This is a genomic window from Pseudomonas sp. TE12234 (assembly GCF_054061835.1).
On the sequence record NZ_JBSSEP010000015.1, the window covers coordinates 1 to 56876 of the forward strand.

50 protein-coding genes and 4 tRNA genes (1 of these 54 running past the window's edge) are annotated in these 56876 nt (G+C 59.7%); 40 read left to right on the forward strand and 14 right to left on the reverse strand.

The annotated features are described in order from the left end of the window. Positions 1-659: 659 nt before the first annotated feature. The 16 genes from ACVWYU_RS21230 to ACVWYU_RS21305 all read left to right on the forward strand — a co-directional run bounded on the left by ACVWYU_RS21230 (position 660) and on the right by ACVWYU_RS21305 (position 17885). Positions 660-1844 carry a flavin-dependent monooxygenase gene (locus ACVWYU_RS21230; RefSeq protein WP_457373601.1) on the forward strand — a complete coding sequence of 395 codons (1185 nt, stop codon included), beginning with the start codon at positions 660-662 and terminating at the stop codon, positions 1842-1844. A 124-nt stretch (positions 1845-1968) separates the two neighbouring features. Then, complete coding sequence (locus ACVWYU_RS21235) at positions 1969-3090, forward strand: LLM class flavin-dependent oxidoreductase (protein ID WP_247256251.1); 1122 nt, start codon at positions 1969-1971, stop codon at positions 3088-3090. 960 nt (positions 3091-4050) lie between these two features. Next, a complete protein-coding gene (locus tag ACVWYU_RS21240) occupies positions 4051-4413 on the forward strand; it encodes a DUF6124 family protein (protein WP_457373602.1) in 363 nt (120 codons plus the stop codon). Positions 4414-4690: 277 nt separating this feature from the next. Next, a complete protein-coding gene (locus ACVWYU_RS21245) occupies positions 4691-5806 on the forward strand; it encodes a peptidoglycan recognition protein family protein (protein ID WP_457373603.1) in 1116 nt (371 codons plus the stop codon). A gap of 774 nt (positions 5807-6580) precedes the next feature. Further along, positions 6581-6937 carry a DUF6124 family protein gene (locus ACVWYU_RS21250; RefSeq protein ID WP_457373604.1) on the forward strand — a complete coding sequence of 119 codons (357 nt, stop codon included), beginning with the start codon at positions 6581-6583 and terminating at the stop codon, positions 6935-6937. A 311-nt stretch (positions 6938-7248) separates the two neighbouring features. After that, positions 7249-8139 carry a VOC family protein gene (locus ACVWYU_RS21255; RefSeq protein WP_457373605.1) on the forward strand — a complete coding sequence of 297 codons (891 nt, stop codon included), beginning with the start codon at positions 7249-7251 and terminating at the stop codon, positions 8137-8139. 11 nt (positions 8140-8150) lie between these two features. Continuing rightward, the gene (locus ACVWYU_RS21260) at positions 8151-9032 is read left to right on the forward strand and encodes a CoA transferase subunit A (protein WP_457373606.1); all 882 of its coding nucleotides are present in this window, start codon (positions 8151-8153) and stop codon (positions 9030-9032) included. 12 nt (positions 9033-9044) lie between these two features. Further along, positions 9045-9833 (forward strand): CoA-transferase subunit beta, encoded by a 789-nt coding sequence (locus tag ACVWYU_RS21265; protein ID WP_457373607.1) that lies wholly within the window; start codon positions 9045-9047, stop codon positions 9831-9833. Positions 9834-9858: 25 nt separating this feature from the next. Then, positions 9859-10731: an enoyl-CoA hydratase gene (locus ACVWYU_RS21270; RefSeq protein ID WP_247256246.1), complete on the forward strand. Its 873-nt coding sequence runs from the start codon at positions 9859-9861 to the stop codon at positions 10729-10731. 2 nt (positions 10732-10733) lie between these two features. Next, a complete protein-coding gene (locus tag ACVWYU_RS21275) occupies positions 10734-11801 on the forward strand; it encodes an NAD(P)H-dependent flavin oxidoreductase (RefSeq protein ID WP_457373608.1) in 1068 nt (355 codons plus the stop codon). 30 nt (positions 11802-11831) lie between these two features. Next, the gene (locus ACVWYU_RS21280) at positions 11832-12587 is read left to right on the forward strand and encodes an enoyl-CoA hydratase family protein (protein ID WP_247256244.1); all 756 of its coding nucleotides are present in this window, start codon (positions 11832-11834) and stop codon (positions 12585-12587) included. 10 nt (positions 12588-12597) lie between these two features. Continuing rightward, positions 12598-13764, forward strand: coding sequence for an acyl-CoA dehydrogenase family protein (locus ACVWYU_RS21285; protein ID WP_457373657.1), 1167 nt, complete (start codon positions 12598-12600; stop codon positions 13762-13764). 10 nt (positions 13765-13774) lie between these two features. Beyond that, a complete protein-coding gene (locus ACVWYU_RS21290; RefSeq protein ID WP_457373609.1) occupies positions 13775-14830 on the forward strand; it encodes an acyl-CoA dehydrogenase family protein in 1056 nt (351 codons plus the stop codon). A gap of 164 nt (positions 14831-14994) precedes the next feature. Next, the gene (locus ACVWYU_RS21295; RefSeq protein ID WP_457373610.1) at positions 14995-16143 is read left to right on the forward strand and encodes an acetyl-CoA C-acetyltransferase; all 1149 of its coding nucleotides are present in this window, start codon (positions 14995-14997) and stop codon (positions 16141-16143) included. 153 nt (positions 16144-16296) lie between these two features. Then, positions 16297-17172 carry an SDR family oxidoreductase gene (locus ACVWYU_RS21300; RefSeq protein WP_247256241.1) on the forward strand — a complete coding sequence of 292 codons (876 nt, stop codon included), beginning with the start codon at positions 16297-16299 and terminating at the stop codon, positions 17170-17172. 203 nt (positions 17173-17375) lie between these two features. Then, positions 17376-17885, forward strand: a complete 510-nt coding sequence (locus tag ACVWYU_RS21305) for a DUF1993 domain-containing protein (protein WP_196587112.1) — start codon at positions 17376-17378, stop codon at positions 17883-17885. A gap of 185 nt (positions 17886-18070) precedes the next feature. On the opposite strand, the gene sstT is transcribed toward ACVWYU_RS21305, so the two are convergent. Then, positions 18071-19303, reverse strand: a complete 1233-nt coding sequence (sstT, locus tag ACVWYU_RS21310; protein WP_457373611.1) for a serine/threonine transporter SstT — start codon at positions 19301-19303, stop codon at positions 18071-18073. Positions 19304-19766: 463 nt separating this feature from the next. Here sstT and ACVWYU_RS21315 point away from each other — a divergent pair, with 463 nt between their 5' ends. Further along, the gene (locus tag ACVWYU_RS21315; RefSeq protein ID WP_457373612.1) at positions 19767-20924 is read left to right on the forward strand and encodes an MFS transporter; all 1158 of its coding nucleotides are present in this window, start codon (positions 19767-19769) and stop codon (positions 20922-20924) included. Between the two features lie 4 nt (positions 20925-20928). Here ACVWYU_RS21315 and nhaR read toward each other — a convergent pair whose 3' ends face one another. Continuing rightward, on the reverse strand, positions 20929-21828 hold the full coding sequence (gene nhaR / locus ACVWYU_RS21320) for a transcriptional activator NhaR (RefSeq protein WP_457373613.1): 900 nt from the start codon (positions 21826-21828) through the stop codon (positions 20929-20931). A 138-nt stretch (positions 21829-21966) separates the two neighbouring features. Between nhaR and ACVWYU_RS21325 the strand changes: the two genes are divergently transcribed. Both ACVWYU_RS21325 and ACVWYU_RS21330 read left to right on the forward strand, forming a co-directional pair. Then, positions 21967-22209, forward strand: a complete 243-nt coding sequence (locus ACVWYU_RS21325) for a hypothetical protein (RefSeq protein ID WP_247256237.1) — start codon at positions 21967-21969, stop codon at positions 22207-22209. Positions 22210-22238: 29 nt separating this feature from the next. Next, positions 22239-22988, forward strand: a complete 750-nt coding sequence (locus ACVWYU_RS21330) for a TerC family protein (RefSeq protein ID WP_247256236.1) — start codon at positions 22239-22241, stop codon at positions 22986-22988. Between the two features lie 79 nt (positions 22989-23067). Here the strand turns inward: ACVWYU_RS21330 and ACVWYU_RS21335 are convergent, their stop codons facing one another. Further along, positions 23068-23238, reverse strand: coding sequence for a hypothetical protein (locus ACVWYU_RS21335; RefSeq protein WP_248915488.1), 171 nt, complete (start codon positions 23236-23238; stop codon positions 23068-23070). A gap of 167 nt (positions 23239-23405) precedes the next feature. Between ACVWYU_RS21335 and ACVWYU_RS21340 the strand changes: the two genes are divergently transcribed. The 3 genes from ACVWYU_RS21340 to ACVWYU_RS21350 all read left to right on the forward strand — a co-directional run bounded on the left by ACVWYU_RS21340 (position 23406) and on the right by ACVWYU_RS21350 (position 24665). Then, positions 23406-24134, forward strand: a complete 729-nt coding sequence (locus ACVWYU_RS21340; RefSeq protein ID WP_457373614.1) for a peptidase C39 family protein — start codon at positions 23406-23408, stop codon at positions 24132-24134. Between the two features lie 90 nt (positions 24135-24224). Then, positions 24225-24431: a DUF6021 family protein gene (locus ACVWYU_RS21345; protein ID WP_090323745.1), complete on the forward strand. Its 207-nt coding sequence runs from the start codon at positions 24225-24227 to the stop codon at positions 24429-24431. Between the two features lie 18 nt (positions 24432-24449). Next, positions 24450-24665 carry a hypothetical protein gene (locus tag ACVWYU_RS21350; protein WP_090323743.1) on the forward strand — a complete coding sequence of 72 codons (216 nt, stop codon included), beginning with the start codon at positions 24450-24452 and terminating at the stop codon, positions 24663-24665. A gap of 57 nt (positions 24666-24722) precedes the next feature. On the opposite strand, the gene pbpG is transcribed toward ACVWYU_RS21350, so the two are convergent. Together pbpG and folD are read right to left on the reverse strand one after the other, a co-directional pair. Further along, positions 24723-25661, reverse strand: a complete 939-nt coding sequence (pbpG, locus tag ACVWYU_RS21355) for a D-alanyl-D-alanine endopeptidase (RefSeq protein WP_090323741.1) — start codon at positions 25659-25661, stop codon at positions 24723-24725. A 236-nt stretch (positions 25662-25897) separates the two neighbouring features. Then, positions 25898-26752: a bifunctional methylenetetrahydrofolate dehydrogenase/methenyltetrahydrofolate cyclohydrolase FolD gene (gene folD / locus ACVWYU_RS21360; protein WP_090323739.1), complete on the reverse strand. Its 855-nt coding sequence runs from the start codon at positions 26750-26752 to the stop codon at positions 25898-25900. Between the two features lie 275 nt (positions 26753-27027). On the opposite strand from folD, the gene ACVWYU_RS21365 reads away from it, so the two are divergent. From ACVWYU_RS21365 to ACVWYU_RS21415, 11 genes are all read left to right on the forward strand, one after another. Beyond that, positions 27028-27104 (forward strand) — tRNA-Arg (locus ACVWYU_RS21365). A gap of 32 nt (positions 27105-27136) precedes the next feature. Further along, positions 27137-27212 (forward strand) — tRNA-His (locus tag ACVWYU_RS21370). 56 nt (positions 27213-27268) lie between these two features. Then, a tRNA-Leu gene (locus tag ACVWYU_RS21375) sits at positions 27269-27353 on the forward strand. 77 nt (positions 27354-27430) lie between these two features. Next, a tRNA-His gene (locus tag ACVWYU_RS21380) sits at positions 27431-27506 on the forward strand. A 402-nt stretch (positions 27507-27908) separates the two neighbouring features. Beyond that, positions 27909-29219 (forward strand): trigger factor, encoded by a 1311-nt coding sequence (tig, locus tag ACVWYU_RS21385; protein ID WP_247256231.1) that lies wholly within the window; start codon positions 27909-27911, stop codon positions 29217-29219. Positions 29220-29312: 93 nt separating this feature from the next. Next, positions 29313-29948, forward strand: a complete 636-nt coding sequence (clpP, locus tag ACVWYU_RS21390) for an ATP-dependent Clp endopeptidase proteolytic subunit ClpP (RefSeq protein ID WP_090323736.1) — start codon at positions 29313-29315, stop codon at positions 29946-29948. Between the two features lie 112 nt (positions 29949-30060). Beyond that, the gene (gene clpX, locus ACVWYU_RS21395; protein WP_007946893.1) at positions 30061-31344 is read left to right on the forward strand and encodes an ATP-dependent Clp protease ATP-binding subunit ClpX; all 1284 of its coding nucleotides are present in this window, start codon (positions 30061-30063) and stop codon (positions 31342-31344) included. 264 nt (positions 31345-31608) lie between these two features. Continuing rightward, entirely contained in the window at positions 31609-34005 is a 2397-nt protein-coding gene (lon, locus tag ACVWYU_RS21400; RefSeq protein ID WP_090323734.1) for an endopeptidase La, read from the forward strand. A 148-nt stretch (positions 34006-34153) separates the two neighbouring features. Next, positions 34154-34426: an HU family DNA-binding protein gene (locus ACVWYU_RS21405; RefSeq protein ID WP_002552737.1), complete on the forward strand. Its 273-nt coding sequence runs from the start codon at positions 34154-34156 to the stop codon at positions 34424-34426. A gap of 233 nt (positions 34427-34659) precedes the next feature. Further along, positions 34660-36531 (forward strand): SurA N-terminal domain-containing protein, encoded by a 1872-nt coding sequence (locus ACVWYU_RS21410; protein WP_457373615.1) that lies wholly within the window; start codon positions 34660-34662, stop codon positions 36529-36531. Between the two features lie 204 nt (positions 36532-36735). Then, positions 36736-37578, forward strand: a complete 843-nt coding sequence (locus ACVWYU_RS21415; protein WP_247256228.1) for a DUF2242 domain-containing protein — start codon at positions 36736-36738, stop codon at positions 37576-37578. 348 nt (positions 37579-37926) lie between these two features. Here the strand turns inward: ACVWYU_RS21415 and ACVWYU_RS21420 are convergent, their stop codons facing one another. Then, positions 37927-38967 carry an AraC family transcriptional regulator gene (locus ACVWYU_RS21420; RefSeq protein WP_457373616.1) on the reverse strand — a complete coding sequence of 347 codons (1041 nt, stop codon included), beginning with the start codon at positions 38965-38967 and terminating at the stop codon, positions 37927-37929. 3 nt (positions 38968-38970) lie between these two features. Next, a complete protein-coding gene (locus ACVWYU_RS21425) occupies positions 38971-40101 on the reverse strand; it encodes a nitrilase-related carbon-nitrogen hydrolase (protein WP_457373617.1) in 1131 nt (376 codons plus the stop codon). A 207-nt stretch (positions 40102-40308) separates the two neighbouring features. Here ACVWYU_RS21425 and ACVWYU_RS21430 point away from each other — a divergent pair, with 207 nt between their 5' ends. Then, the gene (locus tag ACVWYU_RS21430; protein ID WP_457373618.1) at positions 40309-42348 is read left to right on the forward strand and encodes an oxidoreductase; all 2040 of its coding nucleotides are present in this window, start codon (positions 40309-40311) and stop codon (positions 42346-42348) included. Between the two features lie 44 nt (positions 42349-42392). Beyond that, positions 42393-43319, forward strand: coding sequence for a 1-aminocyclopropane-1-carboxylate deaminase/D-cysteine desulfhydrase (locus ACVWYU_RS21435; protein ID WP_457373619.1), 927 nt, complete (start codon positions 42393-42395; stop codon positions 43317-43319). A 55-nt stretch (positions 43320-43374) separates the two neighbouring features. Here ACVWYU_RS21435 and ACVWYU_RS21440 read toward each other — a convergent pair whose 3' ends face one another. The 3 genes from ACVWYU_RS21440 to ACVWYU_RS21450 form a co-directional block, all read right to left on the reverse strand. Beyond that, a complete protein-coding gene (locus ACVWYU_RS21440) occupies positions 43375-43935 on the reverse strand; it encodes a cytochrome b (protein ID WP_390956702.1) in 561 nt (186 codons plus the stop codon). Positions 43936-44116: 181 nt separating this feature from the next. After that, a complete protein-coding gene (gene phnX / locus ACVWYU_RS21445; RefSeq protein WP_090323600.1) occupies positions 44117-44944 on the reverse strand; it encodes a phosphonoacetaldehyde hydrolase in 828 nt (275 codons plus the stop codon). Between the two features lie 153 nt (positions 44945-45097). Next, the gene (locus ACVWYU_RS21450; protein ID WP_457373620.1) at positions 45098-46207 is read right to left on the reverse strand and encodes a 2-aminoethylphosphonate--pyruvate transaminase; all 1110 of its coding nucleotides are present in this window, start codon (positions 46205-46207) and stop codon (positions 45098-45100) included. Between the two features lie 109 nt (positions 46208-46316). On the opposite strand from ACVWYU_RS21450, the gene ACVWYU_RS21455 reads away from it, so the two are divergent. Then, positions 46317-47177 carry a LysR substrate-binding domain-containing protein gene (locus ACVWYU_RS21455; RefSeq protein ID WP_457373621.1) on the forward strand — a complete coding sequence of 287 codons (861 nt, stop codon included), beginning with the start codon at positions 46317-46319 and terminating at the stop codon, positions 47175-47177. Positions 47178-47193: 16 nt separating this feature from the next. On the opposite strand, the gene ACVWYU_RS21460 is transcribed toward ACVWYU_RS21455, so the two are convergent. Further along, positions 47194-48066 carry a LysR family transcriptional regulator gene (locus ACVWYU_RS21460; RefSeq protein WP_390956699.1) on the reverse strand — a complete coding sequence of 291 codons (873 nt, stop codon included), beginning with the start codon at positions 48064-48066 and terminating at the stop codon, positions 47194-47196. Between the two features lie 266 nt (positions 48067-48332). On the opposite strand from ACVWYU_RS21460, the gene ACVWYU_RS21465 reads away from it, so the two are divergent. Together ACVWYU_RS21465 and ACVWYU_RS21470 are read left to right on the forward strand one after the other, a co-directional pair. Then, positions 48333-49658: an MFS transporter gene (locus ACVWYU_RS21465; protein WP_457373622.1), complete on the forward strand. Its 1326-nt coding sequence runs from the start codon at positions 48333-48335 to the stop codon at positions 49656-49658. A gap of 71 nt (positions 49659-49729) precedes the next feature. Then, a complete protein-coding gene (locus ACVWYU_RS21470; RefSeq protein ID WP_247256217.1) occupies positions 49730-51121 on the forward strand; it encodes an FAD-dependent oxidoreductase in 1392 nt (463 codons plus the stop codon). Positions 51122-51124: 3 nt separating this feature from the next. Here the strand turns inward: ACVWYU_RS21470 and ACVWYU_RS21475 are convergent, their stop codons facing one another. Continuing rightward, on the reverse strand, positions 51125-52549 hold the full coding sequence (locus ACVWYU_RS21475) for a type VI secretion system Vgr family protein (protein WP_457373623.1): 1425 nt from the start codon (positions 52547-52549) through the stop codon (positions 51125-51127). A gap of 217 nt (positions 52550-52766) precedes the next feature. Here ACVWYU_RS21475 and ACVWYU_RS21480 point away from each other — a divergent pair, with 217 nt between their 5' ends. Continuing rightward, on the forward strand, positions 52767-53471 hold the full coding sequence (locus tag ACVWYU_RS21480; RefSeq protein WP_090323589.1) for a YebC/PmpR family DNA-binding transcriptional regulator: 705 nt from the start codon (positions 52767-52769) through the stop codon (positions 53469-53471). Positions 53472-53601: 130 nt separating this feature from the next. Here ACVWYU_RS21480 and ACVWYU_RS21485 read toward each other — a convergent pair whose 3' ends face one another. Then, positions 53602-54912 carry a leucine-rich repeat-containing protein kinase family protein gene (locus tag ACVWYU_RS21485; RefSeq protein WP_457373624.1) on the reverse strand — a complete coding sequence of 437 codons (1311 nt, stop codon included), beginning with the start codon at positions 54910-54912 and terminating at the stop codon, positions 53602-53604. Between the two features lie 136 nt (positions 54913-55048). Then, complete coding sequence (gene zapE, locus ACVWYU_RS21490; RefSeq protein WP_248915422.1) at positions 55049-56179, reverse strand: cell division protein ZapE; 1131 nt, start codon at positions 56177-56179, stop codon at positions 55049-55051. A 281-nt stretch (positions 56180-56460) separates the two neighbouring features. On the opposite strand from zapE, the gene ACVWYU_RS21495 reads away from it, so the two are divergent. After that, positions 56461-56876: the 5' portion of a Csu type fimbrial protein gene (locus ACVWYU_RS21495; RefSeq protein ID WP_457373625.1), read on the forward strand. It continues 112 nt past the right edge of the window; only the first 416 of its 528 coding nucleotides appear in the window; the start codon lies at positions 56461-56463; its stop codon lies beyond the right edge, outside the window.

The following is a 56876-nucleotide window of genomic DNA, read 5'->3' on the forward strand; positions in this document are numbered from 1 at the left end:
GATGCGGTGTATTTAAACCCGGAACGCCCTGAAATTAGGGGTGCAACAGGCTAACAACTGTAGGAGCAAGGCGACAGGTACCTTGACACGTACCGAAACGCCAAAAAAAAGATAAGCAAAAAAAGGCTCGCCCCGAGCGTCCGGCCCCTCGCTAAGGCTCGGCGTTCCTTCGCTGCGGTATTCATCCGGGGACACTGCCCTCCGGTCGGCTTCGCTTCGACCTACATGCAGCGTGTTCGACTGCGTCGAACGGCGCTGCGCGCCACTCCCCGGATGAACACCTCCTCTCAGCCTCCCGAAGGGGCGGGTAGATCAAGATCAAGAGCTGCAGGCGAGCTAACGCTCGGCCTGATGAGTGGTGAAGAGCGTGAGGGCGCGCGTGCCTTGCTTTCTGTGGGAGCTGGCTTGTCGGGGCGCCGCATTGCAGCGATGGCGGCCTGCTAGCCGACCAATCACTTGCAGATGCGCCCAATCCCCTGTGGGAGCGAGCCTGCTCGCGAAGGCGATCTGCCAGGCAACGCAATTCTCCAACCCCACATGGTCCGTTTGAGGGATGTCCGCCACTGCGTGCATTGCTTGAATGCCAGGGTAGGGGCGCTACACCCGCCCCGCTGCACGCGCGCCCCGGCGGATGGGGTGAACAAAGGAGAACAATAAAAATGCTCAACCAAGACCTGATTCGCCAGCGTCTGAGCCAGCGTGCCCGCGAGCTGGTGCCGATCCTGCGTGAACGTGCTCTCAATGCCGCGCAAGCCGGGCTGTTGCCTGAAGAAACCTTGAAGGATTTCCAGGACGCCGGGTTCTTTCGCATCCTGCAGCCGTCTCGCTGGGAAGGCTATGAACTGGAGCCCAAGGATTTCTTTGACGTGCAGATGACCCTGGCCGAAGGCTGCATGTCCTCGGCCTGGGTGCTCGGCGTGGTGGCGATTCACAACTGGCAGCTGGCGCTGTTCGATGATCGTGCGGCGCAGGACGTCTGGGGCGACGACTCCAGCGTGTTGATCTCGTCTTCCTACATGCCCGTGGGCAAGGTCGAGCGGGTCGAGGGTGGATTCAAGTTGAGTGGGCGCTGGGGGTTTTCTTCCGGCAGCAAGCATTGCGACTGGGTGTTCCTAGGCGCGCTGGTGCCGCCGCAAGAGGCGGGTGGGGCGCCGGATTACCGGACCTTCCTGGTGCCACGCAGCGACTATCAGATTCTCGACAACTGGCATGTGATGGGCCTGGAAGCCACCGGTTCCCACGACATTCTGGTGGAGAACGCTTTCGTTCCCGAGTACCGCACCCACCGCGCGCTCGACGGTTTCATGCAGAGCAGCCCGGGCAATGCGGTGAACACTGCGCCACTGTTCCGCCTGCCGTTCGGGCAGATTTTCGTGCGTGCCGTGTCGTCCTCGGCCATTGGCGCCTTGCAGGGCGCGGTGGATCAGTTTGTCGAGCACAACCGCGCGCGGGTCGGGGTCAACGACGGGCGCAAAATGGTCCAGGACCCGGCCGCGCAGTCGGCGCTGGCCAATGCCATGGTGTGCGTCGATGAGTGCAAGACCGTGCTGTACCGTAACTTCGCCTTGATGCTGGAGCGCGCACAGAAGGGCGAGCCGTTGAGCCTGCCCGAGCGGGTGAAGATGCGGTACGACTCGGCGCTGGTGGCCGACAAATGTGCCAGGGCGGTCGGTGATCTGATGTTCAACAGCGGCGCTTCGACCATCTTCCGCAGTCATCCGATCAACCGGGCCTTCCGCGACATCCACACCGGTCGCGCCCACGTCGCCAACAGCCCGGCCAAGTACGCCTGGAACCTGGGCGGCGTGAGCATGGGGCAGGACAGCAACGACTTTTTCCTCTGACCCATGCGTACAAATCAGCTAGTCCGTTTGCGTGATTCGAGCGCCCCGTCGATGCATGAGCATTGACGGCAAGGCGAAGGTCTACGGCGCCGACTGCGCATCCAAATAAGCACAAGGATCAACCATGAAATTTTCCCTGATTTACGAAGCCCAGACGGTGGACTCCAGCCGTGAAGGCGACCGCAAGATTTTCCAGGACACCGTTGAGCAAGCGGTGCTGGCCGACAAGCTTGGCTTCGACACCTTCTGGTGCGTGGAGCACACGGCGCTGAGCAACTACTCGCATATGTCGGCACCGGAAACCATGCTGGCCTTCGTCGCCGGTAAAACCGAACGCATCGGCATCGGTCACGGTGTGGTCTGCCTGCCACCGGCGATGAACCACCCGGTAAAAGTCGCCGAGCGCATCGCTACCCTCGACCTGCTGTCCAAGGGGCGCGTGCACTTCGGCGTCGGCAAGGGCGGTACCCAGCAGGAGGCCGGCACTTTCGGCTATGACCTGGCGACCCTGCAGCCGCAGATCGACGAGATGATGTACCTGATCCCGAAAATGTTCGTGCAGGATGAAATCGAGCACAACGGCGACTTCGTGCAGATCCCGAAACGTCCGATCCATCCCAAGCCATATCAAGACCCTCACCCGCCGATGTACCTGGCGTGCACCAACACCGAGTCACTGAAAAATGCCGGCGGTCGTGGCATGGGCGCGTTGGTGCTGGGCTTCGGTGGCCCGGAAGAAATCGCCAAGAAGGTCGAGGTCTATCACGAGGCGTTTGATCATCGTGACGAGAAAAAGCAGGTCGGCTTCCGCCCCAATCGTCACATCGCCGCGCTGTGCCCGGCCATCGTGCTGGAAGACAACGCAGAAGCGCGCCGCATCGGCATTCGTGGACAGCGTTACTTCATGGAATCCCTGGGCTACTGGTACGGCGGTGGCGAGCGTCCGGACCCGGAGAAGTGGAAGGACGACACCTTCGTCGATGGCAACGGCCAGGCCGTGATCAAGTCGCGCTTCGCCTCCGAAGAAGTCAGCGTCGACTTTTCCGACCCGACCATGGCCATGATGAACCCCAACCACGCCTACGGCACGGTCGAGGACTGCATCAACTATGTGCAGCGCCTGATCGACGCCGGTGCCGACGAAATCCTGTTCATCTGCCAGATGGGCACCGTGCCGCAATGGGCGCAGCTGGAGACCCTGAAGAACATCGGCGAGAAGGTGATTCCGCATTTCCGTAAGGCGTGATGGTTGACGCTAAACGCATGAACACCGCATGCCCCTGTGGGAGCGAGCCTGCTCGCGATGAGGTCGGCACATTCAGCATCAATGGTGCCTGACCCATCGCCATCGCGAGCAGGCTCGCTCCCACAGTTTGATTGCATTCCAGGCCTGGCACGGACGTCAGGCCCGCTTTCCAACGGGTCCCCAAGGCCCGTTTTTTTATGTCTGCCGAATAAGATTGAACACCCCACACCCCTTGTAGGAGCGAGCCTGCTCGCGATGAACCGGAGAACGCCGCGGGGTGTCAGGCTTTCAGCGTTATCGTTGGCGACCATCGCGGGCAAGCCCGCTCCCACAGGTATTGGGGCAAGCCACAATTGCATTCCAGGCCTGGCACGAACGTCAGGCCCACTTTCCAGCGGGTCCCCAAGGCCCGTTTTTTTATGTCTGCCGAATAAGATTGAACACGCCACACCCCTTGTAGGAGCGAGCCTGCTCGCGATGAATCGGAGTACGCCGCGGGGTGTCAGGCTTTCAGCGTTATCGTTGGCGACCATCGTCGGAACGCCGCCCGGAGCAGGCTCGCTCCTACAGGTTATTGCGTAAGTTCGCACCACTGATTTGGCCTTTGAATAGAACCTGTTTAACGGCTGTCAGTGTTACTTAATGAAAGCCACAACGCCTTGCGTCGTTGCCTACAGGTACGCCAGAATCCGCCGGCTTGTGCGCCTTGGTCCCCCTCGGTAACTTGATTCGCGTCACTGCTCATCAGTGATCGGGTTTAGTCGCCCGTTGTGACACGAAGCGCATTTGCATCCCAAACAGTCAGGTCATTTCATGTCCTGCACGTCATGGTAGCTGTGCGCAGGGCGCCTTCGGGCGCGCCGGTTTCGTGCTCCGCCGGTCGACTAACCTGCGTACAGCTGCAACCCCTCTTGTTTAGTCGCAAGTAGGTGACGGCTCCACATTTTGGAGCATTCAATCATGGTCAAACCTTCACCCAATCCGCCAGACACCGATCCGGCATCCCCCTACGAAAGCCCCGATTCCAAAAAACTCAACGAAGCCGCCGAACGCGCCCTCGACTACCACTTCCCCTCGACCGCCGACATCAAGGCCACCCCTCGAACCATCTGCACCCTGTTTACCGTAGACCCAGAGGCTACGACCGAAACCCTGATGACTTACCTGGTGGAAACGCTGACCTCGGTGGATGTGATGGTGCATCAGCTGGTGGATCATCTGCAGGGCGGTGACCGCAATGCGCTGTTGGGCATTTCCAATAGCGTGATGCTGGCGGAGATCACGGCGAACCGGGTGCTGGATCAAATCGAAGCGGCGGCATAACAACGCAATCGCGATATCCACCCACTGGTGGGTGCGGGCTAGCCCGCGATGGCGGCGTGTCTGTCAACAGAAATGTTGGACGTGCTCTCTCATCGCGGGCAACCCCGCTCCCACAGGTTCTGCAGCAGGATAAAAAATATCGCATTAAGCGACTATTCCTACAGGGATTTCTGCGCCTTGACTGGGTGGCCTGGAGGCTGTTTATTCTGCCATTCCAACAAGGAAATAGACGCCTATCAAGGTAGTTGGAATGCGTCGTTAATAAGGAGGATTGTGTATGGTGATGCGCCTGATTCGTCAGCAGGATCGCGAACGTCAAGGTATAAGTTTCGATCAAATCGAGTCGCCGTTTTTTGCCGAGGACATGGTGAGACAGGCTCTTACGAGTCGTCGCGACGATTTCTTTGGGCTAGATGATTTTTTGCGTGCACATGGCCGCTCGCGTAGTTACCTGCTGTACGACGATATGCAACAAATACTGGCTAGCGTAAAAAACGGCGACTGGCTGTTGGTCACCGACAATCCCTTCAGCCCGTTGAGTAAAGACACGACAGGCCAGTATTCGCGCATTTTCGGAATGCGCTCGCAAGTGCAGTGGCTGGACTATCGTCCTTCCTATCAATCCAAATCTTCGTTGCCCAAAGCCGAGTCGGTTTCAAGTCCACTACATCAAGAGCCATCAAGGATGGCTCAACAATTGACAGCTCAGGCAAAAAAGACCGAAGTCAAACTTTGGCCAGCAGCTCCTAATACCATCATTTGCAACGATAGAGCAGCTACCAGAGAAGCAATCATTAGGCTCGTCCGCAAAAGTGGTAGTGAATTTGTAGAAAGATCATCTTGGGGCGCTCAGCCAGTAAAAGGCGAAATGGTCGATGATTGGGATTACTCGATGATCGCCCTTCACCATGCAGGTAGAAGTGTGGGGTGTGGTGTCGGCGAAGGACAAATGCGTGCAATTCAGAGGGAGCATCAAGCCAAGTTTGATGATATCGGTTATCACTACGCCATCGACTGTATGGGTAGCGTCTTTGAGGGGCGCGATATCCGATTCAAAGGCTCAAGCGTCCATAACTACAACACAGGTGTTATTGGCATCGTGTTGCTAGAGAATCTGACAACCGCGCAGGAGGGAGGCGACATGGTCGCGCTTGCCCGTCAGGCGCTTGAAGCCGTGAATGGCAATATGGATCAGGAAATCCCTGCTACACAAATCAACGCCCTACTGAATCTGGTCGAAGCGCTGACCAATGTTTTCAGGGTGACCAATTTGGGTGGACACCGTGAATTCCCCATGCAAGCCGGCGAAGGAAAAATTTGCCCAGGCAACATTGGAATGAAACTGGTGAGGGACCTGCGAATCAAAACGAACCTGCAGCCACCTTCATTATGAAGTCGGTACTTATCATTTTCCCGATCGCAATCCTCGCTTTCCTCTACGTTGGCTTTTACGAAAAGATGGAAGACGCCTACCCGGAGAAAGTGTTTTTCATCAAGAAAAGCCCGACACTTCAGATGAAATTTGAAAATGTTTTCGCGTACGAATCAGATGATAAAAAACTGAGTGAGCTAAGCGGTACGGAACGGCAGATGGTCATTCAGTACTGCAAGTATCGGTTGGGCATAATTACGATGTTGAAAAGCCAAAAGGAGCTTGAAGCGTGTAAGAGAAAGTAAATTTCATACCTCTGAATCTTTCCCAGACGGGCCTTTCAAGGCCCGTTTTTTCTGCCGGCAACAATCCCCTGTGGGAGCGGGCTTGCTCGCGAAGAGGTGCTCCTACAGGTTATTGCGTAAGTTCGCACCACCGATTTGGCCTTTGAATAGAACCTGTTTAACGGCTGTCAGTGTTACTTGATGAAAGCCACAACGCCTTGCGTCGTTGCCTACAGGTACGCCAGAATCCGCCGGCTTGTGCGCCTTGGGCCCTCTCGGTAACTTGATTCGCGTCACTGATTCCCAGTGATCGGGTTTAGTAGCCCGTGGCTTAATCCAAGACGTACGACGCATCAATCAGGCCATGTGCCTGCATTTTGATGGTGGCTGTACGCAGGGCGCCCTTGGGCGCGCCGGCTTCTTGGATTCCCCGGTCTACTAACCTGCGTACAGCTGCCACCCCTTCTTTTAGTAGAGAAGTGGTTTCCAGCCCACATCAGGAATCCACACTATGTTCAAGGTCACACCCAATCCGCCAGACACCGATCCGGCATCCCCCTACGAAAGCCCTGATTCCAAAAAACTCAACGAAGCCGCCGAACGCGCCCTCGACTACCACTTCCCCTCGACCGCCGACATCAAGGCCACCCCTCGAACCATCTGCACCCTGTTTACCGTAGACCCAGAGGCCACGACCGAAACCCTGATGGCCTACCTGGTCGAAACCCTGGCCTCGGTGGATGTGATGGTGCATCAGCTGGTGGATCATCTGGAGGGTGGTGACCGCAATGCACTGCTGGGCATTTCCAACAGCGTGATGCTCGCGGAGATCACGGCGAACCGGGTGCTGGATCAAATCGAAGCCTGAATCAAGTGCGATACCCCCTGTGGCGAGGGAGCTCGCTCCCGTTGGGTCGCGCAGCGGCCCCAAAGTAGGGACTGCTGCGCAGTCCAGCGGGAGCAAGCTCCCTCGCCACAATGGTTCATTGTTTTTTTTGTTTCCTCATTGGCTGGCATGACTGCTTACAGTGCATGTTCCATGGTCTGCGCCATCCACTTCCGCTAGTCCCATTGGACGATGTTGCCCCTCGCCGAACCCGTTTGAATAGGCCCACATAAAGTCTCCCCACGGCACCCGCCGAAGGGCGGCACGGCCTGAGCAAAACGAGGAGTGCATCCATGGATATCCGTGGTCTGGGTTACGTCACCCTGTTGTCCAGCGACCTGGCGCAATGGCGTCATTACGCGAGCCAGGTGCTGGGCATGATGGTCAGCGGCGACGATGAGCTTTTGTACCTGAAAATGGACGAGCGTCATTACCGCGTGCTGGTGCAGAAAAACGCCGAGAACGGCTTCGGTGCCTGCGGCTGGGAAGTGGCCGGCAAGGCGGCCCTGGAACAGGCGGTCAGCGAGCTGCAACAGGCCGACGTGCAAGTGACTCGTGGCACCTCCGCCGAAGCCGAGCTGCGCAAGGTCCAGGAACTGGTGCACTTCAGCGACCCGGACGGCAACCGTCACGAAATCTTCTGGGGCCCGCTGCAAGACTTCGCCCGTTTTGTCTCGCCGGTCGGCGTCAAAGGGTTTGTCACCAACGATCTCGGCATGGGCCATGTGGTGCTGCCGGCACCCGCCTTCGAGCGCTGCCGGGATTTCTACGAGCAGGTGATGGGTTTCGGCCTGTCGGACCTGATGAAAGTGCGCTTTACCCCGGACCCGGCCGAGCCGCAAAAACGCATTCACTTCCTGCACTGCAACAACGGCCGTCACCACTCGCTGGCGATTTTCGAGTGCCCGATGCCCCATGGCTGCGTGCACATGATGGTCGAGGTCAATGCGCTGGATGAAGTCGGCCGTGCCCTGGACCGCGTGCACGCCAACGGTGTGAAGCTGTCGGCCACCCTCGGCCAGCACACCAACGATCAAATGATTTCTTTCTACATCAAGACCCCGTCCGGGTTTGACCTGGAGTACGGCTGCGATGGCCTGGTGGTCGACTGGGATCGCCACACGCCGTTCGAAAGCACCGTGGTCAGCCACTGGGGCCACGACTTCAGTGTCGGTCGCCAATGAGGAACACGACGATGGACAAGCAAATGACCACAGCCGAGATTGTCGGCCAACTGCGCGACGGCATGACCATCGGCATCGGTGGCTGGGGCCCGCGGCGCAAGCCGATGGCGCTGGTGCGCGAGATCCTGCGCTCGGACCTCAAGGAGCTGACGGTTGTTGCATACGGGGGGGCGGACGTGGGCATGCTCTGCGCGGCCGGCAAGATCAGGAAACTGGTGTTCGCCTTTGTCTCGCTCGACTTCATTCCACTGGAGCCGTACTTCCGCAAGGCGCGCCAGGAAGCGGCGCTGGAGGTGATGGAAATCGACGAAGGCATGTTGCTGCTGGGCCTTCGCGCCGCAGCGATGAACGTGCCGTTCATTCCAACCGCCGTGGGCCTGGGCACCGATGTCCTGCGCCACAACCGGCAGATCAAGTTGATCGCCTCGCCCTATGCCGATGGCAAGGACTGGGTGGCGATGCCGGCGCTCAAACTCGATGCGGCGCTGGTGCACGTCGACCGTGCCGACAAACGCGGCGTGTGCCAGATCAGCGGCCCCGATCACTACATGGACGACCTGTTCGTGCGCGCCGCGACCCACAGCTACGTGACCTGCGATGAACTGGTCGACAGCGACTGCTTCCACCAGGACAGGGCCCACGCGCATCAAGTTTTCTGGGAACGCAACCTGACCACCGCCGTGGCCCACGTGCCGGGCGGCGCACATCCGTCGTCCTGTGCGCCGCTGTACGGTTTCGACGTCGCGCACTTCAAGACCTACAACGCTTCGGCGCAGGCCGTCGATGGCTGGCAGAACTATGTCCGCGACTACGTCGACTGCAACCACGAACAGTACCTGGACAAGGTCGGCGGCCTGGCTGCAATCCGCCAACTGCCATTGCCGATTTTCTGAGGGAGCCTTGCGATGAGCACTACCACTTACAGCCTCGCCGAGCTGATGATCTGCGCTGCCTCCGAAGCCTGGCGCGACGATGGCGAGGTTCTGGCCAGCGGCATCGGCGTGATCCCGCGTCTGGCCGCATCGCTGGCGATGCTGACCAGTAACCCGCAGCTGCTGATGACCGACTCCGAAGCCTACATGGTCGCCGAACCGGTGCCTTTGGGCGCCCGCAATGGCTACGAACCCAAGCGCGACTGCTGGATGGGCTTTTCGCGGATTTTCGACAACGTCTGGGGCGGTAAGCGCCACGCGTTGGTGGGCCCGACCCAGATCGACCGCTTCGGCCAGGCGAACATTTCCTGCATCGGCGACTACGCCAAACCCAAGGCGCAGATGCTCGGGGTGCGCGGTTTTCCCGGCAACTCGATCAGTCATGCCAACTCGTTTTGCGTTCCCAGCCACAACCGCCGGGTGTTCGTCGAAGGCGAGGTCGATATGGTCGCCTCGGTCGGCTACAACCCGGCCCGCCTGGCCCGGGGCTGGTCGCTGGACGACATCGATATCCGCCTGATCATCACCGACCTCTGCGTACTGGATTTCCAGGGACCCTTTCGGCAGATGCGCCTTCGTTCGCTGCACCCCGGCGTGACCGTGGCCCAGGTCCAGGACAACACCGGATTCGAGTTGCACGTGCCGCAGGATTGCCCGACCACGGCGGCGCCGACGGTCGAGCAGTTGCAACTGATCCAGCGCCTGGACCCGCACAACCTGCGTGCCCTGCAGCTAAAAGACAACCCGCCAGGCCAACGCTGAGCGCCACCCGTTTCGGAGAAAAGTGATGGCTGAACATAACGACAAGAACGAGGCCGAGGTGGTGCTATACGAGGTGCGCGGCGCGGTGGCCCTGGTCACCATGAATCGCCCCGAGTACCACAACGCGCAGAACTCGCAGATGACCTATGCGCTGGACGCGGCGTTTCGCCGGGCCTGCGACGACGATGAGGTGAAGGTCATCGTCTTGCGTGGCGCCGGCAAGCATTTCTCCGCCGGACACGACATCGGCACCCCGGGCCGTGACGTCGACAAGACCTTCGACCGGGCCAGCCTGTGGTACGACCATGTGAACAAACCGGGCGGCGAGTTTCTCTATGCCCGGGAGCAGGAAGTCTATCTGGGCATGTGTCGGCGCTGGCGGGAAATGCCCAAGCCGACCATCGCCATGGTCCAGGGTGCATGCATTGCCGGTGGGCTGATGCTGGCCTGGGTCTGTGACCTGATCGTCGCCAGCGAGGATGCTTATTTCGCCGACCCGGTGGTGCGCATGGGCATTCCCGGGGTCGAGTATTTCGCCCATGTGCACGAATTGAACCCGCGCATCGCCAAGGAGTTTCTGTTTCTGGGTGAGCGCATGCCGGCACCGCGCGCCTATCAGATGGGCATGCTCAACCGGGTAGTGGCCCGTGATGAGCTGGAGCAACAGACCCTCGACATCGCCGGGCGCATCGCGCAAATGCCGCGCCTGGGCCTGCAATTGAGCAAGCAAGCGGTGAACAACGCCGAAGACCTGATGGGCAAGCGCGCGACCATGGACATGGTGTTCGGCCTGCATCACTTCGCCCATGCCCACAATGAACTGGTGTCCGGTGACCGCCTCGGTGGCTACGACGCCAAGGCCATGGCCAGTTCCCAGCGCAAGACGGGCGAGGCGTGAGCATGGCGATTTCGTTGAATACCCGTTTGACCGAACTGCTCGGTTGCCGCTACCCGATCATCCAGACCGCCATGGGCTGGGTTGCCGACCCGAAACTGGTGGCGGCCACGGGCAATGCCGGCGGCTTCGGTTTTCTCGCCGGGGCGACCATCGAGCCGCAGCAGATGGAAGCGGCGATCCTCGAAACCCGACGCCTGACCGATCAGCCGTTCGGTGTGAACTTCCATATGTACCAGGCCAACGCCGGCGAGATTGTCGAACTGGTGTTGCGCCATAAAGTCCGGGCGGTGAGTTACAGCCGTTCGCCGGGCAAGCAGATGATCAGCCGCTTGAAGGACGCCGGGGTGGTGTGCATCCCCACGGTGGGCGCCCTCAAGCATGCGCAGAAAGCCGTGGAAATGGGGGCCGACGCGGTGACCGTGCAGGGCGGCGAGGGCGGCGGGCATACCGGATCGGTGCCGACCTCGATGCTGCTCGATCAAGTGGTCAGCGCGGTCTCGGTGCCGGTGGTGGCGGCGGGTGGCTTCAAGGACGGCAGGGGTTTGGTCTCGGCCCTGGCCTATGGTGCCGAAGGCATTGCCATGGGCACGCGCTTCTTGATGTGCGCTGACAGCCCGGTGCCCCAGGCGACCCTGGCGCGCTACCTGGCGGTCAAGGACCCGGCAGCGATCATCATCAGCCGCGCCATCGATGGCTTGCCGCAGCGGATGATCCGCAACGAATTGCTCAACCAGCTGGAAAACAGCGGTGGCCTCAAGCGCTTGCTGCTGGCGGTGCAAAGTGGCCTGGCGTATCGCCGCCACACTGGCATGAGTCTTGGCCAGTTGCTCGGCAGCGCCTTGAAGATGCGCGGCGCCGGGGAGCTGACCGCCGCGCAAAGCATCATGGCCGCCAACGCGCCGATGGTGATCCAAAAAGCCATGGTCGACGGGCAACCGGCCGCCGGGGTGTTGCCCGCCGGGCAGATCGCCGCCTCCATCGACAGCTTGCCCAGTTGCGCCCAATTGATTGAACAGATCGTCCAGGACGCCGAAGCGCGCCTGGGCGAGCTGTGTCGCCGTGTGTCGTGAAGGGGCCATGCATTGTGAAGGAAGGAAACCATGAAACCATTTAGCGTCAGCATCGAAAACGGCATAGCCGAACTGGTGTTCAACCGGCCACCGGTCAACGCCTTCAACAACCAGGGCTGGGCCGATATCGCCAGCGAGATCGAGAGCCTGGGCCGTAACAGCGACGTGCGGGTGATCGTGATTCGTGCCGAGGGGCGCGGCTTCTGCGCTGGCGTCGATATCAAGGAACTGGCCGCCGACGGCAACCTGATCGTCGCCGTCAACAAGGGCAACTACGACAGCTTCAAGGCCATTCACCGCAACCCGAAACCGGTGATTGTCGCGGTGCACGGATTTGTTCTGGGGGGCGGCATCGGCATTTGCGGGGCTGCCGACATCATCGTTGCTTCCGAGTGCGCCACCTTCGGTGTACCGGAAGTCGATCGTGGGGCCATGGGCGGCGGTGCGCATTTGCAGCGGCTGTTTCCGGTGCAGAAAGTTCGCCACATGTACTTCACCGGCGAGCCGATCGACGCTGCCGAAGCCTACCGACTGGGCGCGGTGGAGCGCGTGGTCAAGCGCGAAGACTTGCGCGAAGCCGCCTTGCAGATCGCCCGCACCATCGCCGCCAAGAGCCCGGGGATGATCAGCCTGGCCAAGGAAGCATTGACTGGCATCGAAGACGGCAACCTCGAAGACAAATACCGCTGGGAGCAGGGCTTCACCCTTGAAGCCTATCGCTCGCTGGACTCTCAGGAAGCACGCGACTCGTTCGTCGAGAAACGCGATGCCCGATTCAACGGCTGAAGGCACTTTCATGGACCTGACCTATACCCCGGCCCAGCAGGCCTTTCGCGCCGAAGCGCGGACCTGGCTGGCCGCCAACGTACCCGCCGAACCGCTGCAATCGTTCGACACTGAACAAGGTTTTGCCGAGCACCGCGCCTGGGAAGCCAGACTCAACGAAGGCCGTTGGGGCATGGTGACCTGGCCGACCGAACTTGGCGGCCGTGGCTGCGACCTGATCGAATGGCTGATTTTCGAGGAGGAATACTACCGCTCCGGTGCGCCCGCTCGCGTTAACCAGAACGGTATCTTCCTGCTCGGCCCGACCCTGATGGAGTACGGCAGCGAAGCGCAAAAGGCGCGCTTTCTGCCGCGCATGGCCACCGGCGAAGACATCTGGGCCCAAGGCTGGTCGGAGCCAGGTGCCGGTTCCGATATGGCGGCGATTCGCTCGAAGGCCGAGCGGGTCGGCGACCACTACGTGATCAACGGCCAGAAAACCTGGTCGACCCGTGCAGTGTGGGCCGACTGGGTGTTCGGCATTTTCCGCACCGACCCGCAGTCCCAGCGCCATCACGGCCTGACCTTTATTCTGCTGCCGCTGGACACGCCGGGCATCACCGTGCGGCCGATCCCGCAGCTCAATGGCTTGCCGGGGTTCGCCGAGATTTTCTTCGACGACGTCAAGGTACCGGTGGAGAACGCCTTGGGTGGCGAGGGCATGGGCTGGCACGTGGCGATGTCCACCGCCGGTTTCGAGCGCGGCTTGCTGCTGCGTTCGCCCGCGCGCTTCCAGGAAACCGCCAGGCGCCTGGTGCAGTTGTACCAGGCCCATCGCGAGCAGGCCGACCGCGACCCGGCGATCGGCGAGGCCGTGATGCGCGCCTGGCTGGACGCCGAGGCCTACACCTTGAGCACTTACATGACCGCCTCGCAACTGGTGCAGGGCGGCAAGATCGGGCCGGAATCCTCGACCAACAAAATCTTCTGGTCGGAGCTCGATCAGCGCATGCACGACACGGCCATGAGCATTCTCGGCCTGCGCGGCGAGTTGCTGCCCCAAGCCCCGGCGGCCGGTGATGTCGACCATTGGCTGGACGGTTTCCTGTTTGCCCAGGCCGGGCCGATCTACGCCGGCACCAACGAGATCCAGCGCAACATCATTGCCGAACGCATGCTCGGCATGCCGCGTGCCTGAGGAATAGACCATGGATTTTAGTTTCAGCCGCGACCAACTGCTGTTCCAGGACAACGTCAGAAGTTTCCTGATCAACGAAGTCACCCCGGAGCGCATCCGCGAACTGTGGCAAAGCGACAGCGGCCGCAGTGATCAACTCTGGGCGCAACTGGTGGAATTGGGCCTGACCGCGCTGACCGTGCCCGAGGCCCAGGAGGGCATGGGCATGAATGAGCTCGACTTCATTCTGATCGCCCAGGAATGTGGTTACGCCGGCCTGCCCGAGCCGCTGGTGGAGACCGTGCTGGTCGGCGTGCCGTTGCTGGCCGCCCTTGACGAGCAACACGCGGCGCTCAAGCACGACTGGCTGACGCGGGTCGCCGGGGGCCGCGCGCGGTTGGCGATCGCCGAGCCGGGCAATCCGTTGGTCAGTGATGCCCATGTGGCCGATCTGTTGCTGCTGGCCCATGGCGATGAGGTGCATGCGCTGGAGCGGGGCGCCGTGCGCCTGACGCGCAATGAGTCGGTCGATCCGAGTCGCCAGCTGTTTCAGGTCGAGTGGACGCCAACACCCGCGACCTGTGTCGCCAGTGGTGAACAAGGCCGACGTTTGTGGGCCGATGCCTTCAACCGTGGCGCCCTCGCCAGCGCCGCGCAACTGCTGGGGCTGGCCAAGCGCATGGTCGACCTGGCGGTGGACTACACCTTTGAGCGCAAGCAATTCGGCAAACCGGTGGGTTCGTTCCAGGCGGTCAAGCATTTGATGGCCAACGTCGCGGTGCAGATCGAATTCGCCAAGGGGCCACTGTATCGCGCCGCCTACGCGGTGGCCGAGCAGCAAGCGGGGCAGGACGCGCGGGTGTCCCACGCCAAACTGGCGACGGCGGAAGCGGCGTTGCTGGCGGCGAAGAACACCATCCAGGCCCACGGCGCCATGGGGTACACCTGGGAGGTTGACTTGCACCTGTTCATGAAACGCGCCTGGGCGCTGGACAAGGTGTGGGGCGATCGCGGCCACCACAAAGGTCGGATTCGCGCGGCTCTGTTTGACGGCAGTCCAGAGCTGGGTGCGGGCAGTACGTTCTAACCCCGACAGTAAGGGCGACGAATTCCCTGTGGGAGCGGGCTTGCCCGCGAAGGCGGAGTGTCAGCTACATCAATGTTGTTTGACCCACCGCTTTCGCGGGCAAGCCACGCTCCCACAGGTTATCGGCGCCTGATTTCAATTTTTCTACCGTACCGAGGTACACCATGGCTGAAGCCTATATCGTCGACGCCCTGCGTACGCCCACCGGGCGGCGCAAGGGTGGTCTGAGCCAGATTCACGCCGCCGACCTGGGCGCCCATGTGTTGCGCGCATTGGTCGAACGCAACGACATTCCCGACGACGATTATGACGACGTGATCTTCGGTTGCGTGGACACCATCGGCCCGCTGGCCGGCGACATCGCCCGTACCAGTTGGCTGGCGGCCGGTTTGTCGCAATCGGTGCCCGGCACCACCATTGACCGCCAGTGCGGGTCGTCCCAGCAGGCGGTGCATTTCGCCGCCCAGGCCGTGATGAGTGGCACTCAGGACGTGGTCGTCGCCGGGGGCGTGCAGACCATGACCCAGATCCCGATTTCTTCGGCGATGATCGCCGCCGAACCCTTGGGCTTTACCGATCCGTTCAGCGGCTCTGAAGGTTGGGTGCGACGCTACGGCGCGCAGCCGCCGACGCAGTTCCGTTCGGCACAGATGATTGCCGAGAAGTGGGACCTGTCTCGGGCGCAACTGGAAGCCTATTCGCTGGAGTCCCATCGACGTGCCTTGCAGGCCATCGAGCAAGGCCGCTTCAGCCGCGAGATCGTGCCACTGGCCGGCGTGCTGCATGACGAAACGCCGCGCCACACCAGCCTGGAAAAAATGGCCGAGCTGGAGTTCCTGTTCGGCTGCGACCGGGTGACGGCAGCGGTATCCAGCCAGACCTGCGACGCGGCCAGCGCGGTGCTGATCGTCTCCGAAGCGGCGCTCAAGCGTTATGGCCTGACGCCACGTGCGCGGATTCATCACCTGAGCGTACGTGCCGAGGACCCGGTCTGGATGCTCACTGCGCCTATCCCGGCCACCGCTTATGCGCTCAAACGTGCCGGCATGAAGCTGGAAGACATCGACCGTGTGGAAATCAACGAAGCGTTCGCGTCGGTGGCCATGGCCTGGCTCAAGGAGACCGGTTACCCCCACGAACAGTCCAACGTCAACGGCGGCGCCATTGCCCTCGGTCATCCGCTGGGTGCGACCGGCACGCGCTTGATGTGCAGCTTGTTGCATGAACTGGAACGCAGCGGCGGGCGCTTCGGTTTGCAGACCATGTGCGAAGGCGGCGGCCAGGCCAACGTCACCATTATCGAGCGTTTGTAAAGCCGGATGTACACCGATCCTGTAGGAGCGAGCCGGCTCGCGATGGACTGAAGAACGACGCGGTTATCCAGACATCCCGCGTATTCGTTTACGACCATCGCGAGCCGGCTCGCTCCTACAGGGAAATGTGGCGACAAGTGAGGAATTTGAAACATGAAAATCTGTGAAAACCGCGTCGTGATCATCACCGGTGCCGGCGGTGGCCTGGGGCGCGCGTATGCGCTGGCTTTCGCTGCCGAGGGCGCGAAGGTGGTGGTCAATGACATCAACCGGGAGGCGGCGCTGGCGGTGGTCGGCGAGATCCTCGGTCAGGGCGGCAGCGCCGTGGCCAATAGCGACGACATCACGCGTTATGACTCGGCCGGGCTGATCGTGCGTCAGGCGATTGAAACGTTCGGCGGACTGAACGTGGTCGTCAACAATGCGGGCATCTGCCGTGACCGTATGTTCGCCAGTCTCAGCGAAGCAGACTGGGATGCGGTGGTGGCGGTGCATCTGAAGGGCCATTTCTGCATTGCCAGCCATGCCGTGAAGTACTGGCGTGAGCAGGCCAAGGGCGGGGCGAAGGTCGATGCGCGGATTATCAACACCAGTTCGGGAGCCGGCCTGCAGGGCTCCATCGGCCAGTCCAACTATGCGGCGGCCAAGGGCGGCATCGCCGCACTGACCCTGGTGCAGGCAGCCGAGTTGCGCCGCTACGGGATCACGGTCAACGCCCTGGCCCCGGCTGCGCGCACTGGCATGACCGAGCAGGTGTTCGCCGACACCATGAAAAAACCGGAGGAGGGCTTTGATTACTTCGCGCCGGAAAACGTCGCGCCGCTGGTGGTGTGGCTCGGCTCCGAGGCTTCGGCGGACGTGACCGGGCAGATGTTCGAGGTCGAGGGCGGCAAGTTGTCGATTGCCGATGGCTGGCGTCGTGGTCCGGAACTGGACCGCAATGCCCGATGGGCGGTAAGCGAGATGGGCGATGCGGTGGCGCAGCTGCTGACTCGGGCGGTTCCGGCGGCCAGGGTTTACGGCAGCTGAAAAAGAACGGTATCGGGAGGGCGCGGGTGGCTATAATCGGCCCACGTTCCAAAACCGATCACCTGTAGGAGCGAGCGTGCTCGCGATGGTCGTTAACGATAACGCGTCGATTCTGGATAAACGCGTTGCGCTTGAGTCCATCGCGAGCAGGTTCGCTCCTACAGGGGGCCGACGTTTCCCTCCGTCACCACACGAGACCTGCCATGACCATTTCCCTGTATGACGCTTCCGTTCCTGTTTTCAAGCAAATGCTCAACGCCCTGAGCGATGTGCTGAAGAAGGCCGAAGCCCACGCGACTGAAAAGAACATCGACCCGAACGCATTCCTGCAAGCCCGCCTGTACCCGGATATGTTCCCGCTGGTGCGTCAGGTGCAGATCGCCGTTGATTTCGCCAAGGGCGTTTCCGCCCGTCTGGCCGAAGTCGAACTGCCGAAGTACGACGACAGCGAAACCACTTTCGCCGAGCTGCAAGCCTTGATCGCCAAGGTCCTGGCCTTCATCGGCGAGATCAAGCCGGAGCAGATCAACGGCAAGGAAGGCATCGAAATCGTTACCCGTCCGGGCACGCCTAAAGAGAAGCGCTTCTCTGGCCAGGCTTACCTGCTGACCTACGGGCTGCCGCAATTCTTCTTCCACGTCACCACCGCTTACGCATTGCTGCGCCACAACGGCGTGGAAGTGGGCAAGCGCGATTACATGGGCGCGTTCTAAACCGTCCAGGTACAAAAAAGCCCCCGCAGCCTTGGGTTGCGGGGGCTTTTTCATGTGTGCGCATTTATTCGCTACACCACGAACCCTGTGTGCGAGCCTGCTCGCGATAGCAGTGGGTCAGTCAACATTGATATTGAATGTGACACCGCCATCGCGAGCAGGCTCGCTCCCACAGGGGGTTTGGGTTAGGCCAGGCGTTCTGCCTTTGCCTCTTCACCCAGGCATGCCGCCGCCGTGAACAGCACGTCGGTGGACGAATTCAACGCCGTCTCCGCCGAGTCCTGCAGTACGCCGATGATGAAACCGACCGCGACCACCTGCATCGCGATTTCACTTGGGATGCCGAACAAGCTGCACGCCAGTGGAATCAGCAGCAGCGAACCGCCCGCCACACCCGAAGCGCCACAGGCGCAGATGGCTGCGACAACGCTGAGCAGGATCGCGGTCGGGATGTCCACGGCAATGCCCAGGGTATGCACCGCTGCCAGCGCCAGTACGGTAATGGTGATGGCTGCACCGGCCATGTTGATGGTGGCACCCAGCGGGATCGACACCGAGTAGGTGTCTTCATGCAGGCCCAGGCGCTTGCTCAGTTCCAGGTTGACGGGAATGTTCGCCGCCGAGCTACGGGTGAAGAACGCGGTGATCCCGCTTTCACGCAGGCAGGTCAGCACCAGTGGATAGGGGTTGCGACGCAATTTCCAGAAGACGATGGCCGGGTTCATCACCAGCGCCACGAACAGCATGCAGCCGAGCAGCACCGCCAGCAGGTGGGCGTAACCGACCAGGGCACCGAAACCGGAGGTGGCCAGGGTCGAGGCCACCAGGCCGAAGATCCCCAGCGGTGCAAAGCGAATCACCACGCGCACGATGACGGTCACGCCATTGGACAGGTCGCCCAGCACTTCGCGGGTGGTGTCGCCGGCGTGGCGAATGGCGACGCCCATGCCGATGGCCCAGGCCAGAATGCCGATGAAGTTGGCGTTCATCAGTGCGCTGATCGGGTTGTCGACCACGCTCAGCATCAGGCTTTGCAGGACTTCGCCGATGCCGCCGGGCGCGGTCACCGCAACGTCATGGGTCGACAGCACCAGGCTGGAGGGGAACATCATGCTCGCCACTACCGCGACCACGGCGGCGGCAAAGGTGCCCAGCAGGTACAAGAACAGAATCGGCCGGATGTGGGTTTCCTGGCCGTGTTTATGGTTGGCGATCGACGCCATGACCAGCACGAACACCAGAATCGGCGCGACCGCTTTTAGCGCACTGACGAAGACCTTGCCGATAAACGCCGTGGCCTTTGCCGCTTCCGGCGCGAACAGCGCCAGGGCAATCCCGGCGATCAAACCGATGATGATTTGCGTGACCAGGCTGGTGCGTTTGAGGTGTTGCCATAGAGAAGGGGATGAAGCGGTCATAAAACAGCATCTCTGATTTTTTATAAGTGCATGGTTTCGCAGGTGTGCAGCAACAAGCCGGGCAGGCCGCAGGCAGGAAACCGTAAGGGGAAACGCGGGGGTGTAATGCCGCTGATTAACCTGTGGCGAGGGAGCTTGCTCCCGCTGGGCAGCGAAGCGGCCCCAAAAAAATGGGCCTGCTGCGCAGTCCAGCGGGAGCAAGCTCCCTCGCCACAGGTCAGTGTTTCGGCTTGGTTGAACGGCATCGACCACAGGGTGTACGTTTTTCAGGGCGCGGACTTTATCACAGCGTAGGGCCGATCCTTCAGACCTGTGACGAACTGACGCCCTGGCGTTCAACGCAATTTGCAGGTTCGTGCAACCCTGTGCGCAAACACTCTGTTAAGATCCGCCATCCTCATTTTCATGTCTGCCAGTGGGCCTTCGGGCTATCGCTGGTGTTGTCGTTTTTCTGGAGTTTTGCATGCGGTTGTTGCCCATCCTTCTGTTGTCCGCCGCCGGTTTCACAGTGCTGACCACGGAGTTCATCATTGTCGGCCTGCTGCCGGCCATCGCCCGCGACCTAGAGGTCAGCATCCCGCAAGCGGGGTTGCTGGTGACCCTGTTCGCGTTCACCGTTGCCGCCTTCGGGCCATTCCTCACCGCGTATTTCGCCCGGTTCGAGCGGCGCAAGCTGTTCATCAGCGTGTTGATCATGTTCGGCCTGGCCAACACCCTCGCGGCGTTGGCGCCGAACATTGGGGTCATGGCGCTTGCCCGCTTGATTCCTGCCTTGGGACTGCCGGTGTTCTGGGCGCTGGCCAGTGAGACGGCGGTGGATATCGTCGGGCCGGATTACGCCGGACGCGCCATCGCCAAGATCGGCTTCGGCATCGTCTGCGCTACGGTGTTCGGTATCCCGGTGGGTACCCTGATTTCCGATGCATTCGGCTGGCGCAGTGCTTTCGGCATCCTCGCGTTCATCGCCTTTGCCAAGGCGCTGCTGCTGTTTATCTATTTGCCCAAAACCAGTCTGCATCAGCACCAGGTCAGTTTCCGTTCACAGTTCAAGATCCTGCGCAGCCCATTGATGGTGGGCCACGTGCTGCTGTCGATCATTGTGTTCAGCGGCATGTTCACCGCCTACACCTACCTGGCGGACATCCTCGAGCGTTTGGCCGGTTTCGATGGCACGGTGGTTGGCTGGTGCCTGATGGGCTTCGGCGCGGTCGGGTTGATCGGTAACTCGCTGGGGGGGCGTGCGGTGGATCGCCATCCGCTGATCGCTTCGATGATGTTCTGCGCGTTCATGATTGCTGGCCTGGTGGCGCTGGTGCCGAACATTCATTCGCCTGTCGGTCTGGCGGCGGCGATGGGCATCTGGGGCATCACTCAGGCAGCGCTGTTTCTGGTCAGCCATGTGCGGTTGATGAAAGCCGCACCCGAGGCACCCGCATTCGCGGCATCGCTGAACATTGCCGGGGCCAACCTGGGGATCGGCCTGGGCGCCATGATCGGTGGCCGGGTCATCGACAGCGTTGGCTTGCAAGGCCTGGGGTTTGCGGCTGCCGCTTTTATTCTGGCGTCGATCCTGTTGGCCATCGCGCTGATGACCTTCAAGCCTCGGCCAGTCTTCGCCTGAGGCTTCACAGTTCGGTAAACAACTCGCGGCGGGCACCTTCGGTAATGGCGACAATGCCGGGGTGCTTGACCTTGCGATCCACCGAAATGGCATAGAACGACTCGCTGACCGCGTCGGTCTGGCCAATCACCTCCACGCCGTATTGGCGCCGCACTTCATCGGCGATCACGCTCGGACCGATGAAAATCCCGCTACCGGACTGCCCGAAGGCTTGCATCAAGGCGCTGTCGTCGAATTCGCCAACGATGCGCGGCTGGATCTGTTGTTCGGCGAACCAGCGTTGCAAGCGGCTGCGCACCACGGTTTCCGGTCCGGGAATCAGCAGCGGAGCCCCGCTCAGGCTACCGGGGAAGTCGCCACCGTAGAGCGCTGCCAGCTCCCTGGTCGCAAAAAAACTGATCCCGCATTCACCGAGTTTCTGGCTGTAGCCCTTGATGTCCAGGTGCGACGGCATCGGGCTGTCGGAGATCACCAGGTCCAGGCGCTGGATGGCCAGGTCGGCGAGCAGGCGTTCGAGCTTGTCTTCGCGACAGGTGATGCGCAGCGGTTCGCTCAATTCCATGGTGGGCGCGATCAGTCGGTAGACGATGGATTTGGGCACCACGTCGGCCACACCGACCCGGAACAGGATCTGTTGTTCGTTGGGTTGCGCCCGCAGCATCAGTTCCAGTTCACCTCCCAGCTGAAACATCTGTTCGGCGTAGGGCAGGGTTTGCCGGCCGGCCTCGGTGAGCTCCAGTTGCCGGCCGACACGGCGAAACAACTCGATGCCATAGGTCTGTTCGAGCAGGGAGATTTGTCCGCTGATGGTCTGGGGCGTCAGGTTCAGTTGCTCGCAGGCGCGCACAATGCTGCCGGTCTTGGCCACGACCCAGAAGTAATGCAGTTGTCGATAGTTGAGCATTGCGGGTTCTACAGTTCGTTAAAACCGAAGTATAGCTGCTAAAAATACGAATTTTCCTGAAGTGTTTGCCTCCCTAGAATGCGTCGCTATCAACGGGCCATCGTCTCGGCACCGTTTGTTCTATTGGAAGGAGACAACATGAAGTTCAAGACCACGGCATTGCTGATCACGTCTTTACTGGTACTGGCCGGTTGTGACCAGGCTGAAAAAAGCGCCCAGCAACTGATGGGCAAAGCTGCCGAAAGCGCCAAACAGGCCATCGACGATACTCACAAAGCCGCCGAGCAAGCGCTGAGCGATGCCACTGGCGGGTTGAGCAGCAAAAAAGAATCAACGGAAAAAGATGCGGGAAAAACCGAATCTTCGTCCCAGGAAATCTAAACCGTCTTACAGCGAGTCAGGACTGACCCATGGAATACCTTTTACAACTAGCTGCCAGCCCCACTGCGTGGATTGCCCTGGCCACCCTGGTGGTGATGGAAATCGTGCTTGGCATCGATAACCTGATCTTCATCTCGATCCTGACCAACAAACTGCCCGAGCAACATCGCCAGAAAGCACGGCGCATTGGTATCGGCATGGCGCTGATTCTGCGACTGGGCTTGCTGAGTACCATTGCGTTCATCGTTCAGTTGACGGCGCCTGTGATCGAAGTGTTTGGCCAGGCCTTCTCCTGGAAAGACATGATCCTGATTGCCGGTGGCCTGTTCCTGTTGTGGAAAGCCACCACCGAGATCCATCACAGCATGGACCCGGCTCCGGAAGATCCGACCTCGGCGACCTCGACCGTGACCCTGGGCTTTGCCGCAGCGATTGGTCAGATCCTGATGCTGGACATGGTGTTCTCCATCGACAGCATCATTACCGCTGTCGGCATGACCGAGCATTTGCCGATCATGATCATCGCGGTGGTGGTGTCGGTGCTGGTGATGTTGCTGGCGGCTGATCCACTGGCCAAGTTCATCAACGACAACCCGACGGTGGTGATGCTGGCCCTGGGCTTCCTGATCATGATCGGCATGACGCTGATCGCCGAAGGCTTCGGCGCCCACGTACCGAAAGGCTACGTCTACGCTGCGATGGCGTTCTCGGCTGCGATTGAGGTGTTGAACATGATGTCCCGCCGTGCACGGCAGAAGCGGGCTTCCGCTGAGGCTTGATTGGCGCCTAAACAAACGGCCGCCTGTGCTCGAAAGAGTCCAGGCGGCCGTTTTTGTTTGCAGGGCCCGAAGGCTTCGGTTAATGGGCCGTGGCGTGGTGCTCGGCGGATTTTTCGGCTTTGACCAAGGGCGTCGGTTGAACAGGGTGGTGATGGTGCCGACGCGTAATTCGCAGAACTCCCCAAAGCATGGCGGTGGCAACGGCCAGCCAGCTGGAAATCAACATCACGATTGTCATTGTCAGGCTCATCGATGCCTCCTCTTTGCCCTGCAGCGGGCACACACGACTTGCAAGTGACAGTCTAGACGCTGCGGTGTTTCAGGCTATTGATCGAAGGTCGACTGAGATCAACCAGTTCGCTCTATCAAGAGCGATCATCTACCGGTTAAGGCTATACCGCCGGCGCGTGGCGCCCTATGATCGACGGCCAAGCCGGGAATGCGATCGCCTGGCGTCTGACCAAGAGAGTGATGATGGTGCGGGTAATTTCTCGAATTCTATCGGCGGTACTGATTGTGGGGGCTGTGGCGGGTCTGGCTGGCTGTGCGGGCAGTGTGGCGCCGGAGATCAAGCGTCTGCCGGAGCGTGTCGAACTTAGAGGCCAGTTTTACAAGGGCGTGGCGAATCAAAGCGGGCCGCAGGTGCTGGCGAGCATGCTGTCCCAGCAGGGAGTCGTGATTACCCCTGGTTTGCTCGACAAGCCGCTGCATTTGCCGGGCGCCGAAGCGCAACTGCAACAGAACATGCAGAACCTGGCCCGTGAATACGGGATGATGGTCTATCCCCTCGACAGTAACCTGCCAGCCTTGTTGACCCAGGTTGCGGCCGGCTATCCGGTGATGGTGCGCTTCACTGAAGGCTCGGCGCTGTGGGCCGAGCCGCGTTATGCCATTCTCGCCGGGTACAACCGTCACAAGCAGACCGTGCTGCTGCGAGCAGGCATGAATCAGCGCACGTTGATGAGCTTCAGTTCATTTGAATCGGCGTTCAAGGATGCCGGTGGCTGGGCCGTGTTGATTCAGGCACCAACGCAGATACCGGCCAATGTCGATCAGCAGCGCTGGCTCAAGGCTGCCAACGAACTCGCGCAGGCCGGTCAGGAGCAGGCGGCCACCAAGGCGAAGAAAGCGTTGGGCGCACAGTAAGCCCGTTTGTCACCTCCATGGCACCCCTGCGCATTGCCAGCTTCTGATGATTAAGGCCCGGGTTTCTCGGGCCACGATCAGGAGGCGTTCATGGCACATTCCAATACCCCCGCCGGCCCGCATTCGTCTGAGCATTCGTCCGGCGATGAGCTGGCGTTCGACCCCGACTCCCCGGATCTCGCCGACCCTCAGGTCGATCCCATTGGTCCGGCCAAGGCGCCGCGGGATGTCAAGCCGGGCGATAATCCCAAGGCTCCGGCGAAGCCTTACGATCCACTGGGTGATCTGAAACCCTAGGTCACATTGGAGGTGTGTATGTCTACTGATTCTAGCTTTGACGATAAACGTCCGGAAAACGTCCCGACAACACCTGAGCAAGACGTGGATCCGGTGATGGATCCGGATAGCCCGATGCGCGATCCTCTGGCTCGTCCTGCGGTGGTGTCAACCGAACATCCGAAACCCTGGAGAGACCCGAGTACCGGCGACGGTATCCCGGATGACGACCAGATGCCGCTGCCCAATGATTAATGACAGATGAAAAAAAGCCCCGAATGATCGGGGCTTTTGCTTTGTGCTGTTGCGCCGTTATTTCGAGGCTTCAACCACGCCGCTTTGACGCTGTTTGAGGTTCTTTTCGGATTTGTATTGCAGGGCTACAGAAGGCACGTCTGTGCTGTGGCCGGTTTCGACCCAGTTACGGATACGAGTGGCATCGGCAAAGTGCGTGTATTTGCCGTAGGCATCGAGGATCACCAATGCAACCGGGCGGTTAGCCATATGGGTGACCAGGACCAGGCAGTGACCCGCTTGGTTGGTGAAACCGGTTTTGGTCAGTTCGATGTTCCAGTTCGGTTTGCCAATAAGGTGATCGGTGTTGTGGAAACCCAGGCTGTAGTTGGGTTTGCGGAACGACACGGTCTTTTCCTTGGTGGTACTCAGTTGCGTCAGCAGCGGGTACTTGTGCGCGGCCACCAACAGTTTGCTCAGGTCGCGGGCGGTGGACACGTTGCGTGGGGAGAGGCCGGTTGGCTCGACGAAATGGGTATTGGTCATGCCCAGCGCCCTGGCCTTGGCGTTCATCGCAGCAATGAACGCCGCATAGCCACCCGGATAGTGGTGCGCCAGGCTTGCGGCGGCTCGGTTTTCCGACGACATCAAGGCGATCAGCAGCATTTCCCGGCGCGGCATTTCGCTGTTGAGCTTGACCCGGGAGAACACACCTTTCATTTCCGGGGTGTCACTGATGTTGATGTTGATGTATTCGTCCATGTTCTGTCGGGCTTCAACGATCACCAGGCCGGTCATCAGTTTGCTCACGGAAGCGATGGGTACAACGACGTCGGGATTGCTGGCGTAAATGACTTTGTTGGACTGCAGATCCACCAGCAATGCACTGCCGGAAGCGATCTTCAGGTGCGATGTATCTCGAGGCGCTGCGGTGGTTTCGCCAGCGCTGGCGATTGGCGTGATGAAAGTCCCTGTAACTGCAAAAAATAGGCTCAGGATAGAAAGACGGATTTTCACGCTGGCAGACTCATAAAGTGTTGATAAGCCGTTTTGTAACGGGCTATTTCCTAAAAAGCGCGACATTCTGGAGTATGGCTGAATAACTGTCGATGGTTGTTCCGGGAAGACGTTAAAGTCATTTGAAACATGAAAAAAAAGTCATTTTCCGGCGGGTGGTCAGCTTTTTCCGAAGGCGAAAAAAACCCCGCCATGGGCGGGGTTCCTTGACTGGCTGGCAACGCCGGAAACAGGACTCAGCTGTGCAGGGTTTCAGCCGCGTACAGTGTGTTTTCCAGCAGGCATGCACGGGTCATCGGACCGACACCGCCCGGCACTGGAGTGATCCAGCTGGCACGGGGCAGGGCGGTTTCGTAGATCACGTCGCCGACCAGCTTGCCGTCTTCCTGACGGTTGATGCCGACGTCGATCACGATCGCGCCTTCCTTGATCCATTCACCTTTGACCAGGCCCGGTTTGCCGGCGGCCACCACGACCAGGTCGGCACGACCGATGTGACCGGCCAGGTCCTTGGTGAAGCGGTGGGTGACGGTCACGGTGCAGCCGGCCAGCAACAATTCCATCGCCATCGGGCGACCCACAATGTTGGAGGCACCGACAATTACCGCATCCATGCCATAGAGATCGGCACCGGTGCTTTCCAGCAATGTCATGATGCCTTTCGGGGTGCACGGGCGCAGCAGTGGAATGCGTTGGGCCAGGCGACCGACGTTATATGGGTGGAACCCGTCGACGTCCTTGTCCGGACGAATGCGTTCCAGCAACTTGGACGCGTCTAGGTGTTCTGGCAGAGGAAGCTGAAGCAGGACACCGTCGATTGCCGGATCGTCATTGAGTCGATCGATCAGATCGGTCAGCGCTTCTTGAGTGGTTTCGGAAGGCAGGTCATAGGCTTGGGAAAGAAAGCCGACCTCTTCACAGTCTTTACGCTTGTGCGAGACATAAACCTGAGAGGCAGGATCGCTGCCGACCAGGATCACCGCGAGGCCGGGCGTGCGCAGGCCTTGCTGGCGACGCTCATTGACCCGTTGGGCGATCTGCTGGCGCAGTCTGGCGGCGATCGATTTGCCGTCGATTAGTTGTGCAGTCATTGCGCGTGATTAACCATCGAGAGGGGAAAAAAAGAGAACGCATTCTCGCATGTCAGGAGGTGAGGGCAAAGGCGCTTGGTCTGCAAATTCCCCTAACTCCTTTAATTAAATGAATTTTTTTTAAAAAGGATTTGACGACCCTCGGGGGGCTCTATACTATTCGTCGCACTTGTCGGGCACAGCCTAGCACTGGTTAAGAAGGTCAAGCGGAATTACGGTTCTGCGAGACTCGAAAGCATTTAGTTTGTAGTCCTTCAAGGGTACAGATTAATAAGGCGCCCGTAGCTCAGCTGGATAGAGCATCCGCCTTCTAAGCGGATGGTCGCAGGTTCGAGTCCTGCCGGGTGCGCCATTAGGCAGCTTTGGCACAAGTAACGCAATATGGTGGGCGTAGCTCAGTTGGTAGAGCACGGGATTGTGACTCCCGTTGTCGTGGGTTCGATCCCCATCGTCCACCCCATATTTCGGAAGGCGCCAGATTAACAGTCTGGCGCCTTTGCTTTAACAGATTCACCTGCGGATGTGGTGGAATTGGTAGACACACTGGATTTAGGTTCCAGCGCCGCGAGGCGTAAGAGTTCGAGTCTCTTCATCCGCACCAAATAAAGCTTCACTCATGCCGATAGGCTTGGTTGGGGTCAGCAAGGAAGTCGTTTGGCTTCATTGTTACGCAATATGGTGGGCGTAGCTCAGTTGGTAGAGCACGGGATTGTGACTCCCGTTGTCGTGGGTTCGATCCCCATCGTCCACCCCATATTCCGAAAGGCGCCAGATTTAACAGTCTGGCGCCTTTTTTGTTTTAGTGGCATGAGTTTTCCGTGGCCGCAGGTTCTGGGTCGCAGGGGTAGGGCGTTTCGTCGTATTTATGTTTCTCGATGATGCTGCGCTGCCCGCCGGCCTTGTACGCAAGATCGGCTGTCAGGGAGATGATTGGCAGCCTCTTCTATATATAGAAGGGTTGGCGCAGAGCCCTGGCGTGATTGGCTGTATTTGCCACCGGGGCGAGGTGCATTCGTGCATTCGCACCTATAAATTGCCTGCTGCGTTTTTACCCGTTTTCAGTAGGGTGACTTCTTGAGTTTGACCCACTAGAATGCATGCCCTTGATTCTGGGGTCGGAAACGGCCGGCCAACGTCTGTGCAACGAGGAATATCCATGCAAGTTTCTGTTGAAAATACTTCTGCTCTTGAGCGCCGCATGAGCATCACCGTGCCGGCTGAGCGCATCGAGACTCAGGTCAACAAGCGTCTGCAGCAGACTGCCCAAAAGGCCAAGATTGCTGGCTTCCGTCCAGGCAAAGTGCCAATGAGCGAAATCAAGCGTCGCTTCGGCGCTGAAGCTCGCCAGGAAGCTGTAGGCGACGTGATCCAGTCCTCCTTCTACGAAGCTGTGGTTGAGCAGAAGCTGAACCCGGCTGGTTCGCCTTCGATCGAGCCTAAGTCGCTCGAAGCTGGCAAGGACCTGGAATACGTTGCTGTTTTCGAAGTGTTCCCTGAGTTCACCGTTGCCGGTTTCGAAGGTATCACCGTAGAGCGTCTGAGCGCTGACGTGGCTGATGCCGATCTGGACAAAATGCTGGACATCCTGCGCAAGCAGAACACCCGTTTCGAAGTGGCCGATCGCGCTGCTCAAAACGAAGACCAACTGAACATCGATTTCGTCGGCAAGGTCGACGGTGAAGTGTTCGCCGGTGGTTCCGCCAAGGGGACTCAGCTGGTTCTGGGTTCCGGCCGCATGATCCCGGGTTTCGAAGAAGGTCTGGTTGGTGCTAAGGCTGGCGAAGAACGCGTTCTGAACCTGACCTTCCCAGAGGACTATCAGAACCTGGACCTGGCTGGCAAAACTGCCGAGTTCACCGTTACTGTAAACAGCGTTTCCGAGCCAAAACTGCCAGAACTGAACGAAGAATTCTTCGCTCAATTCGGTATCAAGGAAACCGGTCTGGAAGGCTTCCGCACCGAAGTTCGCAAGAACATGGAGCGTGAACTGCGTCAGGCGATCAAGTCCAAGGTCAAGAATCAGGTAATGGACGGTCTGCTGGCCACCAACCCGATCGAAGTGCCTAAGGCTCTGCTGTCCAACGAAGTTGACCGTCTGCGCGTGCAGGCTGTTCAGCAGTTCGGTGGCAATATCAAGCCTGATCAACTGCCGGCCGAGCTGTTCGAAGAGCAAGCCAAGCGCCGTGTTGTGCTGGGTCTGATCGTGGCTGAAGTGGTCAAGCAATTCGACCTCAAGCCTGACGAAGCCCGCGTTCGCGAAATGATTCAGGAAATGGCCTCTGCCTACCAGGAGCCTGAACAAGTTGTGTCTTGGTACTACAAAAATGACCAGCAATTGAACGAAGTTCGTTCGGTTGTGCTGGAAGAGCAAGTTGTGGATACTGTTCTGCAGAAAGCTAGCGTGACCGACAAATCGGTCTCTTACGAAGAAGCGGTCAAGCCGGTAGAAGCTCCAAAAGCCGACTGATCGTTTTTGCGGTAAGAAGTACACACCATAAGCCAGCCTTCGTGCTGGCTTATGCGTATTCAAGACATAACTATTTGGGAGTGACTGCAGAGCATGTTCCGTAATTCGTATATTCAGCAGAACTCTGATATCCAGGCCGCAGGCGGTCTGGTCCCGATGGTTGTCGAGCAGTCCGCTCGTGGCGAGCGCGCCTACGACATTTACTCGCGTCTGCTCAAGGAACGAGTAATCTTTCTGGTTGGCCCGGTAGAGGACTACATGGCCAACCTGATCTGTGCGCAACTGCTTTTCCTTGAAGCGGAAAACCCGGACAAGGACATCCATCTCTATATCAACTCCCCGGGCGGTTCGGTGACGGCGGGTATGTCGATCTATGACACCATGCAGTTCATCAAACCCAACGTTTCGACCACCTGTATCGGTCAAGCGTGCAGCATGGGCGCGTTTCTTTTGACGGCGGGTGCCCCTGGCAAGCGTTACTGCCTGCCGAACTCGCGCGTGATGATTCACCAGCCGCTGGGCGGTTTCCAGGGCCAGGCCTCGGATATCGAAATCCATGCCAAGGAAATCCTCTTCATCCGTGAGCGTCTGAACACGCTGATGGCCAAGCATAGCGGTCGCACACTTGAAGAAATCGAGCGCGATACAAACCGCGACAATTTCATGAGTGCGGAAGCGGCGCGTGAATACGGGTTGATCGATGAAGTGATCAACCAGCGCCCCGCTTAAAATAAGCAGCTCAAAATAGGGGTGGTCGGCGGGTCCGATCACCAGCGGGCTTGAAAAAGCCCGCAATAGCCTTCATCTTGTGTTGCAAGCCTATCGGATTTGGATCGAACGAATGACTGACACCCGCAACGGCGAGGACAACGGCAAGCTGCTCTATTGCTCCTTCTGTGGCAAAAGCCAGCATGAAGTACGCAAATTGATTGCCGGCCCCTCGGTCTTTATCTGCGACGAGTGCGTCGACCTGTGCAATGACATCATCCGCGAGGAGGTGCAGGAAGCACAGGCCGAAAGCAGCGCGCATAAATTGCCTTCGCCTAAAGAAATCAGCGGCATCCTTGATCAATACGTGATTGGTCAGGAGCGTGCGAAAAAGGTTCTGGCCGTAGCGGTGTACAACCACTACAAGCGCCTGAACCAGCGTGACAAGAAGAATGACGACGTCGAACTCGGCAAGAGCAACATCTTGCTGATCGGCCCGACAGGCTCGGGTAAAACCCTGCTTGCCGAAACTCTGGCCCGTTTGCTGAACGTTCCGTTCACCATCGCCGACGCAACCACCCTCACCGAGGCGGGTTATGTGGGTGAAGATGTCGAGAACATCATTCAGAAGCTGCTGCAGAAGTGTGATTACGATGTGGAAAAAGCCCAGATGGGCATCGTCTATATCGATGAAATCGACAAGATTTCGCGCAAGTCTGACAACCCGTCGATCACCCGGGACGTTTCCGGTGAGGGCGTGCAGCAGGCCTTGCTCAAGTTGATCGAAGGCACGGTCGCTTCCGTTCCGCCTCAGGGTGGTCGCAAGCATCCGCAGCAGGAATTCCTTCAGGTCGACACCCGTAACATCCTGTTCATCTGTGGTGGTGCATTCTCCGGGCTGGAAAAGGTTATTCAAAACCGTTCCACCAAGGGCGGCATCGGTTTCAACGCAGAAGTGCGCAGCAAGGAAGAAGGCAAGAAAGTCGGTGAATCCCTGCGTGAGGTCGAACCTGACGATTTGGTCAAGTTTGGATTGATCCCGGAATTCGTGGGTCGTCTGCCGGTACTTGCCACACTGGATGAGCTCGATGAGGCGGCTTTGATGCAGATCCTCACCGAGCCGAAAAATGCTCTGACCAAGCAGTATGCCAAGCTGTTCGAGATGGAAGGCGTGGACCTTGAATTCCGTGCCGATGCTCTGAAATCGGTCGCGAAACGCGCGCTGGAAAGAAAGACCGGTGCTCGTGGTCTGCGTTCGATTCTCGAAGGTGTATTGCTCGACACTATGTACGAAATCCCCTCGCAGTCCGAGGTGAGTAAAGTAGTGATCGATGAAAGCGTTATAGAAGGCAAGTCCAAGCCACTGTATATCTACGAAAACAGTGAGCCTGCTGCCAAGGCCGCGCCAGACGCTTAAGCGTCACGCAGCTGGAACAAAGAAGGGGCCTTCGGGCCCCTTTGCTTTTGTGGGACCGGTCAGTGCAGGCGTTGGCTTGCCAGTGCACGCGGGATGACACCCGACCTGAGTTTTCGATGTATCCTGACCCACAGGCGCTGCCGTAGGCAGCGATCGTTCAAGTCGCTCTTTTATCCGCTTGTTTTTTTCCAAACCAGCCCCCATCTTGGTTTCAAGCTTACTTCCATCTGTTTACGGCCTTATGGCCGCCATAGAGGCGAAATCATGAAGACAACCATCGAATTGCCTCTCTTGCCATTGCGTGATGTCGTGGTTTATCCGCACATGGTTATCCCGCTGTTCGTGGGGCGCGAGAAATCCATCGAAGCCCTTGAGGCTGCGATGTCGGGCGACAAGCAGATCCTTCTGCTGGCCCAGAGAAACCCTGCTGACGACGATCCCGGTGAAGATGCACTTTATCGCGTTGGTACGATTGCGACCGTTCTGCAGCTGCTGAAGCTGCCTGACGGTACGGTCAAGGTTTTGGTCGAGGGCGAGCAGCGAGGCGCAGTGGAGCGCTTCAGCGAAGTCGACGGCCATTGCCGCGCCGAAGTCTCCTTGATCGATGAAGTTGAAGCACCCGAGCGCGAGTCGGAAGTGTTCGTGCGCAGCCTGCTGTCACAGTTCGAGCAATATGTGCAGTTGGGCAAGAAAGTCCCTGCTGAAGTCCTGTCGTCGCTCAACAGCATCGATGAACCTGGGCGCCTGGTCGACACCATGGCCGCGCACATGGCATTGAAGATCGAGCAGAAGCAGGAAATTCTCGAAATCATTGATTTGTCGGCCCGGGTCGAGCACGTTCTGGCCCTGCTGGATGCCGAGATCGATCTGCTGCAAGTCGAAAAACGCATACGCGGTCGCGTTAAAAAGCAAATGGAGCGCAGTCAGCGCGAGTACTACCTGAATGAGCAGATGAAGGCCATTCAGAAAGAGCTCGGCGACAGCGACGAAGGCCACAACGAAGTCGAGGAGCTGAAAAAGCGTATCGACGCCGCTGGTCTGCCGAAGGATGCGCTGGCCAAGGCTACGGCCGAACTGAACAAGCTCAAGCAAATGTCGCCGATGTCCGCGGAAGCGACCGTGGTGCGTTCTTATATCGACTGGCTGGTTCAGGTGCCGTGGAAGGCTCAGAGCAAAGTGCGTCTGGATCTGGCGCGCGCCGAAGACATTCTTGATGCCGATCACTATGGTCTGGAAGAAGTCAAAGAGCGGATTCTCGAATATCTCGCCGTACAAAAGCGCGTGAAGAAAATTCGTGGTCCCGTGTTGTGCCTGGTAGGTCCTCCTGGGGTGGGTAAAACCTCTCTGGCGGAGTCGATTGCACACGCCACCAACCGCAAATTCGTGCGCATGGCCCTCGGCGGTGTGCGTGATGAAGCTGAAATTCGTGGTCATCGCCGTACTTACATCGGTTCGATGCCAGGAAGATTGATTCAAAAGATGACAAAAGTGGGTGTCCGCAACCCGTTGTTCCTGCTCGATGAAATCGACAAGATGGGCAGCGATATGCGTGGTGACCCGGCGTCGGCGTTGCTGGAAGTGCTCGATCCCGAGCAGAACCACAATTTCAACGATCACTATCTGGAAGTCGATTACGACCTGTCCGACGTGATGTTCCTGTGCACTTCGAACTCCATGAACATTCCACCGGCACTGCTGGATCGGATGGAGGTGATTCGTCTGCCGGGCTACACCGAAGACGAGAAGATCAACATCGCCGTCAAATACCTTTCGCCGAAGCAGATTGCGGCTAACGGCTTGAAGAAAGGCGAGCTGGAATTCGACGCCGAAGCGATTCGCGACATCATCCGTTATTACACTCGCGAAGCCGGTGTGCGGGGGCTGGAGCGCCAGATTGCCAAGGTTTGCCGTAAGGCGGTCAAAGAGCATGCTCTGGAAAAACGCTTCTCGGTGAAGGTCACCGCAGACATGCTGGAGCACTTCCTGGGCGTGCGTAAATTCCGCTACGGCCTGGCTGAACAACAGGACCAGATCGGACAAGTCACCGGGTTGGCGTGGACTCAGGTGGGCGGTGAATTGCTGACTATCGAAGCTGCCGTCGTACCGGGTAAAGGCCAGTTGATCAAGACCGGTTCGCTGGGTGACGTGATGGTCGAGTCGATCACCGCTGCCTTGACCGTCGTCCGTAGCCGCGCGAAGAGCCTGGGGATTCCCCTGGACTTCCACGAGAAGCGTGACACGCACATCCACATGCCGGAAGGGGCGACCCCCAAGGACGGCCCAAGTGCCGGTGTGGGCATGTGCACGGCGCTGGTTTCTGCATTGACCGGTATTCCTGTGCGCGCGGACGTCGCCATGACCGGTGAAATTACATTGCGTGGTCAGGTACTGGCGATCGGTGGTTTGAAAGAAAAACTGTTGGCTGCTCACCGTGGCGGGATCAAGACCGTGATCATTCCTGAAGAGAATGTGCGCGATCTGAAGGAAATTCCTGACAATATCAAGCAAGATCTACAGATTAAACCGGTTAAATGGATTGACGAGGTCCTGCAAATTGCGCTGCAATACGCGCCGGAGCCCTTGCCGGATGTGGCTCCGGAGATAGTCGCGAAGGATGAAAAACGCGAGTCCGATTCCAAGGAAAGAATTAGCACGCATTAGTACGTATTTGCCTGGGGGGCTTCCTTGACAGCTTTTTAGAGCCCTTGTTATAAAGCGGCTCTTAAGTGTCTGTAGGCCATTCAGCACTCGTTTTTGCTTTCACCAAAAAACTTAGAATCATACTCAAATAGATATAAGGGGACTTAGAGTGAACAAGTCGGAACTGATTGATGCTATCGCTGCATCCGCTGATATCCCGAAAGCTGCTGCTGGCCGTGCGCTGGATGCTGTAATCGAATCCGTCACTGGCGCTCTCAAGGCTGGCGACTCTGTTGTTCTGGTAGGTTTCGGTACTTTCTCCGTAACCGATCGTCCAGCTCGCATTGGTCGTAACCCACAGACCGGTAAGACTCTGGAAATCGCAGCAGCCAAAAAACCAGGTTTCAAAGCCGGTAAAGCTCTGAAAGAAGCTGTCAACTAAGTTCGATTCAGGTTTTTGCCTATCCGGGTCGGGGTCATGCCTGACCTGGCAGCGGAGCGGTAGTCCAGTCGGCGAGATGCCGGTCCGTGACGCCGAGGCTCGCAAGTTCGAGTCATCGGTCCGCTCCGCCAGTTACGAGAAGGCGCATCCTCGGATGCGCCTTTCTTCTATCCGGATTCTACCCACGCTCCACGGTTGCCTAATTTTGAAGTTCAACCGTTTATGGGGGACGCATGCTGCAGAATATCAGGGACAATTCACAAGGCTGGATTGCCAAGACCATTATCGGAGTCATCGTTGCATTGATGGCTTTGACCGGTTTCGACGCCATTTTCAAGGCCACGACGCACAACAATGAAGCGGCGAAGGTCAACGGCGAACAAATCAGCCAAAACGAGCTGAGCCAGGCGGTCGATATGCAACGCCGTCAACTCATGCAACAACTGGGCAAGGATTTCGATGCTTCCTTGCTAGATGAAAAAATGCTGCGTGAATCAGCGCTCAAGGGCTTGATTGACCGCAAACTGTTGCTGCAAGGCGCAGAAAGTTCAAAATTCGCCTTTTCCGAAGCAGCATTGGACCAGGTCATCCTGCAAACCCCTGAATTCCAGGTGGATGGCAAATTCAGTTCTGAGCGTTTTGATCAGGTCATTCGCCAGCTCGGTTACAGCCGTCTGCAATTCCGCCAGATGCTGGCTCAGGAAATGCTGATCGGTCAGTTGCGCGCCGGTGTGGCGGGCAGTGGTTTTGTCACCGATGCACAGGTCATGGCTTTCGCCCGTCTGGAAAAACAGACCCGCGATTTCGCTTCCCTGAACATCAAGGCTGACCCAGCGGCCGTGAAGCTGACTGACGATGAAGTCAAAGCCTATTACGACGAACACGCCAAGGAATTCATGACGCCAGATCAGGTAGTCATCGATTACCTCGAATTGAAGAAGGCTTCCTTCTTTGATCAGGTCAGCGTCAAAGACGAAGATCTGCAGGCGGCGTATCAGAAAGAAACCGCGAACCTGTCCGAGCAACGTCGGGCTGCGCACATTCTGATCGAAGTGAACGACAAGACTACCGAGGCGCAAGCCAAGGCCAAGATCGAAGAGATCCAGGCCCGTCTGGCCAAAGGCGAAAAATTCGAGGCGCTGGCCAAAGAGTTTTCCCAGGATCCTGGCTCGGCAAGCAATGGCGGTGATCTTGGCTATGCAGGTCCGGGTGTCTATGATCCAGCGTTCGAAAAAGCGCTGTACTCGCTGACCAAGGATCAGGTTTCCGCGCCGGTTCGCACCGACTACGGTTTCCACCTGATCAAGCTGTTGGGTGTGGAAGCACCTGAAGTGCCGACATTCGCCAGCCTGAAAGACAAGCTGACTCGCGAACTGAAAGCCCAGCAGGTCGAACAACGTTTCGTGGAGGCGAGCAAGCAACTGGAAGACTCTTCGTTCGAGGCGTCCGATCTGGCTCAGCCGGCGCAGGACCTGAAACTGACCGTTCACACCTCCAAGCCGTTTGGTCGTGAAGGTGGCGAGGGTGTTGCAGCCAACCGTGCCGTGGTGACCGCAGCGTTCAGCCCTGAAGTGCTGGACGAAGGAGCCAACAGCACCGCCATCGAGCTTGATCCTGAAACCGTGATCGTATTGCGCGCCAAGGAGCACTTGAAGCCTGCACAGCTGCCGCTGGAAAGCGTAGCTGGCCCGATCCGCGCGCAATTGGCCAAGGAGCATGCCAGTGCTGCCGCCAAGACCAAGGCTGAAGAGCTGATCGCCAGCCTGCGCGATGGCAAGACGCCACTGGACAAGGCGATCGACGGTCAGAACTGGAAAGTCACAGCCGCCGCGACTCGGGCTCAGGAAGGGGTTGACCCAGCCGTATTGCAAGCGCTGTTCCGTATGCCGAAGCCTGTCGCGAAAGACAAGCCGACCTTCAGTAGCGTGACCTTGCCTGATGGCAGCCTGATGATCGTGCGCCTGAACAGTGTGAACGAAGCCGCAACGCCGACCGAAGAAGAGAAGGCTCAATACCGTCGCTTCCTCGCTTCGCGCGTTGGCCAGCAAGACTTTGCGGCGTACCGCAAGCAGCTGGAAAGCGAGGCGGACATCAAGCGTTTCTGATGCCTGACTGAGTTTTTCTACTCATCAAGAACCCCGGCCGAAAGGTCGGGGTTTTTTGTTTGGGCAATTGTCATCAATCTTCCGGGATCTTTTGCCTAATATCGGGATCAACGGACCTGTATCTGTTTTAAGACACAATCGTTGCGCCGCTAAGCAACGATCTGTTGCACAATACGCCCCGAACCGATTTCCTCAGGATGTTCAATGTTTAAATCATTTCCCATGCGTGTTGCCGGGCTGGCGCTGGTGCTGGCCGCTGCGGCCGGGTGCTCGTCGAAGAAAGCCGCCATCTATGAGCATGAGAACTTCTCCGACTCCGGTACGTTTTCCCGTAACTATCCGGTGACAGATGCGCAATCCTGTGAAGCCGCCCGTCGGGCATTGCTTAGCCAGGGCTACATCATCACCAGCAGTGATCCGAAACTGGTCAGTGGCCACAAGAGCTTCCAGCAGACCGGTGAGACCCATATGGAGATCAGCTTCAGTGTGGTTTGCGCCGATGATGGCAGCGAAGGACACCATGCGACCATGTTCGCCAATGCCCTGCAGGACCGCTATGCATTGAAGAAGACCAACAACTCCGCCAGCCTCGGCGTCGGCGTCTTGGGCTCGGTGTCGATGCCAATAGGCTCGTCGGACGATTCGATGGTGAAGGTTGCCAGTGAGACCGTCTCGTCCGCCAAGTTCTATGAACGATTCTTCACCCTGGTCGAGCTGTTCCTGCCGCCAGAAGCCAAGAAGGCTGCGCACATCACCGAAAAACCGAAAACCGATCTGGGTGTGCCTGAAGCCAAGGCTGCTCCGGCTCCGTTAGCGGCAACCCCGGCTCCGGCAGCAGAACCGGCACCCGCAGCGACTCCGGCTCCTGTCGAAGCTACGCCAGCGGTCTCTGAACCGGTTGCGCCACCGCCTGAGGCGGCGCCTATCACGGCAGCTCAGAGCGAAGCGCCGGCAGCATCCACGGAAACCATCACGCCACCGACCCCTCCAAGTGACATGCCGCCGCCGACCGAGCCGATCCCGGCAATGCCAGTCACCGGCCAGTGATGGGCAACAGCGTTGCGGGATCGGAAACAGGCAAGCCGCTCCCGTAACGTCGCCAGACTTGACCCACGTCAACCCAGGCTGCCGTTTTGCAGCCTGCCTCAAAAAAAACGCTGATAAATTCCTGACCGCCTGCTACGTTTTATCCTACAGCGACGGAGTGTCGTGGCCGCGTCATTTTTCTTTCATGCGCGGACTTTATGCTCGGTTTGCTGGTCATTTGATCAGACGTTTTTTCAATGAGCCGGGGGAGACTGGACAATGGACGATTATCAGGAAGAGCTGCTCGAGTATCAGGCGTTTGAACTGGATCCACTGGAACCGGCCGAAGACGCTACCGAGCTGTAAGCGTCAGGCGGACTGGCGATGGCTGCGGCGAAATTCGCCGGGCGTCTGCCCGTTCCAGCGTTTGAAGGCGCGTTGAAAGGCTTCGGCTGAGGCAAAGCCGAGCAGGTAGGCGATTTCACCGAACGCCAGTTCGGTATCGCGTATGTAAGTCATGGCCAGATCGCGACGTGTGTCGTTGAGGATTGCGCGAAATTGCGTGCCTTCCTCGGCGAGTTTGCGACGCAAGGTCCAGGTAGGCAGCTTCAGGCGTGCCGCCACTTCTTCCAGGTCGGGTTCCCGACCACCATTGAGCAAAGGCCCCAGCAGCTGAGTGATGCGTTCACGCAGGCTGCGGGTGCGTGTCAGTTGCTCCAGTTCCCGCTCACACAGTTGCAGCAAGTGCCGCCACGTACTTGGGCAATGTTCGGGATTACGCTGGGCAAGGCTCGCCAGGTTCAGGCGCAACTGATTGTGTTCACAGCCGAACTGGATCGGACAGTCGCCCAGCACTTCATAGTCCGCGCGATAGTCGGGCGCTTCGAACTCGATCTCGATGCGTTCGGCGCGCAGCGGGGCAGGGCTTACGCTGGATAATTGCTGTAACCATCCGGCGATGATCGAATCCACCACGAAGCGGTTATAGGTGTTGTAAGGGCTGATGGAATAGAACCGCAGCCAGGCACCCTGAACGTCTTCGTGGAAGCTCGACTGCCCGCGATAGTTGGAACCATACAAGGCTTCAAAACGAATCAGACAACGTGCCGCTTCGCGTACTGTCGGCGCCTGGGCGGCGGTGACTCCGGCGAGACCGGCCTGACTCAGGCGACTGAGCTGGCCCATGCGCAAGCCGAGCGCCGGGTCATCGGTCAGTTGGATGGCACTGTGGCCCAATCGCATGTAACGGGGGATCGAAAGCCGCGCACCCGCTTCGCCGAGACGAGCGGCATCGAGGCCGTATTGGTCGAGCAGAGGTTGCGGATCTACACCGTGGCTGCGCACCGCGTCGGCCAGGCTGTGAACAAAGCCCACCGACAGATCGCCCAGACGCATCGGAAGCGGTTTCATGCGCTACAACCAGAGGTTCAGCAGGCGTGCACCATGCGCGTTGGCGTTGATGAACTGCTGACCGTTGCTGCTGATGAAGCTTTGTCCGCCGCTGCCCTGATCCCAGAATTGCCCGCGCAGAAACACGCTGACGCCAGCCGTGGCCTGACTGGCCGGTGCCTGGGTAGTCAGGGTCAGGCGCTGCCAGGCCTGACCTTCGCTGAGCTCTCCTGGCTTGAGATTGACCGAGACCGGTGTCGACGAGCCCCGGTATCCCCGCCACGGCTGATCCCAGGTGCCACGCCCTGCCACAAAGGCTGGAACCGCTACCAGTTGCACGCTCTGATCATCGAGCTTGCGATAGTTTTCCGGATACCAGCTGTCGCGACCGATCAGCACACCCAGGCGTCCGGCCGGCGTATCGAAAGCATTGAGCGAATGTTCGCCGTTGGCCTTGATTTCGTCCTTATCGGCAAACACCGAATGTATCTGGCGCTGCGGTTGTCCGATCGGCAGGCCATCGCGGCCAAACACGACGCTGCTGTTGTAAAGCGCACCGTGGCCGATTTTCAGGGTGCCGTCGATGACACTCGGCTCGGGCAATACAATGGAGCCTGCCACCAGTGCCACGTGGAATTCCTTGGCCAGCCCGCCAAACAGCGCCTGGTAATCCTTGGCCATGGCTTTGGCTTTCATGCGCAGGTGAGCATCGTCCAGGCGGTTGCCGCCCTGGGCGCTGATCAACGCACGGACGAACTTCAAGGGGTTGCTCACGGCCAGCCAGTTCATGGCTTCCTTCAGTGTGGTGGCCTGGTACAACTCATCCTTCTCGCCGCTGACCATCAGCCAGGTGCCGACATGCTCCGGCAGGACCACGATGGTTTTCTCATTGAGCAGTCCCTGGTCCTTGGCTTTCTGCAAGTAGGCCGCGAGTTTGCGGTGCAGGCGTTCAGGGCTCTGGTAGTCGGTAGGAAACAGTTCAGGCTGGATGCCCAACAGATTGCCGCGATCGGCAGGTACGCCCTGATCGACGGCAAGGTTGATGCGCAAGTCCGAAAGGTAATGACCCACCGGGCGATCCGCAGCCCACATGGCGTAGGTCGTCAGGACGGCAATCAGCGCCATGGAGAGGGTCAGGTACAAAAGTTTGCGCATGGGGAAGCACAACGGCCGTGAGCAGGATTCGATGACTAGGGTATGGCCCATGTCGGCGATTGCCAAGGGGTGCTGTGCATTTGGATCAATAAGTTGTCAGTTTCGGTCATTGAGCGCCAACCCTACGGCTCTTAGTCTGTCGAACATGACTGACGGGGGCCACAGAGCTCCTGCATTTTTCCGTGATCGCTCGTTGTGGAGTTACCGATGACCGCCGCTCATTACCCGCACCTGTTGGCCCCGCTGGACCTGGGTTTTACCACGTTGCGCAACCGCACCCTGATGGGCTCGATGCACACCGGTCTTGAGGAAAAGCCCGGTGGTTTCGAGCGCATGGCGGCGTACTTCGCCGAACGTGCCCGTGGTGGCGTCGGTCTGATGGTCACCGGTGGCATCGGTCCGAACGACGAGGGCGGGGTGTATTCCGGTGCGGCCAAGCTGACCACCGAAGAAGAAGCGCTCAAGCACCGGATCGTGACGCGTGCGGTGCACGAGGCGGGTGGCAAGATCTGCATGCAGATCCTTCACGCCGGCCGTTATGCCTACAGCCCCAAACAGGTCGCGCCGAGCGCCATTCAGGCGCCGATCAACCCGTTCAAGCCCAAAGAGCTCGACGAGGAAGGCATCGAGAAGCAGATCCGCGATTTCGTCACCTGTTCGACCCTGGCGCAACAGGCCGAATACGACGGCGTTGAAATCATGGGCTCCGAAGGTTATTTCATTAACCAGTTCCTCGCTGCCCACACCAACCACCGTACAGACCGCTGGGGCGGCAGCTACGAAAACCGCATGCGCTTGCCAGTGGAGATCGTCCGTCGGGTGCGTGAAGCGGTTGGGCCCAACTTCATCATCATTTTCCGCCTGTCGATGCTCGACCTGGTGGAAGGTGGCAGCAGCTGGGAAGAAATCGTGCAGTTGGCCAAGGCCATCGAGCAGGCCGGTGCGACCATCATCAACACCGGTATCGGCTGGCACGAAGCGCGGATCCCGACCATTGCCACCAAGGTCCCGCGTGCGGCGTTCAGCAAGGTCACGGCCAAGCTGCGTGGTTCGGTGAACATTCCGCTGATTACCACCAACCGCATCAACACCCCGGAAGTCGCCGAGCAGATCCTGGCCGAAGGTGATGCCGACATGGTCTCGATGGCGCGGCCGTTCCTCGCCGACCCGGATTTCGTCAACAAGGCGGCTGAAGGTCGCGCCGACGAGATCAACACCTGTATCGGTTGCAACCAGGCGTGCCTGGATCACACCTTCGGCGGCAAATTGACCAGTTGCCTGGTCAACCCGCGTGCCTGCCACGAAACAGAACTCAACTATGTGCCGGTCAAGCAGATCAAGAAAATCGCCGTGGTCGGTGCCGGTCCTGCGGGTTTGTCCGCCGCGACGGTAGCGGCCGAGCGTGGCCATCAAGTGACGCTGTTCGATTCGGCCAGCGAAATCGGCGGCCAGTTCAACGTTGCCAAGCGCGTGCCGGGCAAGGAAGAGTTCTACGAGACCCTGCGTTACTTCAACCGCAAGTTGCAAACCACCAACGTTGAGCTGTGCCTGAACACCCGCGTGGATGTGGCAAGACTGGTCGAGGGCGGTTACGACGAAATCATCCTGGCGACCGGCATTGCGCCAAGAACCCCGGCGATTCCAGGCGTCGAGAACGCCAAGGTCCTGAGTTACCTGGACGTGCTCCTTGAGCGCAAGCCAGTGGGCAAGCGTGTCGCGGTGATTGGCGCCGGGGGCATCGGTTTCGATGTGTCGGAATTCCTCGTTCACCAGGGTGTGTCCACCAGCCAGAACCGCGATGAATTCTGGAAAGAGTGGGGCATTGACACGCACCTGGAAGCGCGTGGCGGTGTCGCTGGCATCAAGGCCGCACCCCATGCACCGGCCCGTGAAGTGTTTCTGCTGCAACGCAAGAAATCCAAGGTCGGCGACGGCCTGGGCAAAACCACCGGCTGGATTCACCGCACCGGTCTGAAAAACAAACAGGTGCAGATGCTCAACAGTGTCGAATACCTGAAGATCGACGACCAAGGCCTGCATATCCGCATCGGCGAAACCGGCGAGCCGCAAGTGCTGCCGGTGGACAATATCGTGATCTGCGCCGGGCAGGACCCGCTGCGCGAGTTGCAGGAAGGCCTGGTGGCGGCGGGGCAGAACGTGCACTTGATTGGCGGTGCGGACGTCGCGGCGGAGCTGGATGCCAAGCGGGCGATCAATCAGGGTTCGCGGTTGGCCGCTGAGTTGTAATCGCAGCTGCTAAGATGCCGGCTCTTAACCCTGGGCCGGCATCAATGCTTTCTCCTCCTGCAAACTGGCTACCCCAAGCCCCCCTCGAACCGCTGCAACTCGACTGGCTCGGCGCAGCCAGAATCGAAGTCGCCATCCTGCGTCTGGATCAGATCGACCCGCTGATCAGCGGCAACAAATGGTTCAAGCTCATCGAACACCTCAATGCCGCCGACCGAGCGGGTTCCGAGGGCATCATCAGCCTCGGCGGCGCGCACTCCAATCACCTCCACGCACTGGCCGCCGCCGGCAAACGCCTGGGTTTTGCCACGGTCGGCCTGCTGCGCGGACATCCTCAGCAAACGCCCACCGTGAAAGACTTGCAGGCGTTCGGCATGCAGTTGTACTGGCTCGGTTACGGTGGCTATCGCGCGCGGCATGAAGCGGGTTTCTGGCAGCCGTGGCAATCCCGATACCCGACATTGCATCCCGTTCCTGAGGGTGGCGGTGGTTTGCCCGGCGCGCGGGGCTGCATGCAGTTGAGGGCGCAGGTCTCTGCGCAACTGGCCAATATCGGCTGGAGCGGCTACGACGGCTGGTGGCTGGCCTGCGGAACGGGCACGACCCTGGCCGGCCTGGTGCTGGCCGAAGCGGGGGCTCATCCGGTTTACGGTGCGCTGGCGGTGCCCGACGATCACGGCGTGGCGCAGCAGGTCGAGAGGATCGTTGAAGAAGCGGGTGAAACCAGAGCGCTCTATGAACTGTTCGACGCCAGTCGTGGCGGGTTTGCCCGTGTCGATCCGCTGTTGTTTGAATTCATCGAAAAGACCGAGAACGCCAGCGGCATTCCTCTGGAACCGCTGTACACGGGTAAGGCGTTGCTGGCGCTCAAGCAGCAGGTTGAAGCGGGCAGGTTTGCGCCCGGGACGCGACTGATCTTTATCCACACCGGCGGCTTGCAGGGCCTGCGAGGCTTCGGTTCACAACATTGAAGGGCATTGAAACAAGTGTGGGAGCAAGCTTGCTCCCACATTCAGGCGTTGGGTCTCAGGAATCGCGGCTCACCCGTTTGGGCATCATCCGCAGCAAGGTGTTATCGCCGACCACATAGTGGTGATAAAGCCCGGCCACCGCATGCAGGCCAATCAGCCAATAGCCGATGGTGGCACCGAGTTCATGCCAGCCCTGAATCTGTTTGGCCAGTGCCTTGTCTTCGCCGACCAGCATGGGCAGGTCGATGCCGTAGAACATCACTTGATTGCCTTTGGCACTGGTGACCAGCCAGCCGAGCATCGGCATGGCGATCATGAAGATGTACAGCGCCCAGTGCATCAGTCTGGCCATTACCGTCTGCCACCGAGGGGAGGCCGGGAAGATTTGCGGCGCCGGGCCCAGGCTGCGAGCAAACAAACGCAACCAGACGAGAACGAACACGGTCAGGCCGAGCATGTAGTGCAATTCCACGATCAGCGTCCGACCGCCACTGCCCTTGGGGAAAATACCGCGAAATTCAATGCTGGCGTAAACCAGTGCCAGCAGGACCAGCATCAACCAATGCAACGCGATCGATACAGTGCTGTAGCGCGATTCGGAGTTTTTCCACGGCATTCAGTGTTCCTCACAGGTCTGGTCAAGCCACCGTTCTTGATTGGCGGTGTGCATTAACTGTAATCCTGTTTCAGCGGATTTGCCTGTGGCGATCAGTCGCTGGATGCCCTGGTTCAGGTAATTGACAGTAAAAAGCGCCAGTTCCGTTCAGGCACTGGCGCTGTTTGTGCAGGCGTGGCAATCAGTGGGTTTGAGGCATCTCACCGTTGGCCAGACGCTTGTTGATGTCAGCGATCACGGCCGGCAGGTCAGTGATGGTGTCGATCATGTAATGCGGGCGCGAGCCTTCGAACAGCGCGTGGATACGCTTGCGTTCGCTGTCCAGTTCGTCGCTGGGCAAGGCGCGATAACCTTCGTAGTCCAGGCCCAGGGCGTTGCCCGAACAAATGAGCGCGACGGTCCACATGCCGGCGCGACGACCTTCGAGAATACCCGGCACCGTGTCGTCGATCTTCACGCAGGCGGCAACGTCATCGATGCCCAGGGCAATCACGTTGGCCAGTGCCTGTGCCGGCCATGGGCGGCCGTTCGGTACTTCGTCGGTGGCGACCACGTGATCGGCCACGTAACCGTTGGTGGCGGCCAGTTCGACCACCTTGTCCATGACCTGTTTCGGGTAGCCGGAGCACGAGCCGATCTTGATCCCTTGCTGGCGCAGGTTGGCGATGGTGTCCAGAGCGCCCGGGATCAGTGCCGAATGCTCGGCGATTTTCTCGATCTGCAGCGGCATGAAGCGTTCGTAGATGGCGGTCACATCGTCGTCGGTGGGTGTGCGGCCAAACACGTTGCGGTAGCGCTCGGCGACTTCCGGCTGATTGCACAACGTGCGGATGTGGTCCCACTTGCCCATGCCCATCGGGCCACGGGCTTCGTCGATGGACACCTGGACGTCGAACTCGGCGAAGGCTTCGACAAAGATCTGCGTCGGCGCAAAAGAACCGAAATCGACCACAGTGCCGGCCCAGTCGAGGATGGCGGCCTGGAGTTTGTTTGGGTTGGTGTAGTTCATGGTGATCAAGTCCTGTGGCAACTGGCTAATAGGGGCGATGCGGTTACTGTGGGAGCGAGCCTGCTCGCGATGAGGCCCTGTCAGTCGACTTCATAGTGAATGGCAGATCCCTATCGCGAGCAGGCTCGCTCCCACCTGGGAATGTGGTGTGACTTAGATCTCTAACACTTCCATCTCACGCAGCACGTCGCCAATCGCCGCCACCGCTTCGCGCATCTGCGCCGGGGTGACGTGACCGATGCAGCCGACGCGGAAGGTTTCGACCTGGGTCAGTTTGCCGGGGTAGAGGATGTAACCCTTGGCCTTGACGCGTTCGTAGAATTCCTTGAACTGGTAGCGTGGATCTTTCGGTGCGTGGAACGTGGTGATGATCGGCGCCTGGATAGCGGCGGGCAGGAAGCTGCGCAGGCCCAATTTGCCCATTTCTTCCATCAGTGCCTGGCAGTTGGCGGCGTAGCGCTGATGCCGGGCCGGCAGGCCGCCTTCTTCGTTGTATTGCAGCAGGGCTTCGTGCAGCGCGGCGACCACGTGGGTCGGTGGGGTGAAGCGCCATTGGCCGGTCTTGGCCATGTAGGTGTGCTGGTCATGCAGATCCATCGCCAGCGAGTGCGAGTTGCCGGCAGCGTTGGCCAGGGCTTCCTTGCGGGCGAAAACGAACCCCATCCCCGGCACGCCTTCCAGGCATTTGCCCGAAGCGGCGATCAGCGCGTCGAACGGAATCTGTTGCGCATCGACCGGCAGTGCGCCAAAGGAGCTCATGGCGTCGATGATCAGGCGTTTGCCGTGCTGCGCAATGACCTGGGCGATTTCCGGCAGCGGGTTGAGGATACCGGTGCTGGTTTCGCAGTGAATCAGTGCAACGTGGGTAATGCTGTCATCGGCTCGCAGCAGGCGGTCGACGTCGGCGGCGGTGGTGGGTTCGTCCTCGGCGGTTTCGAAGGTGCTGAACGGGCGGCCGAGCACTTCGCAGATTTTCGCCAGGCGTTTGCCGTAAGCACCGTTGATCAGCACCAGCACTTTGCCGTCGCGTGGTACCAGCGTGCCGATGGCCGCTTCGACCGCGAAGGTGCCGCTGCCTTGCAGGGGCACGCAGTGATGGCTGGCGCTGCCGTTGATGATTGCCAGCAGTTGTTCGCAGAGGCTGGCGGTCAGTTGGTTGAAGCGGTCATCCCATGAACCCCAATCGACCATCATCGCCTGACGGGTGCGTGCCGAAGTGGTCAGTGGGCCAGGGGTGAGCAGGATGGGGGCGGCAGTACTCATTCTCGTGTCCTCGCAATCGATGGGATGAAGCTACGGGGCTTAAATTGCAATTTGCCGTGCTATCAATCAAATTGTTTGTTGTTATGCCAGCCATCAGTGAGGGTTATTCATGAATCTGTTCCAGCTGCGGGCCTTTGACGCCGTGGCCCGTGAAGGCAGCTTTACCCGGGCCGCCGCACGGCTGTTCATCAGCCAACCGGCGGTCACCGGGCACATCAAGGCGCTGGAGGAGCACTACCAGATCAGCCTGTTACGCCGCACCGCGCGACGGGTGGAACTGACGGAAGAGGGCACCAAACTGGCGGCGATCACCCGGGCCATGTTCGGCCTGGCCGAAGAAGCGCAGGCGATGCTGGAGGCCAACCGGCAATTGCTGACCGGGCGCCTGGAAGTCGCGGCGGACGGCCCGCACATGGTCATGCCGATGCTCGCGAGCCTGCGGGCGCGTTATCCGGGCATCACGGTCAACCTGCGCCTGGGCAATGCCCAGGAAACCCTGGCGGCACTGTTGTCCGAGCATGCCGACGTGGCGGTGCTGACCGAGGTCGAGCCGCGCAAGGGCCTGCATCTGCAAGCCCTGAGCGAGTCGCGGATTTGCGCACTGGTGCCCGAAGGCCATCCGTGGGCGCAGCGGTCCAAAGGCGTGCTGCTCAAGGAACTGGATCAGGTGATCATGGTGTTGCGTGAGCCGAGTTCGATTACCCGACGCACCTTTGATCAGGCGTGTGCCCAGGCGAACGTCAACCCAAGGGTATTGCTGGAGCTGGACAGTCGCGAAGCGGTGACTGAGGCGGTGGCCGCCGAGCTGGGCGTGGGCGTGGTGTCTTCGGTAGAGGTGAGCCACGACCCCCGGGTGGCGGCGGTGCCGATCATCGGCGAGGGGTTGGTGAACCGGCACATGATGGGCTGTATGGAGCGGCGTCGGGATTTGCGTTTGATCCAGGCGTTTTTCGAGTTGGCGCCTGTCTGATGCATGACCTGTGGTTTCAGGTGAGACTCTCGCGCACCGTTTCCAGAAACGTCGCCACCACCCGCCGCGAACTCTGCTCGCGCAGGCACACCAGCGTCTCGGTCAACCGCCGTTTGCAATCGGTGATCGGCAATGCACACACCCGCGAATCCGCGCCGAATTCCGCTGCCGATACCACGCCGACACCAATCCCCACGACCACCGCCTCTCGCGCCGCCTCCCGACCTTCGACCTGAATCGCCGGGCGGATGCGGAACCCGGCGCCCGCCATTTCTTCTTCCAGGGTCTGGCGGGTGACCGAGCCGATTTCCCGCAGCACCAGCGGCGTATCGTCCAGGTCCGCCAGGCAGATGGACTCACGGTCGGCCCACGGGTGATTGCGCGACACGAACGCCACCATCGGGTCGTTTCGCAGCGGCACGGAGATCAGTCTTTCATCATCGACATCGCGGCCGAGCAGGGCCAGATCGGCCTGGTAGTTGAACAGCCGGAACAGCGATTCATCGGTGTTGCCGGTTTCGATCTTCACGCTGATACCGGGGTAGCGCTCACAAAAACGGGCGATTTGCGGCAGCACATGCACCGGTGCATCCACCGCCAGAACCAGGCTGCCCGTCTGCAAGGCCTGGGAATCCTGCAGCAGTTCCTGGGCTTCGGCCTCGATGACAAAAAGCCGCTGGGTGACGCTCAACAGGCGCTCGCCCAGATCGGTCAGGCGCACCGAGCGCTTGTTGCGGTGGAACAGCAAAACACCGTAGCGCTCTTCGAGTTTGCGCACCTGGTCGGAAATCGCCGGTTGCGTGAGAAACAGCCGTTCGGCGGCTTTGGTAAAGCTTCCGTGAACGGCGACGGCGTGGAAAGCTTTGAGCTGGGCGTGGGATACCGACATGGAAACTCCAGTAACAAGCTGAACCTATATTTGAAATACGATAATTCGATTTCACTTATTAATCAGTAATTGTTTTGATCAGCTTCAGCGCCGCCGATTGTCAGTCGAACAGTCGCGGTGGCCATGAGCCTGTGCGTGCAGTTGCAGGACTCATCTGACCGAAATCACCCCAGGGACCGAGTGATTTCGTGGTGCTTAAAAAATAAAAAGACAGGCGTTTTCTTCCAATTCTGCCGGCACACTCACACCCTGAGGTCAGAACCAACATGAACAAGCCCATCGGTACCCTCCAGCGTTGGCGCATGCAGATCTTCGCGATCACCTGGCTCGCTTACGCCGCTTTCTACTTCACCCGCAAGGCATTCTCCGTGGCAAAACTGGGGATTGGCGAAGACCCGACGTTCATGCTCGACAAGATGGCCATGGCCAACCTCGATGCGATCTACCTGACCGCTTACGCCATCGGCCAGTTCACCTGGGGCATCCTGGCCGATCGCTTCGGCCCGCGGGTCGTGGTGCTTGGTGGCTTGCTGATTTCGGCGGCGGCCGCGCTGGTGATGGGCAGCTTCGCCACGTTGCCGATCTTCGCCACCTGCATGCTGATTCAAGGCCTGGCGCAGTCCACCGGTTGGTCGGGGCTGTGCAAGAACCTCGGCAGTTTCTATCCCGCCGAGCAGCGCGGGCGGGTACTGGGCCTGTGGAGTTCCTGCTACGCCTTTGGCGGTCTGGTGGCATCACCCTTCGCCGGTTGGTGGGCCTATACGCTGATCGGCACCTGGCATGCCGCGTTCATTTCCAGTGCGGCGGTGGTTGGGCTGGTCGCTGTGCTGTTTTTTATTTTTCAACGCAACAAACCCGAAGATGTCGGCTTGCCGGCTGTGGAGCCTGAGCCCGAGCTGACCGCTGAAGAGGCGCACGCGCAAAGCAGGATCAGCGTCCTGGCGCCATTGAAAGAGATCCTGCGCAATCGCACGGTGCTGGTGCTCGGTCTCGCGTACTTCATGCTGAAGCCGGCGCGTTACGCGATTCTGCTCTGGGGCCCGGTGATCGTTTTCGAACAGATGCCTTCGGTGGGCAAAGTCGGCGCGGCGATCATTCCGACTGCGTTTGAACTGGCCGGGTTGCTCGGGCCGATCATGATCGGCCTGGCCTCCGACAAAGTGTTCGGCGCCCGGCGTATGCCCGCCTGTGTGCTCAGCCTGCTGGCACTGACCGTGTCGCTGGCGTTGTTCATGGGGGCCCTGCACACCGGCAGTGTGCTGTTGGTGGTGGTGCTGCTGTTCGTCATGGGCCTGACGCTTTATGGACCGGATTCGATGATCAGCGGTGCGGCCGCCATCGACTTCGGCACCGCCAAGGCCGGCGCCACCGCTGCCGGTTTCGTCAACGGTTGCGGCTCGGTCGGGGCGGTTCTCGGCGGGTTGCTGCCTGGTTATTTCGACACCGTCACCGTGTTCGTAGTCTTCGCCGGCTGCGCGATGTTCTCCGCACTGGTATTGATCCCGCATTGGAACAGCCGCCCCGGTGGCCTGGGAACTCACTATCCCCTCGTGCCGAACGGGCCGATAAGCGTCAAACCCCTGCGTACCTGAACCCTGTCTGTCGCCGCCTGCTGCATTTGCGGCAGGCCGGCGTGTGGACAACCGAATGGAGAGTGACCCCCATGAGACCCTTTTGGCTGGAGCAGGCCTTGAAGGCCGATACGTCCGAGACCTGTCCGGCATTGCAGGGCGACGTCCGCGCCGACGTCTGCATCGTCGGTGGCGGCTACACCGGTTTATGGACCGCGATCATGCTCAAGGAGCAGAACCCCGGCCTGGAGGTGGTGCTGATTGAAGCCGATATCTGTGGCGCCGGCGCCAGTGGCCGCAACGGTGGTTGCGCACTGTCATGGTCGGCCAAGTATTTCACCCTTGAACGCCTGTTCGGTGTTGAGGAGGCGGTGCGGCTGGTCAAGGAATCCGAGCGCAGCATCCACGCGATCGGGGCGTTCTGTGAACAGTACGCGGTGGACGCCGACTATCGCCTCGATGGCACCCTCTACACCGCGACCAACCGTGCCCAGGTCGGCTCGACCGACGCGGTGATCGCGGCGCTGGAGCGCCATGGCATCAACTCCTTCAGCCAGCGGCCGGTGGCGGATGTGCAACGCATGGCCGGATCCGTCAAACACCTGGAGGGCTGGTTTTCGCCGGCTGCTGCCAGCGTGCAGCCGGGCAAACTGGTGCGCGGTTTGCGTCGGGTGGCCTTGCAGCTTGGCGTGCGGATTCATGAAAACACCGCCATGATCGGCCTGGAGGAAGGCAAGCCGGCGGTCATTCAAACCGCCAATGGCAGCGTTCGCGCCGATCGTGTGGTGCTGGCAATGAATGCCTGGATGGCGCGGGCATTCCCGCAGTTCGAGCGCAGCGTGGCGATCGTCTCCAGCGACATGCTGATCACCGAACCGCGACCCGAACTGCTCAACGAAATCGGTTTGACCAGCGGAGTCTCGGTGCTCGATTCGCGGATTTTCGTGCACTACTACCACAACACTCCGGACGGCCGGATCATGCTCGGCAAGGGCGGCAACACGTTCGCCTACGGCGGGCGCATGTTGCCGGTGTTCGATCAGCCATCGCCTTATGCCGGACTGCTGCGCAGCAGTCTGACGGACTTCTTCCCGGCGTTTGCCGACGTCAAGGTCGACGCGACCTGGAACGGCCCCTCGGATCGCTCGGTCACGGGGCTGCCGTTCTTCGGGCAGATGAGTGCCAACGGCAATGTGTTCTACGGTTTTGGCTACTCGGGCAGCGGGGTAGGGCCGTGCCACATGGGCGGGCAGATTCTGGCCTCGCTGGTCCAGGGCCTGGACAACCCCTGGACGCGCTCGCCGCTGGTCAACGGACCGCTGGGCTTTTTCCCGCCAGAGCCGATCCGTTACCTCGGTTCGCTGATGGTGCGCAATGCCATTCGGCGCAAGGAACACGCCGAGGACCACGGGCGGCGGCCTCGGCATCTGGACGTGCGCCTGGCCAAATTCGCGGCGGCGGCCGGCAAGGCTGACAAGGGGTGAGGCTCAGAACTCGGCGTCGGTGGGATCGATCAACCAGTCGAGCAGCAGACGGCTATCGCCTTGTGGCTCACCGCGCCTTGCGGGTCGAGGCCTGGAGCGCTGCCCCGTGCTGGCGCAGAACACCGGACGGTCGGGATCGCTGTCGAGGAAATTGACCCACCCGTCGCTGCCGGCCATGGGTAGACCGCAAGGGTCGATGCGGGTGTCGGTCACCGCGACGGGCAGCCAGAGACCGGCGCCCTCTGCAGTCTCATGGTCCATGGCCGGCCACAAACTCACCTGTATGCGACCTTGCTCATCCAGCGCCGCTCGCTGCCCGGCCCGGCCCCGCACCCGCGCAGGCTGATAGCCGGGGATGCGCGGCCTGGGTTGTTCAAGTGCCGGACGAAACACCGTTGACCAGGGTATCGCGCTGAACTGATTGCGGTAACGCCGGGGCGTGTCCGGGGTGTCCTGCTGCAGAATCGAACCCTGTTCGCCCTGATGCCGGGCCTGCGTTACCAACCATTGATCGTTGAAACCCGGAAGTGGGTGCTCAGCCACCTGCACGATGCAGCCACTGCGAAGTTCGCTGTGATTACTTTGGCCGTGAATCTGCATATGCCGGCATCGCAAGCGCTCCAGATGCCGGCGAACGAGTTGATCTCGGTGGCGCTGCTCGGGATCGGGACGGGGCATCGGTGGCGCGGACGGGGTAAAGGCATGATTGGCCGCACCGTCGTCGGTGTCCGTTGCGCCGCGGTGTCGGGCATCCAGCCTTGGCGCGCAGGGCCGTGAATCGTGCCGCTGGAACAATTCGCTGATCAGCGGTTGGCTGCTGGCGGTGGACGCCTCATTCAGGAAGGGCATCAGCAGCGGTGCCTGGGGAAAACTCAGGCTGTCGTCGGCAAACACCAGTACATGCCCGTCACGGCGATGTTCGAAGTGATAGTGAATGCCTTCTTCCTCGCACAGCCGTTGCAGCAGGGCCAGATCGGTTTCTTCGTATTGAATGCAAAAAGGCCGGTGCGGATAGTGGCTGTTTGACAGTTCGAAGCGAAAGGTATCATCGGGCAGATGATGTTCCTCCAGCAGTTGTCGAAGGATCATGGGTACGCTGAGCTGCGTAAAGATGCGCCGGCAACGATGCCGGTCCAGCGCCTGCAGCGCGGGCCCCAATACCAGTTTGTAGATGACCCGCTGCGGACCGCGATGTTCGCGACGGACACTGTGCAGTACGCCGTGAATGCCCTGATCGTGCCCCAGGCTCAGGAACGCCGCTTGATGGAGGAGCTGTTCCAGCGGCATGGCGGGCGCCAGGCCGATCACTTCAATCTCGAATGCATAGGGTTGGTTGAGGGCTTCTCGGCCACTGAACTGCACGACCTGCAGGCTCAAATCGTCGTCCAGCAGTGTCAGGGTGAAGGGACTTTCCTTGTCGTTATGCATCGAACGCGCTTCTGCCATGGAATACGGGAGCAGAGGGTACGAAACCACAGCCCTTAATGGACATCGCAAACAGGAGTTTCAGAATTGCCCTACAACTGCCGGTGAATATGTCGATTCGAGGTCAGAATTTTTGGTCGATTGCCAACTTTAGGCCGGGTAAACTTGCGCAATGCGTCGGCCAATAGATGTCTCGGCGCCATAGACAAGAGAGTGAGTAATGGGCGCACAGTGGAAGGTTAAACACAAAGAAGCGGCAGCCAATGCCAAGGGCAAGATCTTCGGCAAACTGGTGAAAGAAATCACCATTGCTGCGCGTAACGGCGCTGATGTTGCCACCAACGCACACCTGCGCCTGGTGGTTGAACAGGCCAAGAAAGCTTCGATGCCCAAGGAAACACTGGATCGCGCCATCAAGAAGGGCGCGGGCCTGTTGGGCGAGACCGTGCAATACCATCGCGTGACCTATGAAGGGTTCGCACCGCATCAGGTGCCGTTGATCGTTGAATGCGTGACGGACAACATCAACCGTACCGTCGCTGAAATCCGCGTTGCGTTCCGCAAGGGCCAATTGGGCGCTTCCGGTTCCGTGGCCTGGGACTTCAACCACGTCGGCATGATCGAAGCCTCGCCGGACACCCCGGACGCCGATCCGGAAATGGCCGCCATCGAAGCGGGTGCTCAGGATTTCGAGCCGGGCGAAGATGGCGCGACCCTGTTTCTGACCGAGCCTGCGGATCTGGATGCCGTGCAAAAAGCCCTGCCGGGACAAGGCTTCACCGTACTGTCGGCCAAGCTGGGCTACCAGCCGAAGAACCCGGTCAGCGGCCTGAGCGATGAGCAGATGGCTGAAGTCGAAGCTTTCCTCGAAGGCCTCGATAACCATGATGACGTGCAGGACATGTTTGTCGGACTGGCGGGTTAAGTTGTTTTTCCAGTAACACCGCTATCGCGGGCAAGCCCGCTCCCACAGTCATTGTATCGTTCGCAAAAAATGCGTACGCCGCTGAACACCGTGGGAGCGGGCTTGCCCGCAATTGACTGCGCAGCGGTCATCAATCGTTCAGTACTTGAATGACCTCGTCAAACCCCGGTCGCGCCAGGACGTCAGGCTGACAGCAGCGCTGCTGCAAATCCTCCAGTCGCCGGCGCTCCCCGTCGCTCAATCCCGAGTCGATCCGCTCCAGCAATTCCCCCAGCAGAACCCCGAACGCTCGGACTTCGATGCGTTGCAGTGCGCGGCTTTCCAGGGTGTCCTGCGTGGCATGGAAAGACGCGGCGCCAAAGTCTCCCAACAGGCAATCACCCTGTTCGTTCCACAGAATATTGTGGCCGTAGAGGTCGCCATGGGTGATGCCCTGGCGGTGCAAATGCTCGGCAACCGAAGCGATACCACGGGCAATGCGCAGGGCGACATCGGCGGTGAAGCGGGTGTCTTCGGCGTAGACGTCGCGGCTGCAGGTCGCCAGGCTCGGCAACGCGGCAAGGTTGCGGTAGCTCGGTTCGATCAGTTGCATCACCAGCCCGGCGGTTTCCTGCGGGTGATCGACTACCCGGCCTTCGACCCGGATCAGGTTGGGGTGAATGCCAGCGGTGATACAGGCGTTCATTTCGTGTAACGGCGAGCCATCGCTGGTCATTTCGCCCTTGTAGAGTTTGACCGCGACTTGCGTGTCCGCATGGCCCGGGCGTGCCCATGCCGCCCGGTGAATCAACCCCGAAGCACCTTCGCCCAGGAGCTGCTCCAGGCTCAGCTGGGACCAGGGGATGCTCGGCGTGGCTGCCAGGGCGGCCGCATCGGCTTCGGTTTCCAGTGGGTTACCGGCGTACGCCAGCCAGGTCAGGCTCGGCAGCGCAAGCAGCCATTCGGGCAATTGGCTGATCTGGTTGGCGGCGATGCGGATCAGCTCCAGCCGATGGCAATTGCGCAGGCTCTGCGGCAAAGATTGCAGCCGATTACCAGCCAGCATCAGTTTTTGCAGGTAGGGGCGTTCGCCCAGTTCCGTCGGCAGTTCACCGATGCAGTTGTCGGTCAGGATCAGCCAGCGCAGGAGCGGCGGCAACGCAGCGCCTGGCACGTGCTCGATGCGGTTGGCCTTGAAGGCGATCATGGTCAGCGCCGCGCATTGACCCACGCATGCCGGCAGTTCGGTAAACAGATTGTCCGAGCAGAACAACACGCGCAGACGGGTCAGGCGGTGCAAGTCATCCGGGAGGCTGCTCATGGCATTGCCACTGAGGTTGAGCACCTCCAGGGAGTCCGCCAGGTCGAAGATCTCCCGCGGAAATTCTGTCAGGCCGCAGCTGAGATCCAGACGGGTAATGCCTGCCAGCGTGCCGGCGCGCAATTGTTCAAGGGTATGCATGAACGGGGTTCGCCATCGATTGAATGAATGGGCGGCATGATAACGGGAATAAGCTGTTGCCGGTCAGGCCGCTTTCGCGATCAAGTCCGCAGTCGATCGAGATGTTTAATCGAGTGCGGACGAAATGTGGGAGCGATCAGGCCGACTCCCGAACCTCCACCAATTGCCCCAGGCGACTGCGGGTGCGGGCCAGATCGATGGCGTCGCCGTCCAGGCTTTCGCGCAATGAACGCTGGCCCAGCAGCACCAGATGCTTGTCCTGGTCATACAAAACGTCCACCAGATTGATGAAGCGCTGTTGGGCGGCGATTGAACAGTCGGCCAGGTTGGGCAGTTCGTCGATGATCCAGTAGTCGAAGCGCCGACACAGCTCCAGGTAATCCATGACCGCCGTGGGCTGCTCACACAGATCCGCGAAGGTAAAACCGATGGTGCGGCCTTCGCAGTAACGGGCGGGCAGGTGGCGAGTGCCGACCGGCAGCGCAATGCCCGGCGCACCGGCGGATGGCAGGTTTGATGCCTGCCGCTGCGACGCGCTTCCCGGCCAGACGTATTGCCCCTGGGTAAAGAGTTGTTGCGCGTGAGTTCTGGCCTGGCTGCGGTAGTCGTGTGGGCCGCCGACCTCCATCACCTGCATGCGCGCGTTGATCAGGTCGATCACCGGTTTGAAGCGCGCGTGGTACAGCGGATTGGGCAACAGGCCTTCCGGCGGGTAATTGGAGGTGACCAGCAGCAGGATGCCTCGACGGAACAGGGCCTTGAACAGTCGCGTGATCAGCATCGCATCGCCGATGTCATGGACATGGAATTCGTCGAAACACAGCACCCGGCAATCGCGCAGCAAATCGTCCAGGGTGGTCGCCAACGCGTCCGGTTGATCGCGATGGTTGAACATCCCCTGATGCAGCCGGGCAAAAAACTCGTGGAAGTGCAGGCGCTGTTTTTGCGCCAGGGGAATGGCCTGGAAAAAACCGTCGAGTAGCCAGCTTTTGCCGCGACCCACGGCGCCATGCAGGTAAAGACCGGGCAGGGTTTTCGTCGCACTGCCCAGCAGCGTCGTGGCGTGCTGCGCCATGCAGTCGATCACCCGCTGTTGACTGTGACTGAGGGTGTAGCCCTGCGCGTGAGCCTTGTGGCGAAAGTAATCGTGGATGACCCGGCCTGTTGCGACCCCATGGGCGGGTGCAGCGGAGGCTTTGCCGAACAGCCGGCGCAGCAACGGCCAGCGCGGTGCAAGACGCGAACGGTTGGGCGGTCGAACGGCCACTGTGATGTCACCCCATGATCTTCAGGCCGCCCGACGCGGCGGCGCCATAGTGTACCCAGAGGGGAGAATTCGCTTCCAGTTGTGTCGATGGAATGCGGGCGTTTATTGGACAGAATAATGCGGCATGTACAACTTATTACCCGTTGCTGTGGTGGCGAGCGTCGAGCATGGCCCTACAAAGTCGCTTCTTATGGAGGTATCCCGATTCGCTGTGTGACTGGCGATTTCCCGGTGCGTTGCTACCCTGATTTTTCAGGACACCCCTCAAAAGGAACGGGGCCGTGAATGGACGTGCAGTGGTGGCAGTCTTGAGCTTGGGACTCAGTGCGACGGTGACGGCCGCCGAACTTCAGGTAGAGGTTCGGGTCGACGTCCAGCGCGGCTGTCAATTGGTCGGGCAGTCACGCAGCGTGGGAATCGAACAACTGGGCGTGCTGGACTTCGGCAGCACGGCGCGGCTGGATGAGCCTGCCGGGCCGCTGGGCGCGGCACTGATGAACGAGCGCTTGCCACGGCTCGAATGCAATCCCGATACCCCTTATCAATTACGCGTCGATGGCGGCCTGCATGGCGGCGTCGGGGATGTGCGTTACATGGCGGGCAGCGCCGAACACAGCAAACCCATTCCCTATCGACTCTATCAGGACCCGGCGCGGCGAATTCCACTGGCGGTGGATGTGCCCATGAGTGGTCGCGT

Bases quoted from the DNA above. Each gene is read 5' to 3' on its own strand.
- ACVWYU_RS21230 (WP_457373601.1), top strand. From the start codon at position 660: ATGCTCAACCAAGACCTGATTCGCCAGCGTCTGAGCCAGCGTGCCCGC.
- ACVWYU_RS21235 (WP_247256251.1), top strand. From the start codon at position 1,969: ATGAAATTTTCCCTGATTTACGAAGCCCAGACGGTGGACTCCAGCCGT.
- ACVWYU_RS21240 (WP_457373602.1), top strand. From the start codon at position 4,051: ATGGTCAAACCTTCACCCAATCCGCCAGACACCGATCCGGCATCCCCC.
- ACVWYU_RS21245 (WP_457373603.1), top strand. From the start codon at position 4,691: ATGGTGATGCGCCTGATTCGTCAGCAGGATCGCGAACGTCAAGGTATA.
- ACVWYU_RS21250 (WP_457373604.1), top strand. From the start codon at position 6,581: ATGTTCAAGGTCACACCCAATCCGCCAGACACCGATCCGGCATCCCCC.
- ACVWYU_RS21255 (WP_457373605.1), top strand. From the start codon at position 7,249: ATGGATATCCGTGGTCTGGGTTACGTCACCCTGTTGTCCAGCGACCTG.
- ACVWYU_RS21260 (WP_457373606.1), top strand. From the start codon at position 8,151: ATGGACAAGCAAATGACCACAGCCGAGATTGTCGGCCAACTGCGCGAC.
- ACVWYU_RS21265 (WP_457373607.1), top strand. From the start codon at position 9,045: ATGAGCACTACCACTTACAGCCTCGCCGAGCTGATGATCTGCGCTGCC.
- ACVWYU_RS21270 (WP_247256246.1), top strand. From the start codon at position 9,859: ATGGCTGAACATAACGACAAGAACGAGGCCGAGGTGGTGCTATACGAG.
- ACVWYU_RS21275 (WP_457373608.1), top strand. From the start codon at position 10,734: ATGGCGATTTCGTTGAATACCCGTTTGACCGAACTGCTCGGTTGCCGC.
- ACVWYU_RS21280 (WP_247256244.1), top strand. From the start codon at position 11,832: ATGAAACCATTTAGCGTCAGCATCGAAAACGGCATAGCCGAACTGGTG.
- ACVWYU_RS21285 (WP_457373657.1), top strand. From the start codon at position 12,598: ATGGACCTGACCTATACCCCGGCCCAGCAGGCCTTTCGCGCCGAAGCG.
- ACVWYU_RS21290 (WP_457373609.1), top strand. From the start codon at position 13,775: ATGGATTTTAGTTTCAGCCGCGACCAACTGCTGTTCCAGGACAACGTC.
- ACVWYU_RS21295 (WP_457373610.1), top strand. From the start codon at position 14,995: ATGGCTGAAGCCTATATCGTCGACGCCCTGCGTACGCCCACCGGGCGG.
- ACVWYU_RS21300 (WP_247256241.1), top strand. From the start codon at position 16,297: ATGAAAATCTGTGAAAACCGCGTCGTGATCATCACCGGTGCCGGCGGT.
- ACVWYU_RS21305 (WP_196587112.1), top strand. From the start codon at position 17,376: ATGACCATTTCCCTGTATGACGCTTCCGTTCCTGTTTTCAAGCAAATG.
- sstT (WP_457373611.1), bottom strand. From the start codon at position 19,303: ATGACCGCTTCATCCCCTTCTCTATGGCAACACCTCAAACGCACCAGC.
- ACVWYU_RS21315 (WP_457373612.1), top strand. From the start codon at position 19,767: ATGCGGTTGTTGCCCATCCTTCTGTTGTCCGCCGCCGGTTTCACAGTG.
- nhaR (WP_457373613.1), bottom strand. From the start codon at position 21,828: ATGCTCAACTATCGACAACTGCATTACTTCTGGGTCGTGGCCAAGACC.
- ACVWYU_RS21325 (WP_247256237.1), top strand. From the start codon at position 21,967: ATGAAGTTCAAGACCACGGCATTGCTGATCACGTCTTTACTGGTACTG.
- ACVWYU_RS21330 (WP_247256236.1), top strand. From the start codon at position 22,239: ATGGAATACCTTTTACAACTAGCTGCCAGCCCCACTGCGTGGATTGCC.
- ACVWYU_RS21335 (WP_248915488.1), bottom strand. From the start codon at position 23,238: ATGAGCCTGACAATGACAATCGTGATGTTGATTTCCAGCTGGCTGGCC.
- ACVWYU_RS21340 (WP_457373614.1), top strand. From the start codon at position 23,406: ATGATCGACGGCCAAGCCGGGAATGCGATCGCCTGGCGTCTGACCAAG.
- ACVWYU_RS21345 (WP_090323745.1), top strand. From the start codon at position 24,225: ATGGCACATTCCAATACCCCCGCCGGCCCGCATTCGTCTGAGCATTCG.
- ACVWYU_RS21350 (WP_090323743.1), top strand. From the start codon at position 24,450: ATGTCTACTGATTCTAGCTTTGACGATAAACGTCCGGAAAACGTCCCG.
- folD (WP_090323739.1), bottom strand. From the start codon at position 26,752: ATGACTGCACAACTAATCGACGGCAAATCGATCGCCGCCAGACTGCGC.
- tig (WP_247256231.1), top strand. From the start codon at position 27,909: ATGCAAGTTTCTGTTGAAAATACTTCTGCTCTTGAGCGCCGCATGAGC.
- clpP (WP_090323736.1), top strand. From the start codon at position 29,313: ATGTTCCGTAATTCGTATATTCAGCAGAACTCTGATATCCAGGCCGCA.
- clpX (WP_007946893.1), top strand. From the start codon at position 30,061: ATGACTGACACCCGCAACGGCGAGGACAACGGCAAGCTGCTCTATTGC.
- lon (WP_090323734.1), top strand. From the start codon at position 31,609: ATGAAGACAACCATCGAATTGCCTCTCTTGCCATTGCGTGATGTCGTG.
- ACVWYU_RS21410 (WP_457373615.1), top strand. From the start codon at position 34,660: ATGCTGCAGAATATCAGGGACAATTCACAAGGCTGGATTGCCAAGACC.
- ACVWYU_RS21415 (WP_247256228.1), top strand. From the start codon at position 36,736: ATGTTTAAATCATTTCCCATGCGTGTTGCCGGGCTGGCGCTGGTGCTG.
- ACVWYU_RS21420 (WP_457373616.1), bottom strand. From the start codon at position 38,967: ATGAAACCGCTTCCGATGCGTCTGGGCGATCTGTCGGTGGGCTTTGTT.
- ACVWYU_RS21425 (WP_457373617.1), bottom strand. From the start codon at position 40,101: ATGCGCAAACTTTTGTACCTGACCCTCTCCATGGCGCTGATTGCCGTC.
- ACVWYU_RS21430 (WP_457373618.1), top strand. From the start codon at position 40,309: ATGACCGCCGCTCATTACCCGCACCTGTTGGCCCCGCTGGACCTGGGT.
- ACVWYU_RS21435 (WP_457373619.1), top strand. From the start codon at position 42,393: ATGCTTTCTCCTCCTGCAAACTGGCTACCCCAAGCCCCCCTCGAACCG.
- ACVWYU_RS21440 (WP_390956702.1), bottom strand. From the start codon at position 43,935: ATGCCGTGGAAAAACTCCGAATCGCGCTACAGCACTGTATCGATCGCG.
- phnX (WP_090323600.1), bottom strand. From the start codon at position 44,944: ATGAACTACACCAACCCAAACAAACTCCAGGCCGCCATCCTCGACTGG.
- ACVWYU_RS21450 (WP_457373620.1), bottom strand. From the start codon at position 46,207: ATGAGTACTGCCGCCCCCATCCTGCTCACCCCTGGCCCACTGACCACT.
- ACVWYU_RS21455 (WP_457373621.1), top strand. From the start codon at position 46,317: ATGAATCTGTTCCAGCTGCGGGCCTTTGACGCCGTGGCCCGTGAAGGC.
- ACVWYU_RS21460 (WP_390956699.1), bottom strand. From the start codon at position 48,066: ATGTCGGTATCCCACGCCCAGCTCAAAGCTTTCCACGCCGTCGCCGTT.
- ACVWYU_RS21465 (WP_457373622.1), top strand. From the start codon at position 48,333: ATGAACAAGCCCATCGGTACCCTCCAGCGTTGGCGCATGCAGATCTTC.
- ACVWYU_RS21470 (WP_247256217.1), top strand. From the start codon at position 49,730: ATGAGACCCTTTTGGCTGGAGCAGGCCTTGAAGGCCGATACGTCCGAG.
- ACVWYU_RS21475 (WP_457373623.1), bottom strand. From the start codon at position 52,549: ATGCATAACGACAAGGAAAGTCCCTTCACCCTGACACTGCTGGACGAC.
- ACVWYU_RS21480 (WP_090323589.1), top strand. From the start codon at position 52,767: ATGGGCGCACAGTGGAAGGTTAAACACAAAGAAGCGGCAGCCAATGCC.
- ACVWYU_RS21485 (WP_457373624.1), bottom strand. From the start codon at position 54,912: ATGCATACCCTTGAACAATTGCGCGCCGGCACGCTGGCAGGCATTACC.